The sequence below is a fragment of the Bacillus sp. 007/AIA-02/001 genome, from assembly GCF_004634455.1.
GTDB lineage: Bacteria > Bacillota > Bacilli > Bacillales > Bacillaceae_G > Bacillus_A > Bacillus_A cereus.
The window spans coordinates 57,672-110,859 of the sequence record NZ_SEIY01000014.1; the positions used below are offsets into that span (position 1 = coordinate 57,672).

Here is a 53,188-nt window from a genome sequence, read left to right on the forward strand (position 1 = left end):
TTAAAGTGCACACAAATGGTACCCTAGAACGATTCCAAACAATAGAACCAGAGTTTATTCCTGGAACAGAAATTTGGCAAACCCCTATCACAGATAGCTATACAAGCGGTACTTATGTCGCTGCAATTAAATATCGTGGTGAATTCACGTATTCAAATCAATTTACAATCAATTAAGGATATAAACACATAAAAAAAGCACTTGAAAGAGGGCTTTTATAATTTCTCAATAACTGAAACTACTTAATGCAGTAAAATAATAATTGGATTGGCATCTAATTCTATATTAAGAAGATTCAAATCGCAAGAAGGCACCTTTGGTGCCTTTTCTTTATACAAATTTATAATGTATTATAGATGCTTTATAGTGCTTGAGCGTGATATTATTCAAGTTTTTTCGTAGAGAATGCGTAAATACAAACAAAACCAGTAATACATCTTTTCTGTGCCGTACTGGTTTTGTTTAAGATCATCTTAAATTGTAGCTAGTTCACCGAGATTGCAAATTCCGATTTCGGTGCCCCAGCGAATACGATTGTTCCGTTCTTCGGCAGTTTCACCTTGTTATTGCCACTCACGATGCTAAAGTTGATGCAAACTCCCTTCTCATCATACACCGCAAATGAACCATTTGATGGCAACGTCACGGTCATCCTTTTGTCTGTTGCCGCTTGTGGAATTGTAAACCATTTCGCATGCCCATTTGTATCCAACGTAACTTTGGATGATTGGCCTACATCAATTGGTTTTACATTAGATTCACTTACGTATAACAACCCAGCCATCTCCATATATTCATTTCCGCCTTCTGTATAGAAACGCGTTTCCGTCGTATCACGACCATTCATTACGGGAATTTGGATCTGATGCACCGCGATGTTCGGACCTGTAATTTTTCTGCCATCCCAATAGCCTGCTGGGCCTTCCTTGCGAGTAATTTGTGTACTAAGAAGTTTCGGTTGAACGAGATATTGAATAGAACTAAATTTCTCGTTTACAAGATAGAACTTGACACCTTCCCTCTTTGCCCATGCAGCAGCGGTTTTCTTCGATAGCACGTTGTCTTCTAGTTTCTCAGCTAAATAGTGGGTCATCACACTTTGCCCTAAACCTGAATGAGATTTATATGCGCTCTCCTTCAAATAAGTTCTTCCATTCTTCTCGGTTACGAAGTTGAGCTTGGAGGTACCCTCCTCATTAATAAAACTTCCATCAGCAGTATATACATATTTTTCTTCTCGATTAGATGGTAAGAACAGTTCTCCGTTGTTCGTAATTTCAATTTTAAAATGAGTTTCGCTATTGCCATAAAATCCTGCTTTCTTTGCTACGCCTTGAGGCATTTTGACTTTGACCGGCTTGCCAAAGGATTTGTTCGGCTTGATGTCCTTAATAGTACCTTTTTCTTTAAGCCTGGTGAGTAGCAATTCAGTTGCCATTAGTTGATTTGTAGAGCTCCTACCACCAGATGACAATACAGCCGCTGCTATTTTCTGTTCTGGTAGCACGACTAATATAGCATGTTGCAGTGCCGTATCGCCGCCCTTAGCCAAAGCTTTAATCCCATATTCACTAAATGGGTATAGTTTCACACTATCCCAGCCAAGGCCATAGTTAAAAATATTCTCTCCATCCCCTGGCCATATTCCTTTTTTATATTCCTCTTGCTCCATTGCCTTGACTACCTTATCAGAGAGGATCCCTTTTCCCTGTCCCATAAATAATTGTGAGAATCGCACCATATCTTCTGCCGTAGAAGATATGCCTCCCGTACCAATTACATTCACCGATTCAATTGGAAGTTGACCTTGGTAAGCTGGGAAATATAGTCCAGCCCGATTCTCATCCCTCCATTTGTCCCGCGGCGTTTTCGTATGATTCATCTTTAAAGACCCTGTAAAACTTTGATGTAGAAATTCAGTAAAACTCATGCCACTAACTCTTTCCACCAAAATTTCGGCCAGCGTAAAACCATCGTTACAGTATACCGAGAAAGCGCCAGGGTCCGCCTTCAAGTTTTGATTTGACAGTTGCTGTAACAAGGTATCATGGGCATAGGTATCATTATCTTCAAATAAAAATGCATTACCTAACGTAGAACCTTGCAATCCAGAAGAGTGATTCAATAACATACGCGGTGTAATACGTTTATATCGACCGTCTTTCATCTTAAAATCAGGAACATAGCGGACAACAGGAGCATCCAAATCGACTTTCCCTTCATCGACCAATTTCATTACAGCCGCTGTTGCATACATTTTACTGACTGAACCAATCCCATATTGAGTATCTTTGGTTAGCGGCTTTTCCCCCTCCATATCATTCTTGCCAGCCTGACCCGACAAAATAAGTTTTCCATTATCAATTAGCGCATACTGCACGCTATTCGCTTCATAAGACTTTGTAAGTAGCTCAGCCTTCTCTGCTGCAATCTTCTTCAGTTCCTGACTAGCTACTTCTTCACCAGTTACAACTGTAGTCTCACTTTCAGAAAATGCTTTCGCTCCTGTTGGTAGAATCATAGTCACCGCTAATGCAGTGGCTAACACACCAGTTAGCTTATTTTTCATCACGGAATTACCTCCTTAGATAAGTGACCGTTTTCATCATTTGTTTGATCCACTATGAAAATATGATAAAACTTATCCGTTCTCCCCTTTGACCTACTTGCTAAATTCAGCAAGTAAAATATTTTTAAAAGGATCAGGACTATCAGCTTTAATACTGTTTAAATTGACGGCCAATGTATGCTTGCCTCCAAGTGTGCCCCCAGCAAAAGTTAAAAAACCAGGAATGGTTCCTCCATGCCCCCATATCGATACACCGTTTGAAAGCTTTATTTTGGAAATTCCAAGCCCGTAATCGCCAAGTTCATCTGTTCCTGTAGGGACGGTTGTAAGCATTTGCTTTAGTTGCTCTTCTTTCAGTAATTTGCCCCCAAGTAAATAAGAAAAGAATTTGTTTAAATCATCAGCTGTAGAAATCATATCTCCGGCCGAGCTCCCCATACTTGGGTTATAATAAGTAACATCTTTCGGCTCACTTGCTCCGTCTAATTGAATATATCCACGGGCATGCTTGGTTCCTGGAATGACGCTTGAATTTCCAGGTAAGAATGTATTCGATAATTCAAGTGGTTCAATAATTCGATTTTCAATCTCTTCCGCATAGCTGTTCCCAGTTACTTTTTCAATAAGAATTCCTAGTAATACATATCCTGTATTTGAATACGACCAGCTCTTTCCTGGAGCAAAATCTGGAGGCATGGATATTCCCATCTTTACTAATTCTTCAGCAGTATAGGATTTTTTTGTATCCATCATATTAAAATCATTTGACCTTGTGTAATTAGCGATACCACTTGTGTGATTCAATAATTGCCTGATAGTAGTCTGTTTATCATCATATCCATTTCCTTGAATGACATCAGGCAACCATTTTTCAATAGAATCGTCTAAATTCAAGCGATTTTCTCCTGCTAATTGAAGTACAACTGTTGCAGTGAACGTCTTTGTCACGCTGCCAATCCGGAAACGAAAATCTGTTTTCATTGGTTGCTTGGTACTCAGATCAGCTACACCAGCAGCATAACTCCATGTTTTTCCGCTCTTAGAAACTTTAGCAAGTATCCCTGGATATCCAAGTTGCAATGTACCCCGCATTGCCTCTTTGACGGAATTACGGTCTCTTTGAGTGCTTGTTTCTAACGAGTTAGATACATTTTGAGTGGACTCCGCTTTTACAATTGAGGTTGGAGTTGTATATAACAGAGAACCTCCAGTTATCAAAAGGGCTAAACCTGTACATGTAATTCGACAGTGCTTTTTCATCAAAATATTTCTCTCCCCCTATTCATATTGTATATATGGTTTTTTACTGTTTTTAAACTAATCAATCATACAGCTTTCATCTTGACTAAAGACAAAAGGGCGATATTGAATTTGTAATCATTCTTATACCCACTATTTCACAAACGACTTTCTGACCTAAAAAATAACCTATCCTTTTTTCAGTTGTATGTTAACTTTTGTAATGTCTCTTTTCTTCCAAACAAGTCTTATTAATTAATTTGTTTTTTTATATAAATGTATGGTATTTGTTCCTCCTCTCAATCTTCTTTACATTTTAATCATACACAATGAAAATCTCTTTTTTCTTACCTCTTCCTTACAAATTCCTTACGTTCAAAATCACTTTTATAATTGATTATTTTTTATTTTAATAACATTTCATTTTGATTAATCTTTTTCAAATTGGATTCTTTTTAGTGCTCATTCACTAAGGATTTTCAAAGCATTGATAATCAAACTTTATTTCAACCAAACAGTAACATGTTTGCGGTATCCATGCTCAAATCATAATAAACATGATATATCCAGCAGCTTAAGTATTTTAATATAATATTAAAAAGTGGATATGCTTAAACGCATATCCACTTTCAACTACGTATATTTTTCACCTTAAACATACTTTTTTCCTGTTTATATACTTACCTTCGCTTCTCCAATATCCTGCTTTTTAATTAAATCTAAGTAAAAATGTGAGACAGTTGTGTTGTAATAAGGAGAAATAAAAATAAATGATAGATTAAATGTAAACATTCCGATAAATGTAGCTAATAAAAACCACCCAATAAATGATAACCAAAGAACAAATAATTTTAGCTTTTGTCCTTTCATTATTCTTTTACTTTCTCTCAATGCTTCACTTGCTGTATAATCAGGATTCTCTACTAATATGTAATACGACATGGAATAAGAAAAAAATTTAATAATACCTGGAACAATTAATAAGAGACTCCATAAAAAAAGAAAAATAGCTTGCAGCAGCCCCAATTTCATTGATTTAAACACATTCTTCTTTTTAAATCCCGAAAATACATCGTCTACCTTAGCATCTTCTTTTTTCCCTAAGTGTAAAGTAAAAACAGAATATCCATAATTGAAGATACCTTGTATGAGACTATAAATTAGGAAACAAACCCCACCTAAACCAATATAACTTATAATAAGTACAGCAAGTGCTGTTGGATCTACTTGTGGTTCCCCACCAATTGAATAAATAAATAACACATCCGGGCCAATTATCCCGATAAACAGTGCAAATATTAAATACATGAAAGTGGCGATTGCTGATGCACTTAAGGTTGGTACAAAATAGAATAAAGCTGATACTCCTATACCTACTCCCCATTTCCCATCTAACGAATTAAGTGCTGCTTTCTTAAAATTTCTTGTCATACTTGTATTCCCTCCTTTTTTCTTATTTTGCTTTACTAAAAACATAAAAGAACTTGTAGCAGGCCCCGCTACAAGTTCTTTTAGCAAAATACTTTAGCTCATCGAAAAATTATTTATTCTGCACAATCGGGGGTAATGCCTAAAATATGGTTTGTTAATATCATTATATAACATAATTATGAAATCTTGTTAAAAATTCTATATATTTAGACAAATAATTCTCCACTTTTTTACTTATTTTTTTATTTTCATGTAGTTTTATCTATTGAAAATAAGTATAAAAACTCTGCGCGGGGTAGCGCCAACCAAACGCGAATTTCGTATGCTAAGCAATTTTTCTGTAAAACTAAAATAAAAATTAATTAAAAATGGCGTGTTAATCCGTATTTTATGGTAAATAACAAGAATCCATTAGCTGTCCTATTGAATATATAAATATTTTTTGTAAAGGGTATATTTTCTAATGCCTTTATTGTTATTGATTAATCAATAACTTATAATCGATATTAAATAAATTATTATTCTCTACTTCTAATTTTGTTCTACATTTAACCCTCTATTCTTTTAGAGTTTTTCATTAAGAAGTTTAATGTTTCTTTTAGCCCCTCTTTATATGGTGTGGCTACTATTTTACCTATTCTATTTTCATATTTTTCTCCGCTTAAAGTAAATCCTTCTTCTGTAAGATACATAATTTCTACTACTTCTTTCATAACTGGGTTAAACAATCCACTTATACGAATTGCATTCTTATTTAATGGAATAACCATTTTTTTATTCCCAGTAATTTCACGTGCAAATTTTATTATTTCCTTTCCTGAAATCAATCCAGCACCTGGAATGTTCCAATTCTCTCCATAAGAATCATCTTTGTTTGCAATTTCTACAATCATTTTTGCCGCATCAGGTAAATAGACATATTCTCTTGGTGTTTTTAGATTACCAATAAAAATAGAAATTTTATTTCCTGCTAGTCCAGTCAATGTAGGATGCAAGTAAGAATTCTGCGAAGTTATACCATAATAGTCCGGTAATCTAACAATTAATGCTTTTGCATTTTTCCATTTCTTATCAAATATCAATTGTTCAAATTCAACCCTAATTTCCCCTTTTTTTGTATGAGGTTGTTTTGGATGATTTTCATCTCCTTTAGCAACTTGGTGACCGTAAACATATATTCCATCAACAATAACTATTTTCTTATCTAAAATATCTGCTGCCTTCATTACATTTTCTCCAAGTAAAAGGAGCTTATCTGCCATTTCATGATATTGAACATTCGCACATTGAAATATAACATCTACATCTTTTGCAGCCTCTACGATAGTTCTATAATCAAAAATATCGCCTAACTTATATGTTAACAAAGGTGTAGAACCATGTTCTTTCATTAATTTTTTTAATTTGCTTTCTGAACGCCCAAATGCAATAACCTCTATTTCTCTAGATAATAGTTCTGATACAACCGCTTGACCAGATCCACCTGTTGCCCCTAAAACAATTGCCTTTTCCATATTATAAATCCCCCTTTATTTTTTAATTTAGTTATTTATCAATCAATAACTAAATTTGAAATAAAAAACCGAAAAGAATCGGTTAGCTTATTTTCTTTAATTATGAATGAGCTCTGGTAAATCTAAGTAATAAGAAATATTACAAAGTATTCCTCTAGCTAAGAAAGTTGTTACTTCCTTCTCTGCATTTGGAACATTCGCTGATTGGAATCTTTCCAAAATATAGCTTCTAATACGAGACAATCCTTTTTTTGTACAGTTTCTTATTGTATCTTCTGTAACTGAAAGTCCTATTACCTGTAAGGCAATTTCATTAGGATATGATATAGACAGTTTTTCATATGCTTCAACCATTTTAATAACAATATCTTCAGGGTTTGATTCTACATTTTTAAATGTTTGAAGTATTCTTTCGAATGCTCTTTCCAGAGCTGCAACAAATAATTCTTCCTTGGTTCTAAAAAATCTAAATATATAAGGTTGAGAAATACCAACTTTTTCTGCAATTAATGCTGTAGTAGTATTATAATAACCTTTTTCTGCAAACACCTCTAATCCAGCTTCAAGGATTTCTTCCTTTCGATTTTCCTTTCTCTGATTCATTATATGTCAGCCCCTTAAAAATAGTTATTGATTGATTACTTACTTAGATGATAACTCATTCTTATTTAAGGCGCAACATATTTTCGTCACTAATTCATAAAATGTCAGCCTTTTCAATTTTATTATTGATTAATTACTAATTTCTATTCGATTTAGGTTCTGTATAAGTATCGAAAACGGTCGTTTAAGGAGCTTTAATTATATCTATTAAAAACGAATGAAATATGTTTAAAATACAGTTCCAAAACACCTTAGCCAAAATAAAGTATCATACTAAACATCAAATACCATTTATGGAACCTTCTTAACGTACGAAATTAACGTTATGTTGGCGGACCCCTGCACTAATTCAATCAAAAGTATATTTAATAAACAAAAAAGACCACCTATAAAATTTAACAGATGATTTTTTTGTGATTTTGCACTTGTGCACTACTTTAAAAATATATCACAAATTCATCTAGTATCCTAAACATTTGAATCTATAGATTGATCAAACTCCCACATTCTAGACGAACATCAATTAAATCTTTCTAATAGAAATTTTTTGCGTAAAAAAGTTTCAAGTTTACTAAAATCTGTTGAAGAATATAATATATCCATTCCATTTATAAATTCATGTTTAACTCGTTTCTCTCCCTCCTGGGGATCACAATGATGTGAATCTTTATACAACTGAAACATATTCCACGGTACTGCATTTGAAACCTCAAATTTACTTAGTAGTTCTGGACAAAGACCTTTAGTTGCTCCATCCTGAGCAGGAAAGGCAAAATTTTTATAAAGTTCGGCTGTTGCAGCAGAATAGTTATCCACTTTAGTTGAGAAGTAATAGACGCCATCAAAAAATCCTTCATATCTTATAAACTGCAATAATAGTTGTGGGATAATATATTCTGGTTTAAATGTGTCAGTCGTATTTTTTACACGTACAGAACATGCTGCCATTAAAGGCCAAATGATTAAATAAGAAATTACTTCATTTGGTTCATTTAATCTATCCGCCAAAAAGCGTTTTTTCTTAATTGTAACGTAATCATGAAATTTCTTAATTATCTTATCTATAAAAACAACGGGTGGTGTAGATAAATCAATATAACTTATATCATCTGATTTAAATACTGAAGTCTGAACCGTATTTAAATCAGGTTTATTAAGTTCTTCCCAGCAGGTTAAAGGTGTGCTTCCTAAATAGATACATGGTAACCCAGGAATACTGTATCTATATGTGCTGACTATTCCCCGAAGTTCTAACGGAATATGAAACATTTCTTTACTTGTAAATACATGATCCGTACCGACTCGCATTTTATAGAGAAATTCATTGTCAAAGTTTTGAAGTGTTTTTATATCATTGAAATGATTTGGTATAGACACGTTATTTATTAAAACTCTACGAAATTCTATAAAAGCCTTTGACGGAAAACCTTTATAATATTCTTTTAAAGAATTAATAATCCCATTACACAAATCCTTTTTGGTAATGACTGTTTCTAATGTTGCACTGCAGATGCTCTCTAACCCTGAGATATAAGTAATGAAGCAATCTTCAAGATACTCTATAAAATCATCATTCTCCCTAGTTAGGGGTAACTTTCCAACCTGCTTATACAAATCAATGATAGGCAGCACTTCTAAAACCCAGTTTCTTAAACGAGTAATTTTTTAGCGTCTTTCGAGAAATCAGATAGTGATAATTCACTGGCTTGCTTTTCATTATAAGGATTAAATTTAATTTTCTTAGGTTCATCTATTTTTTGTAACTCTTTATATAAATTAAATGCAATATTGACATCCTATTTACTAACATTAGTATCTTCTTTTATATGAGTTAGTTTAACTGCTTTCTCTATTAAATCTGTTCTTAATTTTGAAATAGTAATCACATCACTTTTCAAACGAAAATAATTAATTAAGGTTTTACACTTTCTCAATATTACGGCATCAATTTTCTTATATAATTAAATTATTCTCTTTATTTATTTTATGTATCTGTTCCCTTTGAACCCTACTATTATAGGGTTCCTTTTTTATAATCATATATTTATTAATTAATTTATCGATTTCCTGACTTAAATGGAGGACTTTCGTATGACTAAAACCATGTTTTTTTACCAGTTCAACTAATTGTAATTTTTTATTCTCTATTAGATCATTTAACTTCGCCACTAACATAAACTTTTTTCTTTCACACTCCCCCTGAGCAAAATAAAAAGAGCTGCTCCCAGCTCTTATATACTAAAATCTTTATTATTGCAGTGTAAAATTTCCCATATTCGATTATAAATGAATATATATAACGCTATCAACAATAATTTCTAGTGTATAAATAAAAAGCAGCAATATTTAATTACTGCTACTCTTTTTAAATTCATTATTTATAAAAAAGTATTCTTCCGGTCCATCAGCCTCACCATATCAAACTTCCAGCCTTATAATATGTGCTGCTACTTCCTTTAAAACCACATTCATAAATAATATGATAGGTGCCACGTTATGTTCTGGATCTCTGTAGTTCTTGAGATTGGCTATAAATGACCATTCATTATCTTTTAAATTTGTATAATAATCATTCTTTTCTTCCCAGTTTCCTATGTGCCACCTCATATATATATAGAAAATAATCTTCTGCAAATGCTTCATTTATCTGTTTCTTTGTAAATGGAATATCTTTACTATGATTAACTTTTATGTATTCTTTAACGAATGGAAACTTTAAAGCAGCTTCTTCCCAATTTCCTGTATTTATTAATTCCACCAATCCTTTATATTCATCTTTTATAATTACTTTATCTCGAAAAGCTGTATACATTTCAAAAGACAATTTTTTTACCCTCTTAAATTCATTATGAATTTAATTAACATATATATACTTAACTACACAATAGAAGGTTTTAGGAATCGTATTACGTTTCCCTTTTTACTAAATTCACTCTCATTGTTACAATTCTTTGAGGCAAGATCCACTATATAACTCTCTGAAATTTTAAAAGTTCTTTCCTCATTAAACATTGTCAGAGGAACTGACACTCCAACATTATTATCTAAATGACTTAGTACCATTACAGGGATAGTTTCTCCTTTTAATAAATCAACATATGAGGTCTTAACTTTATAATAATGCCCTTCTAAAAAATGCATTTTTCCGTTTATTAAATCCACTGCAACTCCATTATTACAATACGCTAAGTTTTGATTTAAAAAATGAATATCGTCTGATACTTTAATAAATTTCATCGTTTTATTATCAAATATATAGTAACCATCTCTTACTACAAAAAGATTATGTGGATTGATAAACTCTAGCAGATAATGTGTAATTTCAAAACTAGTATCTCCCTCAATCATTTCTCTGTATTCTACATAAAGTTTTTCTAACTTTTTAAATGTACTTAGTTTGATCCCCTGATTTGGTCTTGATGCAAGTGTTAAGTCATCTAATACCCATTTAGCTACATATGTTGACGTTGGAATCATTTACAATTTACCCCCTTGAAAATTCTATATATGAACATATAAACTATTTAAATTTAATAAGTTGGGCTCTACTTAAAGTATAGGCAGAATCTATTTAATAACTAAGATAATTCTCTAACTTTTTCATATTTACTTCTTATAAATTATAATTATCAAACTCCTACTATGAAATTTTTAATAATCAAAAAATTAATACAATTTGATGTAGCTATTTGGCTGTATAAAAATAAATCAACTATCAATTAACTGGATTTACACTTTAAAAAATGTACAAATCGTTCCTATTATTTCGAGACAATTCAAATATTTGAAAAGAAAACCCTACACAGAAAATCATATATGGATATTATGATTATATTTTATGTAATTACATGTGAGATTCTAAACGATATTTACGTCCTTTCAGAGACAGTATGCCCTTGATTATTTGGTGTATAAAAATATATTAAACATATAGTACGTGAAATTTTTAAAGAACACTTTAGGAGGTTTTAAGTACATGGAAAATGTTGTTCTAATTATACGGATTTCAGATTTATTAAAATCTATGGATAAGATATTAGCTAATTCTAAATCTGCAGAAAAAGTACATGAATTACTAAATACGTCAAAAACTAGAATTTATTGTTTTGTCTAATTCAATAAGCACGAATATCATCACATTCAGTATCTATATAGTTTAACTCTACAAATTGCACATCTTTTTGGCAATTTAACAATTCTATTTTATTCATATTGTTCCAATCAAATACTTCTGCATGAGAAACTAAGCATTTTGCTTTCACAGTAGTTGTAATTCTCAGAAATTGTTCTCTATTCTGCCATGTTGATATAAGACATGGCATCTCTAGCTCAATTAAAACTTTTTCTCCTACGGTAAAAAAATTCATTACACTGGGTGCATCTGATTCAAAAATTTCACATTCTGTTGTTTTTGAAATGACTTCTGCCCAACCATTTAAATAGTCAATACCTTTTAGCATAATGGGCAGCTGCTCTATCATTTCAACTTTTTGTGTTATAACCTCCAATAATAAGGTTTCAGCTAAAATATCAATCTTTTCTTGTTCCAATATTAAATTCCCTCCTTAATCGACGAAACAAAGAAATATTTTCTATATTATATTATGAATTGATCTATAAAAGAAAAATAAATGAATGCTCTATACAATTCTATTTAACATAACGCATTATAATCGATAGCAAGAAAAAAACGGATCCCTCCTCTAAAAAGGAATCCACCCTTTCATCATGTACTTCTATACTTAATTTATTTTCTTTGCTCTTGCAACCTTCCACAAAGCCACAATTAGTATAAGGAGTGGTATTCCCTGAATGAAGAGAAATCCTCCCGAAAAATAAAGCACACGACTCACTAGAGGAGGCGCTGTTGCCGACTCACCCGCAAAATAAGCCCCATAATTAGCCGCCACACCTGCATAATCAGCTATCCCACCTATAAGAAAAGCCGCTGGACTTGTGATTAGATTTATCCCTAAACAGACCATTATCGATGATAGGTTTTTAGTCTTAATTTTTGGTGAAACAGACAAGAAAAATAAGAATAACGCAGTGCCGTTTATAAGAAGTAGTGGTATTACATAATAAATCCCCATAATTCCCCTCCATGGCTTTAATTGTACCATCAGCAAGGATTGATTTGAACAAATAGGGTATTTATGTAAGTCAGATATAGTGTCTCATTATCAGTAACAAGAAAAAAAGCCCTGATCAGGGCTTTTTTTAAGATTACTATCATGAAATTTTTAATTGAAGAAAGACATGATTAGATTGATGCATCTTTTTTTGATGTCTGTTTTGTGAAATCATACAAAGCGATTGCACCTAAAAGAACAAGTATACCTCGAGGAGCATCTATCAAAATAGTTTCCCACATTTCTGGCATTGTCCATTTAATATCTGCTGTTGATGCAAGATATGATTGAAAATAACCGATTGAAAAATCAATTATACATAAAAATACAAATATTGTTAGACCAATTCGAATTAATTTCTTATTTGTAAACATATAACACCTCTCAAAACCCATTGGATATTTTTGATTTAAGGTTTTTTATATATAAGAATCTTTATATATAATTTTAACATACAAAAAACCCAAATAAATACAATATGCATATTTGCATATTGTAAACAGTATTCCATGATGGTTAAGAAATTCCTACAAGTAAAAAAAGAGCCCACTAGGACTCCTTTTTATTTTAAATTTTAATAGTTAATTATAGCTTGTCCAGCCGGATACCAGGTTCCGTTATTTGCTAGGGCGAAACCATAGACAGTCTGACCAGAGCCTATTTTTTGTTTAACATTATTTAATGATTCATATCCATATGCCTGATAACCATTCCCGCTTTGTGGATATGCTACTGCTAATGTATTATAATTATTTGGATTCGAATAGCTATTTGTCCAAGCTATTTTTTGATAATACGTTGAAGTGAATGGATTTTCTAAGCCTTTTACAGCAAACTCAACAGTGCTCCCATAGACATTAACAGTAGTATACGCCGTACTTAAAGTATTTAAGTCTGCAACCTTTTCCTTACTTAAAGTTGGTGTGTTTTCTGCCGCCATCACACCGCCAGCTCCAGATAACATGACCCCAGTCGCTAATGCTCCAATTGCTAGTTTCTTTAACATAAAAAATCCCCCTTTAATAGTTTTATAGCTTGCACCTTCATCATACTTTTGATTTTCATTTATGTAAATATATTACAATTTTAGAAACATAAAACTATTTATTGCGAATGTTGAGTTAAGATATGTTGTCTGATAATAACGATAGATGGTTATTATCATATGAAAAAGCCCTACATTAAGTAGGACTAAATAGCCTTAGCAATCTCATAAATAACGGAATCATTTGCACCACTTTATAACCGATACCTGCCCTTGAAATTAGACTGAATCCTCGCTCCTGACTACCAACCATAATGAACAAACTACCACATAACGCTACAACGGATGCTATTGGGTATGACACCACTTTAATTAAGAATATAACCGGTTTAAACGCATTTACAATACGATTGTATAATTGGCCCTCTATATAATTCTTTATCTTTCCGTCGTTTGATTGGACATCTTTAAATACCTCATTCACATCCGGATTTTAACCATCAGCAAATACATGAGGAATATCTATAATATTGCTGAATATAATTACACTGCCAATCATAATTCTCATTCGCGCCGCCACGGGTGCGTATTTTTTGCATCCTTTTTGAACAAGCTCCACTTTTTCTTCGTGCCATAGTTACCATATGGATCATCTCCTTATTTTTAAATGTCCATTTTGTTCAATAAAAAAAGAACACTATAAAGTGCCCTAAGCTTCTGAGTATAAAATATACGACAATGCCTTGCCCGTTCTAATGGCGCAACCTAAAAGAGCTTTATAGCGGAATATATATAGCTCTCGGAAAAGGAATAAGTTGGTTGGCATTGACTCGATATTGTATGTTTGGGAATTCCTTATGTGCAATAAAAAAGCTCTATACCTATTTATAGAGCTCTTTAAGTGAGTAACGGTGTATTTATATTGACCTGATATTATATGATAAAAGCCTCCTTATGTACAAACGAAAGAGAGCACTCCCCCAATAAGTGCTCTCCCTTGAAAAAATATAGGGGAACATGTTGGAAACCGTTCAGTGTCATTATATGATATTCTCATTCCCAACTATGCCTAAGTCATGTATTAAAGGGGGTTAATGTGTAATTTCTATACAACAAAGAAAAAAGCACCCGAATGGATGCTTAAATTAAACTTATTCATTATCAATATCTCTACTTTCATCATTAACTGATTTAGGGTCTAACATGATTCCTATATCCGGCGGCAAAATTAACTCTATACCAGCTACTGGTTGATTGTCCTCATTAAAATAATACTTCTTTATCTTATTCAATTCTTCATTTTTCTTATTTTCACTCATATTATCCCGCCTTTTATGTATGATATTAAAAACTTTTCTTAATATGTACATTGAGAAAGATAATATACTATTTTTCAACTCTCACACAACTTATAAAATTTTCACATAATAAAAGAACACCCATAATTGATAGGTGCTCTGATATATAAAGTGGTTTCCATCCACACATTCCAATATATGCTCGTCCATCTCGAAAGATGCAAACAAAAAAGCACCTAAATAGGTGCCTTTTCGAAACGTATAACGCGAGTAGCCCCCACCACTCTGTATGGTTCCGTTATCCATTAGACCTTTAATAATTTGTGTTTCTTATTAGCCATCTTCTCTTTTGCTGCTTCAATGCTATTTACTAATTTCTTATGGTCCTGATCAAATTGAATCATTCCATCAAACATAGCTGGTGCTACTGCTTCTTCAACATAAGGAAGAAACAAATTGCTCCCATCTTCTCCGCTTTCTCCAGGTAATCCAATTGATGCTGTGCAATGTTCTTCAAATCAAAACGTGTATCTTTCTCTGTAGACTTCGCTTCAAATGCGATAGCTCGCTTATACACACCGTCATAGTCTACTGTACTTTTAGCTTCATAAAATTCATTTAGTACACGGCCACCTTTATTTAATACCTTCACAGGAGCCGGGCGCTTGCTTATAAGCACCACTCCCCCTCTTTGATACATTTTTTTTCATTCGCTAGATTGATAAGCATTCCAAATGCAATCCCACGGTTTCCTAGTCCCGTTGTTACTCCTCACTTTTTATTAAAAGGAGTATTTTGTTCAGTTGTCTCCATTACATACAATAAACGTGCTTCATGATATAATATTTTCATTTACATAAATTTACTATTTCATAAAAGGAGGTAACTATTATGAAAAAATGGATTATTGCTATCATATATTGTTCTCTTTTAACAACATTTTCTTATTTATCTATTAAAACTGTACTTTTATCCGCTACTACCTCTACTTCATTCCCAAATCTTCATTTCTTTGTTGGAATGTTCGGATTAACCTTTGGCATTTGGCTATTCGTATTTGGAATACGAAAATATATTTTGTTTGCCACGGAGGATGAAAAAGAACGCCGAAAACTTAAAACCATGTTTTCTATTATTTCAGTTTTATCTTGCTACGTTGCAACTCTGTTATTTTTTATTTAATTCAGCCTACAGTTTGTACATATACTATTTCTGCCCCTGAATAAAACTCAATATTCCGTCAATACTGTAAACAACCCATTTCGAACCATATTCCATTACCTGAGCAGTTAGCTTTTGCTAGCTGCTCTTTATTTGTACAAGGTACTCAATTGACTGGCGCACATATAATATTCTGAGTTCCTTTCTTTATAAAATAGTCGTTATAAAATGAGACTCGTCACGAGAGCACTTTACTAAGTGCTCTTTTTATATTCCAACTTAATACAAAATAAAATTTTTATTCTAATCTTCTCTAACATCTTCCTTAATGAAAAACGACTCACAGTTTGTATAAGCCAAGCATATATTTACTTAGACAAGACATAGTTTTTTACTGTACATGTACAATTTTTGTGCATGTTTTTTGTTCAATACAATAACTATTTTATTAAAAATCCTTAATGAGCTACTCCTTAAAGTTTTGTAATATTAATGTCACTAAAATCAATTTTTCCACTATAAACTCTTTACTATAATTTTCTATATACACAAACAAGGAGAGTGTTATATGAAAAAATCATTAGTTATATCTGTATTACTCGCACTATTTTCTAGTTTTGCTATTGGATGCGAAAGATCACCTACTATAAATAGAATGGGAACCGAACAATATTATGTACAGATAACAAACAACGGTGAGATAAAAGGGAACCAACGATTCTATACTTTATCTACTTATAATAAGGATGGGATAGAAAAAACAGTTACATTTGGAAGTGTAAAACCTGGAAATAAACCTCTTAAAGAAAATGCCTTCATCCGCCTTTATGTCAACCAAAAATATGACAACAATACTGAGATAAATCATAGAGAGTTGAACTACCCCCACTTTCACTTTGTTTAGAAGTGAGGGATTCCTAAGTAAAGAGTTCTATCGAACTCTAATTGATTAGGCTAACCCCGCAGTCCTTGCGGTTAGAAGCCTTATCGCTTCATTCTTTATATTGATACTTGCGTTAATATCCCTATCATGGTGTGTACGACAAGAAGGACAGTCCCATTCACGTAGGTTTAGATTTTTAACGTCTTTATTTTGATATCCACAACAAGAACATAATTGGCTGGAAGGAAATGTTTTCGATACGACAATGACTTGTTTTCCATACCATTTTGCTTTATATTCCAACATTGTTCGAAATTGTGACCATGATACCTCACTAATTGCTTTTGCTAACTTATGATTCTTTAACATATTCGATACTTGCAAATCCTCTATACCGATAACATCGTGATTTTTGATGATTTCAGTTGAGATTTTGTGCAAGTAATCTTTCCTAGCATTTGATATGTATTCATGAATTCTAGCTACCTTTACTCGTTGTTTATTCCAGCGAGAAGATCCTTTCATTCTTCTAGAAAGAACACGCTGCGCTTTCGCCACCTTATCTTCTAATAATCGAAAAAACTTCGGATTTTTATAGGGTTTACCATCTGACAAAATAGCGAAATCTTTTAGTCCTACATCTATTCCAATGTAAGAATGTGTTTTCGGAAGTTCTTGTACTTCTGTTTCAACTAATAGTGACACAAAATATCTGCCAGAAGGGTTTCGTCTAACAGTCGCATTTACAATACGTCCCTTTACTTCGCGGCTTTTGGCAAATCGAACAAGGCCTAGTTTCGGCAACTTTATTTTGTTCCCTACAACGGCAATGTTTTCATTTGTTTGTTTTGTGGTGTAAGATTGTACGTTATTCTTCTTGGATTTGAAACGCGGGGCACTATTTTGTTTTTTGAAAAATCGTGTATATGCATCCGCAAGGTTGCGAACAGACGACTGAATCGCAATACTATCCACTTCTTTGAGCCAAACAAACTCTTTCTTCATGGCAGGAAGTTTGGCAGAGCATGTACCATATGTTAAACCTTTTCCAGTCTCTTTGTATACGTGATCCCATAGGGATAGGAAATGATTGAATACAAAGCGAGAACAACCTATCGTTTTGTTAATTAGAATTGCTTGTGCTTGATTTGGATAGATACGAAACTTAAAGGCTTTATTAATTATCATTTAATTCACCTCCATTTCAGTATATGACTATTATATACCAAACGTACATTCGATAGGTAGTGGAGTAAAACTTTCTGTAAGTCGAACAATTAAGATGGCTTCCTGCCATCCCTTGTTCGAAGCCAATTCATCTCCCACCTACTCACTCGGCTGTGACCCTTCACGCTCCTTGAGGAAGGAGTCTTCTTGGCTAAAATGATAAAAACATAATAAAAAAGAGTGCGATTAAGATATGCACTCCTTCAAAAGAATTTACCACTCTCGATGGTCACCGTGATCATGATTACGATCGCGTTCATGATCACGTCTACGACGACACTCATCACAATCGCAGTCACGTCTACAATGACAGTTGTTAAAATCGTTTCTTCTGCGTCTACGACCGCATCCACAAAATACTAAATCATCCCAAAATCTATTACAATCTCGAGAATGTCCAAAATTATTATTCCATCCCATAGATATGATTCCCTCCTCTAAAAATTGAATTCATCATATTCTATGATTAAAAGTTAGAAATGGTTTGTTTACTAGTCTATGTTTCAGACTAATAATATTTCAATTTGCAAGTCTATCTGATCCCTAATCTTTCCTTAACAACAAACAAGACGCCACCCAGATTACGGCAAGCGCCTACGATAATTGCTATAAACTTAATCAAACTTATTTATCCTGACTTTATTTATTCCTTTGTTTCCATACCCCATTCTCTTTACGATAAGTATTCTTGCCATCCATGAAGTCAGCTGTATTACCCGGAATGCTATATTTCTTATTTTTTTTCTTAGCCTTCTTCTTCAGTCTCTTCTCTTTTTGAATAACTTGCAAATCTGCCTTCCATTGTTTCAACAAATCCTTTTCACGTCGCATCGAATTTGTACCCCTTGGATTAAAATGTGAACTAAATAATTAGATTCTACCTATTTATATAGAATCCTTTAATCCAAATGTCCATTTTATTCTACCCCTCGTTTAATATGTACCAATTTATGTTTTTCCTTCTATATAGGCCAACGATATATTATAATCCTTTATATCACCAAGGAGGTTTACCATTCTTTATTTCCATAAAATATTTCCCGTCTTAGGATTCTTTTGGTTTTTATACGGTTTTATTGGTCTCATATTTTTATTACTATTCCTTAGCGTATCGTAACAATGCGTATACATGTATGCTTAATGTGTAATTTCTATATAACAAAGAAAAAAGCACCCGTTATGGATGCTTTTGATTACTTATGCGCTTAATTTTCCAGTAATCTCTTCTGCTGTTAAATCGTATTGTTATTCCTCACTGTCTATAAAAATAATTAGTTCGTTAAGTTTCAATATGTAATATTGTATACTCTTTACTTTCAATTTCCATATATGCAATAATTTATTTATAAAAATACAAAATATTAGTAAGGATGATTTATATGAACAAATTCCGGAAGAAGATAATTAAATCCTTACAAATTTCTTGGGGATGCTTAGCATTTGGTGTATTAATATTTGCTATCTTCTTAATTATAGATCTAACAGATACACCTTTAAATACATTAATTTGGAGAGATTGGCTAGGTTCTTCAGTAGGTGCAGCCATTGTATCTGTAGGAATGTTTACTTTAAGTAACTTGGATTTAAAATAATTTTTCCGTCAATACTATATGTAGGCTGTATGTCAAAACTCATTTGAAGTAATTTTCTTTGTATCTCCTTGTATGGAGCAGTTAACTTTTACTAACTGCTCTTTTAGTCGTGAGCATTATTGACAAGCTATCATATAATGTAGTCATGCCTTTCTTAAAATTAAGTTCGTCACTTGAATTATAAAAATGGGATTAAACCCTATAATCTTTTCAAGAATCAGCCATATTTTATTCCTGAAAAAGTGCTTTATTTTACTGAAAGGTGGTTGCGGAAACAACTGCCTTTTTGTTTATGACAAAAGGATTATTTTTTTCAAATGTTTACTACTAATGATCAATAAATATCTTATAATTGTTATATATGAAATAATTTGTTTAGGAGCAGATAAAATGCCAGTTACACTAGAACTTATTCTTTTTATTCTTATAGCAATTAGTGCTGTTGGCTATTTGATAAAAGAATCTCAAAAAACCAAGAAAAGAACACTTGGAATTTCACTAGAACTTTTAGTTCTTTTCTGGTCAATATGGAGAATCTCGACTATTATAATCCAAATTTCGGAATATAATCTCTCGTGAATAAAACCCAATATTCCGTCAATACTTTATATGACATTAGATTTTCTCCCTGTTCCCCCTTGGAGAACCGAGCAGTTAGCTTTTGCTGGCTGCTCTTTGTCTGTAAAAATACACTCAATTAACAAGAAACGCATATAATATTCTGTGTTCCTTTCTTTATAAAATAAAGTAGTCTTCACAAAATGGATCTCATCACGAGAGCACTTAATAAAGTGCTCATTTTTGGTTTTAAAATAAACAAAATGAAATTTTTATTTATTTTTCTTTCATATATAATATTTTAATATTTGTTTATGATATAGTTGTAACTTTTGTACAACATATAGCTGTATCCAGTGAAACTTCTAAAATTGTACAACTGAGCAATTAGCTACTTTAGCTAGCTGCCTTGTTATGTAAAATAAGGCATTTATAAAAAGCTTTCTCAACACCCAACTGATGGAATCCAATTACCTTTTATGGTAATCACGTAAAAATCTATCGTTCCATTAACAGGACCCATCCCCCTAATCGGGTCCTGTTAAATGTTCTCTATTAAAATGGTGTTTTGGTTCGACTATCGTCTTTACTTCCCCACGTCCTACAATTCAATATGCAATATTACATATTTGGTATATCAAATTTATAAACATGTAATAATTGCTTTATACAATGTTTATAATTATTATCGAAAGGAGAATACTACATGTCTTTCTTTTCGCGGTCTCCTCTTATTTTCTTAACAGTTGTTGCAATCATCATTTCTATTAAAAAGACTAAGAAACAATAGCTTTAAATAGTTACAATAAGTTATTTTTAGGAGGTGTAGTTATGTCATTTGCAGCATGGAGTGCAATTTTTATGACTTTAATCGGAGCAATGTCAGGAGTAATATTTGGTACAATTTCTTCTAAAAGAAGTAAAAATATCAACTAAAAACCTACTAATAAAAATAAATTTTTATTTTAGTGACAGCTGATACAATCTTAATATTCTAGCTGTCATTTTCTATTCAAATAACTATTTTTTCACTTTTTTGATACATTTATGAAACATTTATATGTTATCTTCAGTATGTTCTTTTCATAAATTGTGTGAATTATACCTACACAAGAAGCTCTAGATTCCTAAATCTAGGGCTCCTTCGTTTAAATAAATATTTTTTCAATTTGATGTATAGACAACTATATATTTAAATGTTAAAATATTATTGTGATTCCTGCATGGTTTCACATACGACTTTTTTTCTTCGGTTATGGGGTTCTTACGTAATAGTAAGAGCCATTTTTTTATTCCAATAATTTTTTTGTTAAAAATTTACACACACGTACTTTTCGATATATAATTAAATTATCAATATATTAGGAGTGTTAAGTATGTCAGGAACAATAATGATTTTGTTATATATTTGTTTCGGAATGAGTGTCGTTTTTAGCTTAATAAGGGAATTTCGAAAACCACAGAAAAACCAGTTCTTAATTTTAGTTGATTCTTTAATTTTGCTAGGAGCTCTATTCCTAGTTAGCAGTATCTTCATCTAAATCAATAACCACGTAACTCGGTACTATTAAGATTTCTTTACCGCATACATTACATTTAGGATTTCCATGTGCAGAAATCCCTTTAATAATTTCAATTTCTAATAAATCTATTTCTGTGTTATCAAATATTTCAATCACATGTAAAAGTTACGTAAAGATTGCTATGATTTAATTCTTCCACCCCAGAAACGTTATATAATGAAATTGCAAACATTAGGTTTTTACCTTTCTGTACGACATAATTCTTTGCTAGGAGCAAATCCTAGCCTTTTTTATTTCACCCTCCGTTGATTCGAAGTCCAGATTCCCTCTTTCAATTACATTAGCCTGCATGCTAGCCTCTTTAGGGAATTCAATGTAATCAACAAGTACACTAACCTTCCCTCTAAAACCACTATCCTCAGTTCCAAGAATCACGCGTCATACCACTACGCGGACGTACCTGCAATTCATATCCTGGTGGAATCTCCAAAGCTAATCCCATTTGTACAACCTTTGTTTGGCCCGGTCATATAATCGTGTCCTCTGCTGCTACAAAATCAAAACCAGCACCACCAGACTTTGCATATCTTGGTAACTCCACATCTTTTATAGATTTTCCGAACGGGAAACCCCACTACGGTGCGATAGCACCCACTTTAGGAATGGGATGAGAGTGAGGTCAAATGCGATGTACAAATAAAACACCGAAGGTACGTTCTCTACATCAAGAATTTGAATTGGGATCATTTTCATAATAGGCAAATAAAAGTCTCTAAAACAATCTTGTTCTCTGAAAACAGAATACATAGGAGGTTGAAGTAACAAATTCTTCTACTCCGTAAAATGTATTGAGTCGTCAAGCACAAGACGCTAAAACACATTTGAGAACTCACAATCTGACTCGTTTGGTAATAGAGAATGAGTGCCGTATCTGCTATATGCACTGGATACGGAGTGTTGATGACACACCGCAATCTTGCACGTCAGCGATACTAGAAATAGACTTCGCCTTTGGTAGTAAGAATCCCACTGACATTAGTCAGCTTGTGGCTTTAGCCGTGGGAGTGTCAATTACCTCCCTTTGCTTTGATTAATAATTGAGTCACTTCGTAAACATCATGTTGTATTTCCATCATTCTTGATACACTCCTTTAATTAGATTCCACAACTCTTGTTCAGTCATCTCATAAAGTTGTCGACCAGTCTTTTCCTCTTTATAAATTCCTTTTTGTAGTAAAACATCGATATAGATTTGTTTCCTGTCCATGTTGCCTCCTAGCTACTTTTCTTCTTAGGTCTCCTTATAGGTGTAGTTGCTGCCCTTTGTGGACTCCATCCTCCTTTTAATACTCTTTTACTAAATGTGCTATATGAAATACCGTTCTCTTCAGCTAAATTGACCATATCTTCCATTGTTGCCCTTAATTTCTTTACAGGCTTTTTTGCTGCTTTCTCTGGTGACATCCCTTTATAAACACGAGTTAAAAATGTTTTCTTTTTAACCCCATTTTCTAATGCTATTCTTAACCACTTTTGTTCCCTAAATTGATATTTCCGAGGCGGTGTATTAATTGCCTTACCAACATCCCATCCCATTTGATACACCCTACGATATAACATGTTATAGCCAATGCCGTTCTTCTCAGCTGCTTGATAATCTTCCTTTTCTAGCCATCTATTTATCATCATGGCGCTATGCCTCCTAATCCAAATTCATAATCTCCTCTAAAGTTCTATCTGAAATATGGGTGGTAATGATTTGTATGTTCCCGTATTTCTTTTTAGCCATTTCTATAGCTGCGCCCTCGGACTTCGCGTCAAACCAACGGAGCTTCCATTTCTCGTCTTTATCGTAAAACTCTACTGAATACGTCATAATGCTATTACGTTTCAAAAACTTATCCGCTGTACTTGTTGCAGTATAATCAAAACTTCCGACTACATCCTCTAGTGTTAGTTGTTTCATGCTCCTAACCCCATTGGGCGCGATTTGATTTTGTTCTTATCTGCCTGATCCATGATTAATGCGGCGATTTCTAGTTGATGCCTTCCTAGCTCTTTTGCTATTTCGAGAATACCTTTATCCTCATCCCACATTTTTCTTAATTGAATCACTTCACTTTCATCAAACACTAAGTCTAATTCTTCTAAAGCGATATATAAGTTACGACGCGATTTCTTCATGTACCTTTCCTGTTGCAACGCCATTATGTAATTCTCCTTTTCCAAATCCGTTCCAAGTCGTGGCATCCCATTTCCCCTCCAGTTGTAATTGATGAATTTCCCTTAGCTCCGCCATAACAGCATGACGTCTTCTATCCACTTCTTCAGGACTGCGATTCCCTGCTTCGCAAATACAAGGTACAAATTGAAAGCATCCATTACCCATATCGTTCTTAATTATTCCCGTTCCGTTACATGCACACATTTTAATTCCCCCTTTAAAAATGATAATGTCTTTCTTCTGTAATACTTTGTTTCTTTGAAAGTAATCGTTCTGAAGTTATTGAGAATCCGCGATACAATCCGTTCATCATAAGCACCCTCTAAACACACTCCTGTAAGGTTTGTTGTAAATATAGTAGATTGAACCTTACTATTTTGTTTGATATATTTTTAACTTGTTGTAATTCCTTTTTATAAGTAACCCTTGCTTCTCAAGTTTGTTTATTATCCTTCGTAATGTAGCAGAAGACCATAAAGGAAATTGCTTAAGTCATTCATCGTAACTGTTATAGCCTTCATTGAAATTCTTTAATTTATTTACCAATAATGAACTTGTTGTAAAATATCGCTTCATTTAATACAATAGTTTTATTAATCCCAATAAAACGATTAACGATTGTTAATGTATAAGTAATTTGCTCATTTAGTTCACTTTCTTCATCCAACACTCATAACTCACATTGTCCTCCATGCCAGTAAACCGAACCTTTTCTCTCCCTCTGAACTTACCTTCATGATAAAAGGTTCTTTCTGCCCTATATATTCGTTTAATTGGCGTTACATAGTCATAACCTCGTTTTTCTAAATCACGAACTGCTATTAACATCTCCTTCATAGACCCACGCCTTACAGGTATCTTAAACATCACGCATTCGCCCTTTCGCATACCGCTATGTTGCCTTTAACCCACTTTGTTGATTTCTTAAGTACTTCTTCTGCTTGTTTTAATGTCAATTCGACAATTTCTTTAATACTTAATTGTCCTTTAATCATGTCTTCATCTACTTTTCGACGAGTAGCTAATTTTTTTATGTTTAATTTAATTGCACTAACTTGTTGGGCATTAATTATTTCCTCTTGGATTTCTAGTAAATCTTCACTCGCATAGATTTATAAATCTAATCCGTGAATTGCAATTGCTTTTACTAAGCACCGCTGGATACTCGTGTTAATGTCAAAGCTGTTACGCTCTGCAATCGGCTTGTTTTGATTGTTTAGTAGTGGATGACTTTGACTTAGTGATTTTCTTGTACAGTTAATTCCCCCCCCCTACAAAGTAACCACAATCTGTTTTGAGGTAAGGCCCTCCATTAAATCGTTTTACTTCCCATATTGCTGTTGGATCTACTTTTTAACTGCCCATGATAAGTAGTTAAAACGCCCCTTCTTTTCAACATGTTCCTTGCAATCTATTTAAGCTAATTTAGAAAAGTAATTTTCAGTTGTCATATCAATTTCCCCTTTTTAAAATGGTGCTATTTCCGTTTGTTTACTAGCTTCATACACTTGCATAAGTGCTTGTAATCCATATTCGTAAGCTACAACCATTGATGCAGCGTTAGGCTCTTTGCTTTGCTTATATCGTTCAACCAAATTCATTAAAATTTGAATTTCAGCTTCAATTTTGGTTTGTAGTCCCACCTTATTCACCTGCCACTTTCTCTGTAGAATGAGACATTACATATTGCGTAATGCACTCTGTTTCTGCGTGTAAGTAATCACCACCAAAATCTAAGTAACTTTCACCGAAGTATATTTCTCCATTGCAACCTTCACATTCTTCAATAAAGTCTCTTGCTGATGAGTCATGATAATTACCGTAAGTAATTGGATTTTCAATCATATTTCATTCCTCCTTATTTACTGAGAAAAAACGTATGTTATAATATATGTAGCTAATTTTAGGGAATATTTTCTCTACAACGCTCGTTGCCATCGAGCATTTTTTCATTTTTAATAGATAACTACCTAACAATCTGTTAAAATTTAGTTACCGATATGTGTAACAACTGGCCTGTGCTTCTGTACGGGCTTTTTTGATGCTTTCAGGCATCGTAATACTTTGGAACCAGTCTATTAGGTGGGGCCCCTATTAGATTACCGAATATTACGAAAAGCAAGAGCTTGTCTTATTCACTCTGTAAAAACGCTATTACAAACATAATCCCTTTTGGCTCCTATGGATTATCAACTTTTTTCATAATTTTTATCTTTGTTTTTTTATATTCATAATTTCGTAACATCTTTATATAATGTTTTAATAGATTTTATGTTAAACTTATAACATTCCAAGAAGTCCTTTACTTTTAGAATCGACAATTCTTCAATACCCTTAGTCTTGCCCTACATCCCCTGTAGGGCTTTTATCATTAGCTAGAGTGATATACCTCAACCTTATCAGTGCTGTTATGCACAACTCTAGTTCTTAAATCCCTTATGATCCACAAGACTTTCTTTTGTTCATATTCATCATCTTGTTACCATCCCATTTTTTGTCCCAGACATCTATTTATTCGGTGTACCAGGTATTCCAATAAACATATTAATGACGATACGATTACCAGTGATAATGTGCTTTCCTCCATCATTTACATCGCCGCCCTATCCATTTCTGAAATAATTCCACCTTTCGTTAGTATTTCATGAATATTTTATTTCCAACGAGAATTCATTTTCAATGATCTTCTACCATCCGTATGCACTACATCAACCGTTTTCGATCTTGTATAACCTCTGTTTTGGTGTTTGGAGTACAGTAACCATTGATTATTCACTTTGTACTGCACTTTTTCTTCTTTCAGGATTTTATTAAGCTTCATCGCTGATAATCCGTAATCCGCTGCAACTTGTGAGACTGTTACAGTATCTTGTGATTGAAGAATTTGGTCTAGGTATGTAATCTTTGATGCGTTTTCTGCAATCTGTTGTGTTAACATGAGCCAATCTGAATTCATTAACGCACTAGGACTAAAAAGTAAATCTGCTGTATCTATGTGGGAGAACGAAGAAATATATAAATGTCCATCGAGAAAAACTTCTTTAGATATAGCTAAACTCACAAATGTATTCGTTTCTTATGTATTAAGTGAATCCAAAGAGAAGAATCCTAAATTAACAGCTAAGGATGACTTAGAACAAGTAATGATAGATATCCGATCTAAGAATTCTGATAAACAAAAAGAACTTATTGAAATGATAAAACAACTAGTTAAAATAGTAGGCGATTGATAGCGTTAAATGCTACCAATCGCCTCTTTTATTTTCAAAAGAATTTCATAAGACTCAGCATCCCCATTCTGAGCCGCATTAAAGATTCCTTGTAGATTACTTTCAACTTCAATTAACTCTTTTTCGATTGTATTTTGTTCCATCACCAACATCCTCCGATATTTTCATAGTAGTTTGTGAATTTATCACAATGTATAACTAATATTTAATTTTGAAATTTAGTTAATCCCCCTATAAACAGCGAATGCGATTGCCCCATTAAGAGACAATCGCATTCGCTGTTTATATCGGACCCTTAACCAGAAAATTATCCCATTCCTGTCCCTGGGTCCATTCTAAGCATAATTTGAGTTTGAGCATCCTTTGCTACTTGTATTGGTGAAAAATGGAGTATTTATCTAATATCCACCGGTAAATTCTTATCACTTTCCCATTGAGAGTTATGGCTCTCTTTTTTTATTTTCGCTCGACAAAATATGACGATATAGTTGTAACTGGATTTGTTATGCTTGCATTAAATCTTACATTTTAAAAGGTAGGAAAATCATGAAAAAAATAAAAAAGAGAAACAGCCAAGCGAATTAGAACTCGCTAAACAAGCTATAGCTGCTAAGTATCAAAAAGAATATGGAATCACTCCTATTATTGTAACTGTTACTCTTAGGGGGATTAAAACAGGATACGCTGCAGTTTCAAAAGAACATATCCAAACATTTACTTACGATAAAGACGCCAAAGATGTAGTAAGTATATCTACACATCACTTCAGTAACTATACAGATGTATTTATTGATCATTACGCTATTAAATCCAACTTTGAATTCAAAGGAATTAAAGATACATTTACATTTATTCCAAATGGTTCCGGAAAAGAAATAGAAAGCTTAATTAAAAGTTATACAGATATTGAGATACATAAAACTGAACGTAAATGGTACCAAAAAGTACTCGGGTTCCGATCTGGTAATAAAGTAAAAATGGCTATCGCTTCTTTAATTTACCTGGTCATTGTTGTTTCTATATTCAATACGGTTACCGGAAAGAAAGAAGAACCGAAACAAGAAGTAAAACCTGCTGTCACTACAAAAACTGCCCCTGTAAAGGAAGAAAAGAAAGTTGAACCGAAGCCAGTAGAACAACCAGTTGATAAGAAACAAGATAAAATTAATAAATTTAAAGATGATACTCAAAAAAGATTAACGGAAACCTATAAGAAAATTGATGGTGTTAATCCTACAGTATCTATTAGTGAAGATGGAAAACTAATCACTCTTGCTTTCGATCTAGATTCATACGCAAAATATGATAAGGTCGATAAAGAATTGTCTGTGTCCACTTTCAAAACATCTGCTGGACCATACGAAAGGTATAGAGATACAGCATTCAGAGCTTATGGAAAAGAAGCCAATATCGCTAACAAAGATGACATTGTAGTTAAAATTATAGATTCATCTAATAATCAAGTGGTAATTGATGATGTAAGGGATTATAAGGAAGAACCAAAACCAAAAACTACTCCTGAAAGTAAGCCAGAGGAACAACCAAAACAACCAGAAAAAAATAATGTAGTGTATGAAAATTGTACACAAGTGAAAAAAGCCGGTAAGGCTCCGATTAAACAAGGGGAAACTGGATATAGTAGTAAATTAGACAAAGATGGCGATGGGATCGCTTGTGATAGGTAAAAGGCACTCGAAAGAGTGCTTTTATTATTTCTCAAGAAACAGTATACATAAATATGGTAAAATTATATTTACGAGATACAAATTATTAAAATTAAGATGGTTCAAGTCGGAGGAAGGCACCTTAGGGTGTCTTTTCTTCTGGTTATTGTTTTATTTATAAAGTACTTGAATTCAAAAAAGACATAGAATAGAACTTAATATGATAATCCCAATAAATCGATAATATCAATGACCTTCTTATTTTCTACCCTACAATAAAGCTTTGTACCCTTGCGCTCGATCATTACCATATTACCTTTAGTTAGTTTGCGTAAATGTTGTAAAATCATAGGTTCCGAAATATGCGTCGCAGCGTTCAACTGGGAAACTGTCAAGGTCCCACTTACAATCAATTCACGTACAATTAATAAACGACTTAAACTGCCTAATAATTCTAAGATTTCAGCACCACTTTCATAATTACTAGAATTCATATTGAAATCGCCCAACATACTATTCATCTCCCTAATATTGATACAAATACTAGCTCAAATAGCTTAACATAAAAATCGGAGGTATTATCCTAATAATTTCTATAAAAATGTAAAAATTTCAAGTTTTGATAGTTCAAGTCGAAGGTAGGCACCTTAGTGCGCCTTTTCTTTATTATAAAAACCCCCAAGCATTCATACACTTGAGGGCTTATCAATTGAAATGTAGGGCTGTTTGGAGTTCCTTAACCAATTAATAGAGCTGCAGCAAACGCTGGAATTGGCACAGGGATCTCGATACTTTCTACAACTAAGAAGTATTGTCCACTTACTACTTTAAAACAAACTAATTGCATTAATTAAGAGTTTTAGTGCACTACTTCTCGGAAGTTGATCTTGTAGCGCTCTTTCTCGTAATTCACTATGTTTTCCAAAGAAAAAAGTGAAAGACAAGGTGATGAATACATTTGCAAAATGACAAAACTGTAAGAATACACGAATGTTTGTAAGAAAGTTCGATGTTTTCCTTTTTCTTTTTTTATTATAGTGAAAAAGAAGAACGAAATATTCTCTTATGTAGGAAAGGAAGATAATAATGATTGACTTATTAAATAAATGGATGTTAGAAAGTACAGGCAATTTCAATATCGTTGTAGGACTTACAGCACTTCTATTTTTTGGTTCAGTAATTGCACTTATTATTATTTACAAAAAAATTGGTAAACGAGATGAAAGAACAAATCCTATTTATTTTAAAATTATTTCTTGTATGTTTACTACTCAAATTCTAATGAATTGCATATTTATTTCTTTAGTGGGTAAAGATATTGAGAATTTCCGTCAAATCTTCATATTATTTGAAGCTTTTGTATTTTTTATTGGAGCTATTTATTCGTTTAAATTATATAGACAGGAATATAAATAATTCACTTGCAAGAAACAATAAAAAAACAGTAGTGTATAAAATTCACTACTGTTTTTTATTATGTATCTTCGAATGTAAACTTTTGAATACTAGTCTACTTTCTATCATTTTCCAAGAATTTTATGTAGAAATTACAACATTTCTTATTTCAAACCGAAATTACGTGATAATTCTTCATCATGAGAAGCAACAGCCTCTGCAGTTTTATTAAGCTGCATATTAATTTCTTGTAATAGCTGTGCAAAGTTTTGTACTTTTGGCTTTAATTCATTGAACTGTTGGTCAAAACCTTCAAATGCACGGCCTTCCCATTCTCCTCTTAATTCATTTTGTAAGTTTTGTAGTTGACGTAAAATGTCCTCAATTTGATTTGCACTTTGTCCATATCGAGTCGCTTTCGATTTAAGCTCCTCTGGTGACATACGAATTTGTCCAGCCATTTTTATCTCCCCTTTAGTACATAATGAGTAAAATGCGTATTTGGTTAATTTTACTAAATATATTATAGTGCATTGTTAAAAACTTTCAAATATTTTATTTTTCTATAATAAAAAACAAGAGTAATCACAAAGACTACTCTTGTTTCTTTTCCTTCTCTTCTTTTTCAATTTCAGATACCGACTTTTCAGGGTCTTTTATAAGTTTTCCAAGTTCCCCAGAACGCCCCAATTTTCTTTCAAAAGTATCATTATCATCAAGACCAGCATCAAACCATAATTCTCGATTATCATTTATATATCCTTTTATGTGAGGAACTCCCATAGGGCTTATTTTATGTTCTATAAACGTAATAGATTTTACATCTTGAATATTATAATGAATATACTTTTCTATTCTTGCCTCTTGTACTTTCCAAAACCTTTCTTCTTTTTCTTTTTGTTTTAAGTATTCCATTGTAAAATACCCTCCTGCTATAATACAAATAATGGATAAAATAATTATCAATTTTTTCTTCATAGAAAATCCCCTTGCATTTGAATATAGTTAAAATATACCATAAAATGAGTTGAGACATATGAGTGAATTTAAAAGAAATTCGAATATAACAGATGAAGATTTTTTTAATTTGTCTGATTATGTTTATGATAATGATTATCTACATAAGGGAGCTGAAATACCAGGAATAAACGGTGAAACCTGGGTAGTTATAGAATCAATAGATGCAAATTACCAAAAAGTAAAAAATGGATTACAAGCTATTGCAGTAGTGCCGAAAAAAGATTATGAAGGAAATAAAACTCACTATGAAACTATAGTATTTGCATTTCGTGGAACAGAGCCTAAGCAATTAGCAGATTTCGAAACAGATATCGATCAGATTACGTTTGGAATTAAAACACATTCTAAAGTAATTACTCCAAGTAATAGTCAAACAATAAAACCGGATTCTGCAACATCTTTTAATACAGGATTGGAATGGGTAGATAAAGTAAATAAAACATATCAGCCAACTTATGTGCACGCTACAGGACATAGTAAAGGTGGCGCAGAAGCTGATTATGTTGCTTCGGAACGGAATTTTTATGCAACTACATGGGCAGCACCAAATCCCTATGGTTTACTAAGTCCTGAAGCAAAAAAACGAGTAGATAAAGGGGAAATGGAAAATAAGGCTACAGATTATACACATGAGAATGACCCAATTGGTAACCATACTCAATTCGGTGCACCTCTAATTGGTAAGCAATTTACAGTAAGACAGAATGATACAAAAGAAGGATTTTTTACACGTTTAACTATGGAAGGACACGGCAGAGATACATTCAGGGGATCCTTTCATTCAAATGGAAGTCCCATATTAAAATTAGAACCTGAAGACATTATAAGACAAGCAAAAAAAATTCAAACACTCAGCAATCGATTATCAGATATCGCAAAAAATATAGAAGAGTTTCAAAGAAACGAAGCTGAAGCAGTTCAAAAGTTAAAAAATCAATTAAAACATGAAACAGGGCCAGGTGGAAGATATCATTTATTAGAAGAACACGAAGTAGATGAAGCCATCTCACAAATTGCTAAAATTAGAAAAGGTGGAAATGACTATTTTCATGACGCAAACCTAGCAGAAGAATTAATCCATCTTTTAAAAAAAGAACAAAAGAGTTTAAGCCGATTCGGAGATGATATTAGTGATGCAGCAAATTCACTAAGAGATAAAGACAATCAATTAGCAGGGAATTTTCAGTTTAGATAAGGAGATAATTATATGATGGATTTTATGGGGGAAATTAAAAAGATAGAAAAGCAAATCGAAAGTGCTGCAGGAGATTTAGCAAATCAGGTTGTTGATGAATTACAAGCTGCTAAAAAACAAATTGAAAAAGAAATGCAGCGTATGATGTTAAAAACAGAGGTAGAGTTTAAATCAATAGATATTATAAAAGAAGATACATATGCTCTTCAAAAAAACATAGGGATATTTCACGATTTACAAACAAATACAAGAGATATAGCATCAGAACTAGAGAGAAGTTTCGAAAGTAAAACTGGTAGTAAAATAAATGAAACATTAAAAAAATATGAAAAACAAATTAACAACAAAATTTTTAATGAGCATGTTCACTTGGCAAACAGTTGCGGAAAAAAATAAGGGAAATAGAAAAAAGTCCTCTTAATATAGGACTCTTTTTTTGTTATTCCTGAAAGTAAACTTTTAAATATTAGTTTACTTTCAAATCCTCTAGAACATTGCGCCCCAAACCAATTCCCTTGATATCATCAAAAATGATAAAAAAGTATACATTCAAAACGCTGTAAATAACCAAGAAAAAGCAAAACTCTACATTCTAGCATTAACTTCTCCTGTGCCTGCAGCAAGGTATGTAATAAAGAAAATGAAATCATAAAATGTAGTTATCAGGTCGGAGGAAGACAATTTAGGGTGTCTTTTCTTTATGCATAAAAAAGCCTTATCTTCCTATAAAAAAAATAAGACCTTTATATACTACCTATTATCCGATTCATCAGTTTTATTATAAACACATTTAGCTTCTCCAAAAAGACCGCCAGTGTCCCATTCGCCACCATAATGAGCACATCCTAAAGGATCACGATCGTCTCGCATACTTGGATGTGTATTTGGTTCATGGTCATTATTTATAATACTACCAACAATAAATATCCCTCCGATTACAAATACCACCGCAACGATTAAGAGTGTTTTCCCATTAGGACCGGTAACAATATCATTTACAACTTCTTTTGCTTCTTGCTGAGTTTCACCTTTTGAAAATAATGAAAGAATAATAGAGATTATAAATATGAAAAATAACACTATTATAAATACCATTACTTATGTCCCCTCTCAAATATATATGTACTATTAATTAACCAATAATTTCCTTATTCATTATATCAGCTAGGGTACACGGAAGTATAATAAATTATCTTTATAATTTAATTTATTAATCGAAACGGCATTTATACAGGATAGTTCAAGTCGGAGGAAGGCACCTTTGGGTGTCTTTTCTTTTGTATATTAAAAAACCTCAACATCCAATGGTGAGGTTCTTATGTATATTATTCAGTATCTTGTTTTCTCTAATACTTTCTTCTTGATTGAACATCTATTGATTCATAAGCAAATAACCAAAAATTATCACAGAAATTACAAGTCCCGTAGCAGCACCTAATAGCATTTGCCCCTCACTATCAGTCCAAAATTCTTTTAAATCGGCTTTTTCCTGTTTCCTATTTTCACCTGTTGAAAATAGATAGCGAATAGAATATATAACTAGTAAAAAGAATGACAGGATTATATCTATCATAACTTATGTATTTCCCTAATATATGTGCGTTATTAATTAATCAATAATTTCCTTATATATTATATCAACCAGGGTACACGGAAGTATAACGTATTATTTTTATAATTTAATGTATTAATTGGAACGGTATTAATACAGGATATTCCAAGTCGGCGAAAGGCACCCCTTGGGTGTCTTTTCTTTTTAAAATATATAAGCGCACCATCCCTTTCCTAATAGAGGCCTCCCCTTCATGCCTCCTTACAGGGAGAATAATAAGACTTTTTATATTTACCCAATTACCGAGCTCTCAAATGTTTTAAATAGTTACAATACATGTATTACTTCAATAACATATGATTATTCTTAAGAATGTCATTGATATGTACCAATAGATGTTAGTGCAGCAAAATGAATTGTGTTATGATGTGAGCAAATATAAAGCTATCTAACGGAGGGATTCACATGCCGCATGTTGTGTTTCGTGGAATTACTATTGAACAATTAAAAAGCATAAGCAAGCCATTAATAGAAGAGCTTGCAGAGATTTGTGAGTGTGGTACGGATAATTTTACGTTGGAACTACCAAGTTCTACGTTTGTATTCAATGGAGAAGAAATAGAAGCGTTTCCTCTTATTGAAGTGAAATGGTTTGAGCGTGGACAGGAAATTCGTGATCGATTTGCCAAGGCCATTACTACACATATAATGGATTTAGGACTTCCAGAAGTAGAGGTTGTATTTACGGTTTTCACAGAATCAGCGTATTATATTAACGGGAAGCATTGTGCAAGTTAGAGCTATATGAAAGATTTTTGTAACATTTATAAGGAGTAGAACCACATTGCCATCAAGCTAAGAAACGCAAATATCTAAAAACAAAAAAAACGAACTCAATTCTCATAGACAACTAACTGTGAAAAGATAAATTTTTTGTTTTTGGGGACATCAAAATTTTAGCTTGATGGATATGTATGGTGACCCCTAATGGCTGCTATATCAATACCCAAATGATCAACCAGAGACATGAATTGTAATATGCCAACTGCCCAAAGAATTGGAGTAATATTGCTGGCCATGTCCCTAATTACATTTCCAAACTCTGTAAAAAGTTTTTTATCTACTTTTTAGCTTCATCACTCATTTCAGTGATATGAGTCCAATATTTCATTGTAATGGGATTGTATTCTACCCTAACTGTGACATTCTTTTGAGCATCTGTATTTACATATCCTTCAATCGTTAGGGCATGAATCGCATTTGATGGTCTATTTTCTTTTTTATAGGAACTCGTATGCATGTCAAAGGCTTTTTCAACAATTGTTAAATCGAAGTTATACTCATTTTTCATATACTGAATCGCTTTCAATTCAGAAATATTACGGATATTCATTTCTTCCTCTGGTGTAAGAGCCAACTGCTTTTCTAATTCTACGGCATGTTGGTTATCTTTAGATAGATTTAGAGCTCTTGTATTTTCTTCCGAATTATAATCTACCAGCCACTTTTTATCTTTGTAGTACGCTTCGACAGAGGATTTGCATGAAAATCCGCGCTTTCCTTCATTTTGTGCATCACAGCTAGCTAACTCAAAATGAATATTTATTTTGGAATATTCCGGACTTCCTGTACCTTCATTCGCTTGCATCCTACTTTCCTTTGTCACATATGTAATCTTTATAGGACCATTAGTTTTTTCAACCTCATGTTTTACTTTTTCTTCAATACGTTGTTCCTGGACCTGTTTCGCGAAAATGTAGTTCTCCTCATAAAAATGATACATTGCTAAAGGAACAAATAAAGCAATCCCTAAAACGATACAAGAAAGTGCATAATAAGCCAACATTCGCTCTGTAGTATATATACGGAAACAGGCAAGCACAACACGAATATATACTAAAGGCAAAGCGATATAAAAAATAGGTACTGAAAAGTAAAATGTAAAGGCTGTAATTAGAAAAATCCCCCCGAGTAACTCGATATATCGCGGAATACCTATACTGTATGCTGCTAAAATCAAAAACCAAATGTAACTTGTTGATACAAGAAAAGCAATTCTATAATACTTCTTACTTTTTATGTTTTTCTCTTCCATTTCCCCACCATCTTTGCAAAACTAAAACTCTACTATCGCTTACAACTTAAAATAAACGCTTACTTACATTAGGCTTCTTAAATGAATGTAAGTAATACAAGAACCAAACTTGATTCGTACAATCCTTACGTTATTTGAATTATGAGTTAGATTTAGATCTCGACATGATTCCTCTTTTAGTAATAACATAATTCTCTGGTAAGCAATTTATGCCTGGATGATTTTTGCAACGTGAAAAAAGCTCTTTTAAATCTCGTTGAAAATCACTACGTGGACGCTTTGGTTCTGCAATTCCCCATTTATCCATGCACTCTAGAATCAAAGATTGAGTCTCCGGGTATATCCTTGCAGTTTCAAGAAGACAGCCAACTGCCACTGAGCGGATAGGTTCCTCGTATGTTTTCTTAAGTTTACCTACACAGCTTGTAGTCATATGCCAAAGCCATACGTGGTAAGTTTGATTACTATCAGGGATAGGTGTATTAAAGAATCCCCTGCGAATGCATGCCCATAAAGCTAGTATACTATTATTAGTGAGAGTAGATGATTCGTGGTTATTAACATTTATGACAAGTGAACTTATATGATTGGATATATTAATGCCTCTTTCAGCCAATCTCCTCCATATACTACAAATGAACTCATTTGTCGGTATATCTTGTCTATAATAATTCGATAACATAAGTTCTACTACTTCCGGTGGCAACGAAACGTTTAACGAAATTAATTCATCCAACATTACAGCTGCCCAGTACTGAACATATCGTTCAGAATTTAACTTATCTCGTTCCTTCTTGTCAATATACAATAATCGTGCGATTTTCGTAACGTATGGTTGTAGATCAGCGTCCCTACTCAGACTTTCATAAGCCACTTCTAACAAATCAGCAATTAATTCAGGATTGTTCATTTGAGTGTAAACACCCTTATCATGCTTGTCATGACATAAGCTCTCAATATAGCTAACTATCCAATTTGTAGCTTTCGACGTTTCACCAGATGATAGTATAAAATCAGCAAGGCTACTCTTCATACTTTGGCGTTGTATAGATTCCCCAGAAACAAATTGCTGTAACTTATCCAAAATAATTTCATCTTTTAACATATCGAATACAGATCCCCCTTCACTAACCTTATCTCTAGCCTCTCCATCTCTATCCATTTTACCTTATTTTAGTAATTATTGATGGAACTTTTAAAACAATTTTAATAACCATCTATCTGATATACGATAGATGGTTATTATATTTTTAACTTTATACATTTATTATTTAACTATTAACAATCCTTTTTATATCCTCTACACTTACTGAAGTTGCTTCCGCTATGATTTCAACTGAAACACCTAAATTGAAAAAGTTTTGGATTAAATGAACTCTTTCTTGTTCTCTTTCTTTTTGATCAACCTCTAATAATTCTTGTAATAAATCTGTACTCATTGTAAACACTCCTCATAATTTTTTTAATAACAAAGCAAATCAACCATCTTCTCTGTTTTCTTAGGAATTTTTTTATAATAAAGAAAAGCTGATGGATAAAACCTCCATCAGCTTTTCTATTTCTTGCTATTCAATTAGAAGCTAACTGTCGCTGCTTCCTCTCCTGAATTAATCATTCGTTGTTCAATCTTTCCTAGCAGTTCCTTTATCTTACTTGAATAAAGTTTAACTGCTTTCGTAGATTGAGCATTCTTAAGCTCTTCTGTCCATTCTGCTAAATCTTCCTTTTCTTGATCATCTAGATAATCAAAAACTTCCTTTCGAGACATGGGGCTCACCTCAACTTAACTCTTTGTATTTGGCCGTTACATAACCAAATCTCCTCATCTCTCTATTTCTATTTATAACAGATTACTCCTCTTTTATTCCTTATTCTTTTTTTCGAGTTCGGTCAATTTCTTTGAAATAGACTGAAGCTCGTCAGTTTTTACTTGTTCCGTCGCCAAGCGATTGTGCAGCAGGAAAGCTTGCCCTGAAATCCCAGCAAGAATACTCACCTTAAGAATATCCATCATTGTTTCAGGGTTAAACATTGCAACACCAACGAGTGAAGCAATACTTCCTACAAACATCTCTCCCAAGAAACCCGGGTGAAATGCAAGCTTTTTCTTACGAGGCAACAAAAACTTTTTGTTTGTGATGTAATGACTAGCCAATCCTGAGACCATACCAGCCACAACTGACACAATTACTGTAACCAACATAATATGCACCCCTTTTCGAAAAACTTTTGACATTGCAGCAGCAGTTTCTATTTAATAATTAGTTGCTATGACACAGCATCACCCCTTTCAGGCAAAAACAAATAACCTTCCAGGAAAATGAATTGTTTACACAATGAAATAAAGTAACATAAAGTTCCTTTTTGTGTAATTTCATTAACCCGAAAGGTTATAAGTAGTTAGTGATATAAAAAAGAAAAAGAAAAAAATGCAACTAAATTATATCACAACGAGCCACTTTTATCTTTCAATTCAGAAAATTAATTTCATAATCTAACTTTCTGAAATTATCAAATTAAAATTACATAAATTTATTATCCTAGTTCCTGTGATTTCGCCTAAATTAGTATAATTTTTAAACGATTCAGGTCTCCTATAATCTGTAGCTGCGACTATTGATTCAATTTGAAAGTTCTATTCAATAATTCTTTAACTGAGAATGACTCTTTACGTATAAACTTTAGAACTTCCGCTAAATCAATAGGTACCATTGTAACAGCCACTTTTTTAATATTTTCTAAGTAGGGTAGATATATCCACCCCTCTTAGAAAATATTAAAGACAAGGAATTAATCCTTGTCTTTTTCATAACTACAGTTAAATTTTTCTTCATATTCAATTACCATAACCAAAAGCGGTTGGTCTTGTTCACGTTCCATGAACCCGCTTGGTGTTATTTTTTTAACTATTTTCTCGTAATTAGCACAATATTTCAAAAAGCCATTCACTTCTTCATTAATTCTTAATGCATCAGCAATAACAGTTCTAATTTGCAACATAATAAATCCCCCCAAATAATTTTTTATTTTAAATATGTAATCTCAGAAATTCGAAATCCATCTATTTCTGGTACATATTTAAATTCCAGAATTAAATTGTTTTGTTTTACCAAAAACAGTCCTTTTTTTACTTTTGTAACAGTTCTTGGTTTTTCATAATTAAATAGACTTGATTTACTTATATAAGTAACTTTGTAATTCTTATTTGTACTAAAGTAGTGTGATATAAATTCATCAGCTAATTCTGCAGTAGTTACATGATCTCCTAAAAATATTTCTAGTTCTTTTTTGTTTTGATAAATGTTTAGGTGACCATCCCTATCAATATCATCAAATATTAATTTGAATTGCCCTCCTAAGTCATTAATCACATTTTGTGATAATTCATCTTCAAACAAATAATTGTATTGAATTTTTTGTTTCAAACCTTCTACTTTGATTGGAGTTAAGGCATCTGTTTGAGGTTCATCCTTTATAAAGGTGTTATAAAAAACAAACGTCATAGCTAAAACGCCTAACACTAAAAATAATATTTTAATCTTCATAAAATCTTCTTCCTTTCACAATGTGATGTTCTCCAAAAAACGCAAAAAAGCCCTTTTCGGAGTTATATTTAAAAAGAAAGTAAAAGTAAGAAACTTAAACTATCTTTGAAAATCGAAACCCCGAAAGGGCTATAGTAGTTATAGATATAAAAAAATTGAAATTAAAAAAAGTTACACTTAATTTTAACAAATTACAGCTATAAAAACAATGATTATCAGAATATTCAATCTATTAATTCTATGTTATAATAAATATTATAAACCTTTAGAATGGAGTTTGATCTTAAATTGAAAAAGCGCCTAATTTCTGTTTTTCCAATATTAATATTTATTATTGGCGTTGCCTTACTCTTACTAAGACAGTTCGTTTTTTTTTCATATAAGGTTTCTGGAGTTTCTATGGAAAACTCTTTATTTAATAATGACAAGGTTTTAATTAATCACTTCACTCGTTCAATAGAAGATCTGCAAAGATTTGATATAGTTGTTGTTAATTCCCCGCTAGAAAACACTTCAAATAATAAAACCATTATAAAAAGAGTAATTGGTTTACCTGGAGATACAATAGAATATAAATCACAGCAGCTTTATATAAATGGACTTGTGGTAAAAGATCTATACTCAAAAGGTATAACAGTTGATTTTTCATTAAAAAGTATTTACGGTTTCGATAGGGTTCCGAATGATACAATTTTTGTATTAGGAGATAATCGTGAAGAAAGCTTAGACAGTAGATTTAAAGAAATAGGATTTATATCTTTGAATGATATTGAAGGTAAGTTAATTTTACGCTATAAACCATTAAATAAATTTATGAAATTTTAATACAATTAATTAAACATATAAAAAAGGTCCAACTGTAGGACAGTCGGACCTTTTTACAATATGATTTTGATTAGTTAAGTTCGACTGATAAAAAAACTTATAGATGAACCTTCTAAAATCTTCGCTATTATAAATTTCCGCTAAAATCTTATTTAGCTACATCATTAGAATTTGATGCAAGTAATCCATTATCCTGCTCTTTAGAAGTTGTTCCTGCAGTTTTCTGTTCTGGCTTTTGTTCTGGTTTCTGCTCTGGCTTTTCTTTCTCAAGAACTACCACATTTACTGTTTCAGTTGAGCTATTTCCTACCTTATCGGTTGCCGTTACTTGAACTGATATTGTGCCTGGCTTACTTGTATCATACGCTCCTACTGTTACTACTGGATTTGGATCTTTATTATCTTTTACACTCACTAAACTTCCTGGACTTAATTTATCTCCCACATGTACGGTTACAACTTGTTTCGCTGTTATTACTGGTGCTTCCGTATCCTTCTCCTCTTCCTTTTCTACTACTTTTACTGTTACCGTTACAGTTGAGCTGTTACCCGCATTATCAGTTGCCGTTACTTGAATTGATATTGTACCTGGTTTACTTGTATCGTACACTCCCACTGTTACCACTGGGTTTGGATCTTTATTATCTTTTACTTCTACTAAATCACCTGCATTTAAGCTATCTCCTACATGTACAGTTACATCTTGTTTTGCTGTAATTACTGGTGCTTCTGTATCTTTTTCCTCTTCTTTTTCTACTACGTTAACAGTTACTGTTGTACTTGAGCTATTTCCTGATGCATCTGTTGCCATTACTGTTACTTGAATTTCTCCTGCCTTACTTGTATCATACGCTCCCACTGTTACTACTGGGTTTGGATCTTTATTATCTCTTACCTCTACCAAATCTCCTGCATTTAAGCTATCTCCTACATGTACAGTTACACCTTGTTTCGATGTAATTACTGGTGCTTCTGTATCCTTTTCTTCTTCTTTCTTGACTACGTTGACAGTTACTGTTGTACTTGAGCTATTTCCTGATGCATCTGTTGCCGTTACTGTTACTTGAATTTCCCCTGCCTTACTTGTATCGTACGCTCCCATTGTTACCACTGGGTTTGGATCTTTATTATCTTTTACTTCTACTAAATCTCCTGCGCTTAAGCTATCTCCTACATATACAGTTATACCTTGCTTTGCTGTAATTACTGGTGCTACTGTATCCTTTTCTGGTTTTGTACCGCCTCCACCATCGTTACCATCTCCGCTCGTTGGTGGTTTTGTGCTACCTCTATTATTACCTTCACCACCAGTTGGCGGTTTCACTTCCCCGCCATTTGTGTCACCAGAAGTTGGTGGTTTTTTATCATTATTAATTAGAGGTATTGAGTTATCTGCAATAGCTACACCGTCATTAATATTTTGATCGCCACCAAATACAAAGTTCTTACTATCCTTATTATCCGAGACAGAAGGATTGTTTGTTGCTGATACTATTGAATTATTTAAATCAGAAAAACGATTACTTGATTTATTACCGTCAATAACTGAAGCTAGGTTTCGATCTGAATTTATAGCGGCGGTTGCAATTGAATCTGTTAAGTCATCAAATTTCTTTTTGGTTTTGTTATTTTCAATGATACCGGCTAAATTTTGATCAGAGCTACGTTTTGCATTATTAATGATTTCATCAAAATCATTAGTATTTAGATTTTCATTCGTTTCATTCTTACTTTCATCTTTCTTCTCATCTTTTTTCTTTTCTTTTTCACTATCCTTTTTCTTTTTAGATACTGATGCTGTTTTAGTGCTCTTTTTTTCAGAAGAAAACAGCGAGCAGCCTGTAACTACCCCAACACTTAAGGTAGTTACAGTAGTCGTAAGTAACACTTTCTTTAAAATTTTCGAATAATCTAAAGGCACAATCAATTCCTCCTCATTACCTAACCTGCACTTATAGTTGCTACAGAAGTAGCAGAACTATTAGGTGTAGAATTATTAATTTTTTCGAGTAAATCTTTATTTCCAACCTTTTGAGCAAACTTTTTAGCTTCCTCAGATTTATTTAATTTCAAATAACTATTAACAATAATTCCTTCTCTTCTGCCATCTAGTGGCACTTGATCTCTTAATTTGATAACTTCTTCATGTTTGTTATCTAATGCAGCAATTTCAAAATTAACTAGTGGATTTTTTGTTTTTAATTCTTTTACTTTTTTCAAATTATCTACAGCTATATAATATGAAACTACTGATTCTGCAAAATCTTGTTCTAAGTCAATTGCCTTTTGTGCTTTACCACTTAATAGATACGTAAATAAAACTGCCTTTTTATCTTCTTTTCCTAACTTTTTATAATCGACTTTATCAAATTCTAAGGCAGCATCTTGATATTTTTGAACTGCAGATAACCTTAACCCACTTATTAAATTCGCATTAATTTCTAAACTATTTACATTATTTGCAGATGCAGCCTGTGAATTTTTCATATTGCTAAAGGCAAAACCTGCTACTACTAATAAAACAATTGATGCGACTCCTATAATAGCGTACTTATATTTTTTCATATTATTTAAGATTCCTTTTTTATCGATTGCGACTTTCTCTTCTTGTTCAAATTTAGTTTCATTTGATAGATTTCTTTCATCACTTTCGGATTCTCTTTTCGCAACAGCTATTTTTTGTCTCTTTTGTGCTTCTTTTATTTTCTTTTCTTCCTCTAATCTTCTTTTTCTTACTTCTTCAAGTTTTTTCTCTTCTTCCTTCCGTCGTGCTTCTGCTTCTTTTCTTGCTTCTTCTTCGGCCCTTCTACGCGTTTCCGCTTCTGCTCGTTTTCTTGCTTCTTCTTCTGCCTTTTTACGTGCTTCCACTTCTTCACGTTTTCTTGCTTCTTCTTCTGCCTTTCTACGTGCTTCCACTTCTTCACGTTCCCTTGCTTCTTCCTCTGCTTCTCTACGCGCTTCCACTTCTTCACGTTTTCTTGCTTCTTCTTCTGCCTTTTTACGTGCTTCCACTTCTTCACGTTTTCTTGCTTCTTCTTCTGCCTTTCTACGTGCTTCCACTTCTTCACGTTCCCTTGCTTCTTCCTCTGCTTCTCTACGCGCTTCCACTTCTTCACGTTTTCTTGCTTCTTCTTCTGCCTTTTTACGTGCTTCCACTTCTTCACATTTTCTTGCTTCTTCTTCACGTTCCCGTGCTTCTTCTATTTTTAAATCATTTTCAGAAGTGCCTGCCTGTTTTTGAATTGTAGTGATCCAAGCAAGAGCTGGGTTACTATTTGAAGGTTCATTTTTTGGTAAATTTACATTTACACTTTCTTCACGTTGGTTCCGCGGCTGTTCTGAATGCTCTTGTTGTATTTGCTCATTTATTGGATCTTTGTAGACATCCTCATATTGTTCTTCTTCCTCTGCTAGTAATCGCTCACGTCGTTCTTTTTCTTGTCTAATTCTTTCTTTAATTACGTTTCTTTTTCTATTATTTTGCATAAAACAACAACAGCCTCCTTTCTATCAGTACCTCATTAATGAGAGTAATTAAATTATTCATCCTTCATAATTAATCATTAGATATTTCCACAAAAAAACTAAGGAAAATTAGTGATAATATTATTTTTTAAGCATGATAAATTAAAAAAGGATAAATGGTCTGCACCCATTTATCCTTCTTTTTACTTTACATCTATTGAATTCATAGTACATGTTCTCCTCTTAATGCATCACTTTGTTTCAAATTTTAGATAAAAAAAGATACTACACACTTACTGCATTGAATATTCAGGGATATATGAGTTTATATTTTCACACCATATTAAGTTCATCCATAACTTTCAACTTTTCATGTAGTAGATTAAAAATTTCATCTTTATAGTCACATTTCTTCAATTTTTTAATTGCTTCTTCCTTTATTTGTGACACTCTTTCAGTTGTTATCATAAGTGCTTTTGCAATTTCTTTATGCAAATACACTTTACCATCTAAAAGACCAAAACATAGATTTAGTACCATCTTTTGTTTTGGGTTTAATACTTCATCAAATATTAACCATATCTCGTAATTTAAGTCTTCAATTACCATCTCATTTATTGAAGGAATTGCTGATTTATCATCATGGGATGAATTTGATATACCTATATCTTCATTTATTGTATCTATATCCAAAGTCATAGTAGTAGCTCGCTTATAATATACGTTGTGCCTAATGACTATTTCGCTAGTTACATCTAACTCTTTTACAACTTCCTCCACCGAAGGGGGTCTGTTGTACATTTGTAAATATTTATCTTCTAATTCGACATATTTTAAATTAAATTGATTCACATAGTTAGGTATTTTAAAAGGTCCCGACCTTTTTTTACATATAATTCCTAACATCCTTTTTTGTATCCACCAAAAAGCGTATGTGGAAAAGCAATAGCCTAAAGCTGGATTAAAATCTTCCATTGCCCGTAACATTCCCTCATTTCCTTCTTGAACCAGATCATCAAACTCTATATCAGGGTGCTTGTTTTTGTACTTTCTTGCAATAGATAATACTAACCCTACATTCACATGAAACAAATAATCACGTAGATCCTTTTCACCATGTTTGTACCGCTGAAATAAATTTAAACTTTCTTGTTTTGAAAGTACCTGATAATTTCCTATTTCCTTAATTTCAAAAGTGTTACCTTCTGGATAAGCCATTGGCTTAATACTTCTTGCAGTAGAACCTTGTGTTATAGTTTTATTTAATGACTCATCGCGATTCAAGCTGCTATATGATTGATTCATACTTATTCCTCCCTTCTCATTTTTAACGAATTGTTTCTAAAAACATCTTTGTCTCCTTTTGTACGTTACTAATCAACTTACAGTTCCTTGCGCATGTATTGGCAACTTCTTTATGTGCTTTCGTTTTTCTCAATTCTATATAAATATCGCATCCTTTGCAGATGCTACTAATACCTTCCATTATTTCTAATTGTCTTCTTCTTTCATATAAAAACTGCTCTTTTGTTTTCTTCTCGCTTACTCGTCTCCCCATTTGTTTCAACTCGTATACATAAATAGTATTATTTAGTACTTAAAAACTACTATCGGTATTACATAGATACGAAACTTCTCCTTCAAAACTCTTCCAAATTTCTCCTGTATGTATATGATATAGGATTATAACAAAATGTAAAATAAATTATTCTAAAAATTTCAAAAATTACCAGGATATTAAAATATCCATCATTTCCTTATGATTAAACTAATTATATATACAATTTAAACCCTGATGACTATCAAGAATACGTATAAAACAATGGATGTATTGTATTCTTCTATACAATACATCCTTCGATTTTATAAAACCCACTCATTCTAGTTATGGTATAGAAAAGTACTGAATCATTTCTACCCCTTATTAATATATATCTTAATTCACTTCAATTAAAATAGCGTTTATCTCACTTTCTCTATTGCTGGAATATAATCGTTTAACAGTAAATCATCTAGACCCTTTCCAAGATTAATATCCCAACTTGCATAATTAATACTTATCCCTTCTTGATAAAGCGCTTGCGCACATTCTAATAACGACCGCTGAACATCTGAATTTGTAATCATATCCATATCTAAAGCGAACGTCGCCTGTCTAACTCCCATTTTTTTCAATGGTTCAATTAATATTCTCCATACTTTAACCCCTGGTATTGATACAACTGTGGTACCATACAATACTTTTTCCTCATTTGTTAGAAGCTCGTCTAAATTTTCTGCAGCAATATCAGACTTTAGAGCGCCTTCTGAAACTCATACATTATCCTTTTTTATTAGTTCTCCACGTTCCAAACTTTTCAACTCTCGACTAGGTACTGCTACATGTATTGGCAATGGGTTCCCAGCTCCTGTTCCATGGAATTTCCCACCTGAACTGATCCAAATATATTTACTTTCTAACTTTAATTGTACTTCACCTAATTTTTTACCTTCATAATTAGTTTCATACCATTCTTTAACATCGATTTTACCTTTAAATATAGACTCTATCTTCCCATTGATTTTATAGGTCACCTCTATAACATTGGGTTGCTCAATAACTTCTGCCTTAAAGCTTGGTTTATGATTTTTTACAACTGTCATATATTCAGGATTATCAATTCTACATTGAAAACCGCATATCTGATTATATATATTTCTCTGCGGTATTAATAAAGAATCTCTCCTTCCTGCAAACGTAAAATATCTTCCATCCTTTGTTTCTTTTGCATAAAATCCTGGAATTCCAACAATATAGCTTGTTTTCCCTCCTACTTTTTTTATTAGCTCTTTCGTAGTATCCCAAGGTTTAATAGGAAAACTTTTGTAATTTCTAACATTTATTACTTCACTTGTAACCCTATGTTTCGATCCCATTAACATTTTAATATGTTCATCTCGCATGTCTAAAAATTCTAGGAATAAAGTATAAATAATATCAAGGTTGTAATCATTGTTCTTCCTATGTTCCTTAATCATCTGATTTTGAGAAAAGTCATATCCCCTTTTTTGATCTTCAGCTATTATATGTAAATAGCCTGCTTCCCCCAATACTGTTTCAGATGAAATTCGTCCACATATTATTTTAGTTTCAGAATCATTAACCATGCACCATCCTTGCTTACCACATATAGGGCACGTTGTTCTATAATATTCAAACCACCTCTCATTACTCCCCTTATTCATGCTTCTCACTGGCCTTAATATTCTACTTGCTGCTAACTTTTCAATTGACATCACATATCTCCTTTCCCCTTGAGCAAATAAAAAAGCCCTTTGGAATACGGAGGTTAAATACCACACAAACGTGTAATTTAATCCGTAACCCGAAGGGCTTCATGTAATCACTAGAAATTAAAAAAATTAACAAGTTATAATAAGAATATACTAAAAATTCTTTATTTAATCTAGAGGTTAATTATAATATTATTAAACTCCCACTATAATTATACATGGGCATCTTACTGCTTAACCCCTTTTGGACCTTTTGAAGCGAGAACTTCTTCGGAATTAAATACTATTTTAGCAATCTATATTTACTAAGCTATAAGGAGCCTCCTTATTAACCGTCCACTAATGTTTTTCTGCTAACTTTTTTTGGTACAGTATACTCTCTACTAACCAATTAATTGCGCTATTAAGGGCACCATTGTTAACCATAATCATTTTCTTGTAAACAAGCATCATAAGATTATATTTTGTTCAAATTTAATTAATCCTACTCAAAAACACTTTAGAATACGGACTATAAAACAGTCATATAATTATCAATCTCATGTTGATACCAACAGAAAATCAACACATCTCACCCGCATTTGACATTGACATATCAGCTGAGATTAACATGTCAAATGAAGCGCACCAACTTTATCGCTAGTATCCACCGGTTAACATTAACAAACAGCTACTTATCAAAAACGTTTGTACCTATCTAAACTTCAAAATCTATATTAGATGAACATTAATCCACTCCAACTGATTGTACGGAAATAAGTTAATTAATAAACTACCTTTGCAAATGTTTAAATGCTAGTACGACATAAAAAAAGAAACACCATGAAACTATCAATCTCATGTCGATACCAATGAAAAGAGAAATGGTTTTCAATCTCTTATTTGTTATTAACATGTTAACTGAGATTAACATGTTAATTGATTATTTTCTTTTGTTATCAATATCATTTTGAATAAGATTGACATAACATTGACAATAAGATTTCAAAAAAGAAGAATCGTTTATAGCTTTCAAGATTTCAAAATCTATATCGATTGAATTTTTTCTTCTTCGGCAGTTTTCTTGAAGTGAATCTAGTGATGATCTATCCTAGAAAATGTCTCGACACCATTAAAACATAGTTGAAAATTTAATTGGGATAATAAATGATGACAGCATTTTACCCTTTATTTATCATTGACATTTAGTCTAAAAACAACACATAGAAAGGAATACTGTTTATATTGTTAATCTCATATCAACAATTTGCGTTTAACATTAATATGACATTAACAATTAAGTAGTTAAAATACACATAAATACAGATCTTAGGTCTTCGAGATTTGTATTAGTTATAAATTTATCTACCACAACAGATTTCTATCGAAAAACCAAAAAACACTTTAATAGAACTATAATTTTGGTTAGAAGCTAACAAGAAATCCATACAATTGATGGTTTCTTATTAGTGACATCAAAAAATAACAGTTTTCTTTTCATTTATCATTAACATGTAACTTGAGATTAACATGTTAAGCACTCGTATTCTTTTGTTATCGATATTATTCTAATTGATGTTGATAAGACATTAACAATAAAGCATCAAAAGCGAAAGCGTTTATGGATTTCGAGATTTCAAAATCTATATCGGTGAAAATTTTCTTCTGTGGAGGTTTACTCGAAGCAAATTTAGTGATGATCTATCCTAAAAGATGTTTTCACACTATCAAAACATAGTTAAAATTTAATCGCAATGACATATAGTCTAAAAGCAAAACGTAAAGAGACATGCTATTGAATTATTAATGTTATATCAAAAATTTGCATTTAACATTAATATGACATTGACAATTAAATAGTAGAAATGCACATAGAAGCAGATTTCGGGTTTTTAAAATCCACATTAATTAAAAATTTTATCTACTACAACAGATTTCTATTAAAAAACAAAAAGGAAAACACCCTAAAAGAACTATAATTGTGGATAGACATTAACAAGAGATCCATACAATTGATCGTTTCTTATTAATAACACACGAAAATTAACAGTTTTCTCTTTTTTTATCATTGATATATAACCTGAGATTAACATGTTAATAGGGCTAGTTATTAATTAATGGTAGTTTCATATCAACTATTGTTGATTAATATTGACATAACATTAACAATTTATGATTCTAAAGTTGAGAATATACATACAGATAGAGTTTTAGATTCTACATCTATTAAAGGACTTTTTTCTATAGTAAAATTCACTGCATTAACTGCGGAAGATATCATTCTTGAAAACATTTTAATAGTAATAAAAAATAATGAATCGCTTTTTATTACTTACGATTTAAAAATAGCAATTGTATAAATCAATTTTGATTATATAGAGATCACTTGTAAAGGGTGATACCCCTTAAAAAAGTAAGTTTATATTAAACCACATAAAAATACTTCAATAACCTATAATAGCCTTTACGTGCATTCTAAAGACCTACTGAAACCAATTAGCTATACAGTTCTTGGTTTTCTACTACCGGGTATCATAAATTATAATAAATATAGGCCTTTATTTACTATTAGTATGGACTTTTCTCTTTAGATTTATACATGCTTTTTAGCTTTTAAGTCTTTAAGTTTAATGCTATATCCTCATAATTTATTTACAAATCACTAATATTTTCTTATCATTAGTATATTGTAAACTAATTTGTTAATTTCATAGCAACAATAATCATTAATAACTAACGGATTATTAATAGGACATTAACAATAGTTAATTCAAAAGCCTGATTTATCAACTTTATGTTAACAAGTGATACTTTATATATCAATGACACATTTCATGTGAATGTCAATCAATAAAGGTATTGAGGTTTATATCGTCGAAAGACACTTAACATGTTAATCTCACTTTATATGTTAATTACATTTTGCTATGGCTATTATATTTCAAGGAGGTATAACGATGATTGAACAAGATAACAAAAATACAAATGAACATATGGAGTCCAATAATACAAACTCTAGTCATGAAGATACTTTTGAAAAAGCTTGGCGAATAACAGAGTTTTCAAAACTAGTAGGCCGACATCATAACACTGTATACAATTGGTTCAATATCCTAGAGGAAAAGGGGTTACACGGAACATTAAGAACCAATAATACAAATGAAAAGCTATATAATACACTGGATTTAGAGATAGCTTTATTTATCAAGCTAAAGAGGGATGAAAAGTGGTCGCTAGATGCAATTATTGAGCTTTTACCACATCAATTTGAACTAAGACCAGTTTCTCCAGAAAATCAAACCAGTGAAGTCTCAACCCAATTAAACATGCAGGAAGCTGCAGCGACTATTGAAAAAATAGTAGAGCAAAAGATTCAAATGCATTTACAAAACATTGAATTAGAGTATCAAGGAAAGTTTGAAGAGGCTATACGTGCAGTGCTACCTGAACCAGAAGACCCCGAAAAGCTAAAAGAGCGCCAAAGACAAGAAAGACTAGATAATATAATTATTCAACATAGAGCGCGTACAGAGTTAAGAAAACAAGCTGAAAACGAGTGGAATACACAGCCAGAAGAAACTCGTATAAAAAAAGTTGGTTGGTTTAAAAAAGAGGAAGATCTTGCGAGAAAACAACTTTTCATAGAAAACTATATTGATGAGAACATGATTGAATACATGAAAAATGTAATGAAAATAGAAAAATAAGCCTGGAATCTTCCAGGCTTATTTTTTATTTAGTTCCGAACATCTTATCTGGATCCATAAATGCCGCTAATTCTTCATCATTTTGCGCTTGTGATTCTTCATCTTTAACTGGTTCTAATTCAAAGTAATCACCAAAGTTAATATTGAAGTCATCATCCGAGTCTTGCGCTTCAATAGTATTAATTTGAGACTTTGTATATTGAATTTGACTTTGTTTTTCTTTAAATTCATTATATTCTTCAACTAATCCTTTAGATAAACGTGATGGTAGTGCATCTGTCTTATAGAAAGTATACACGCTGCCCATAAAGTCATTTTTACTCACTAAATAGCCATTAAAAACAGTTCCATTGATTGGTAGTTTATTTGTCACTTCTACTTTTGCATCATCCATAAATGAATCATCAATGTTCTTCTGTTCATCTAAAATTGCTAACATACCAAAATGATGTACCTTCGATGCCTCTAAATCTCCATTTTCATTTGTCTTCATCAGGTCAATAGGGTGATGGAATGAACTTCCTTTCAATGATTCTGAGAACATATCTACAATTTCTTCACTGTTTTCAATTTGATTCATATTACGTGAAACCTTATTAATTACTAAACATCCTGTTCTTTCTAGTAAAATTCGTTTAAAGTCCTGAGAATCTAGAATTACTGATGTTCCTGAACCATTTGCAGCTGTGTTTAACTCATGAATAATATCTCCAATACGCTGATTTGCATAGTCTCGTGAGTTTCCAATTCCTTTTTTCTCATTCTCGTTTAATCCTTTAAACTCATCATAGAAATGTTGGTTATCTGCAAATACAACAAATGCAACACCTTTGGCTGGATCATTAGCTAACTTCCAAATTTCTTGTGAGAATTTATTCACCTGTCTTAGTACATCCGGCCCATCTGCTCTAACTGGAAGTGTAACCACAATACCCATTTTAATAAAATCTTTACGCTCAATAGCATTATTGAAAGCAATTCTTGCATACTTTTGTTGATTTTTTATTAATTCTTCTCTAGGAATTTTCATTGCCATACTTTTAAGTTCTTCAGCAATTACAGGTTTATTATGAAAAGCGGAGAATTCTTCAATTGCTTGAATAATTGTAGATGTACCTGTACCACCACCTAAACCAGCAAAAAATAGTACTAATTCATCAGTTGGTCTAACACGTTCTGTTATAAATTCTTTTAGTTTATCTTTAGCTTCTTCATTAGATTCTATGACCTTTACAGCACGCTCAGGATTCTTACCTAAACCACCTAATTTTAGTGAAACTTGGTTACTTTTCGGCACATTTTTCAGTTCAGCTAAATCCCCATCATTACTATTCAATGCTAGACAATTATAAACTGCTGTCCCGTCTGTATGCTTGTACTCAGCAAACTTATCTACCATTCTAGTTCCAGCTTGACCAAAACCAACCATAGTCATTTTCACAGCTACTTCGTTTTTCAGAAAGTTTTTTGCCATTATTTTATCTCTCCCTTATTCTCATTACTTTTTTTGCGTTTCCCTAATTCAACTAATACTTGTTGTCCCCTAATAGTTGAAATTAAAAACTTATACGGATGCATAATTTTTTCTGTTATTAATGACATTGAAGCTAAAGTAGCAACACTACCTTCTGCCGATCTTCTTGAAATGTTAGTTCTTTCAAGTTCTAATGAATAGGATTTACCCTTAGGTTTCTTTACTCTCCTATCAATAACAACACTTTCTACTATTTCATTTATTGAGATTCCTCTCATATACTTTGTCTCTTGGTATTGTTTGTTTACTTGTGACCCTATGTAATGAAATACATTGTAGAGTATTTCGTCTTCTTCAATAATGTCTGCAAACATTTCCACAACTTCTTCAGTGAATTTGTTTTGTTTATATTTTTCACTTAATACCTCGTTCAAGTTGTCCCCCCCTTAAAACGTTGGTTAATTATTCCTAAAAATATATTACATCATTGTAAGACGTATATCAAGTCATTATATATAAGTCTTATATTAAGTTGTTATATACAAGACTTATATATAATTTACAAAATGTAAAATCGAAGCAATGTTCTATATATCAATGTTAAATATATAAGACGTACATGAAAGTCTTTTATATAAGCAGTAAATAAAACATGTTAATATGAGGTTTCATATAACTAACAATAACTATTAAATTATAAATATGAGTGCAGTATTTATGTATATTTTTATCTAGAATTATAATTCCAATATATAATACTCCTAAAATAACCTACTATTATCATGGTTATTTTATTTATACATCTTATATATACGAACTATATATAAGAC

The 53,188-nt window shown here is 32.3% G+C and carries 56 protein-coding genes and 11 pseudogenes (1 of these 67 running past the window's edge); 13 read left to right on the forward strand and 54 right to left on the reverse strand.

Features of this window, described 5'->3' with window-relative positions:
• Window positions 1-176, forward strand: partial view of a DUF5065 family protein gene (locus tag ES895_RS22375; protein WP_097862964.1) — the 3' portion only. It extends 268 nt beyond the left edge of the window; only the last 176 of its 444 coding nucleotides appear in the window; its start codon lies off the left edge, out of view; its stop codon occupies window positions 174-176.
• A gap of 308 nt (window positions 177-484) precedes the next feature.
• On the opposite strand, the gene ES895_RS22380 is transcribed toward ES895_RS22375, so the two are convergent.
• From ES895_RS22380 to ES895_RS22470, 16 genes and pseudogenes are all read right to left on the reverse strand, one after another.
• Complete coding sequence (locus tag ES895_RS22380; RefSeq protein ID WP_135238671.1) at window positions 485-2,569, reverse strand: serine hydrolase domain-containing protein; 2,085 nt, start codon at window positions 2,567-2,569, stop codon at window positions 485-487.
• A 93-nt stretch (window positions 2,570-2,662) separates the two neighbouring features.
• Window positions 2,663-3,829: a serine hydrolase domain-containing protein gene (locus ES895_RS22385; RefSeq protein ID WP_098204630.1), complete on the reverse strand. Its 1,167-nt coding sequence runs from the start codon at window positions 3,827-3,829 to the stop codon at window positions 2,663-2,665.
• 651 nt (window positions 3,830-4,480) lie between these two features.
• Window positions 4,481-5,239, reverse strand: coding sequence for a DUF975 family protein (locus ES895_RS22390; protein WP_098204636.1), 759 nt, complete (start codon window positions 5,237-5,239; stop codon window positions 4,481-4,483).
• A 548-nt stretch (window positions 5,240-5,787) separates the two neighbouring features.
• Window positions 5,788-6,753, reverse strand: coding sequence for an NAD-dependent epimerase/dehydratase family protein (locus tag ES895_RS22395; RefSeq protein ID WP_098204631.1), 966 nt, complete (start codon window positions 6,751-6,753; stop codon window positions 5,788-5,790).
• A gap of 96 nt (window positions 6,754-6,849) precedes the next feature.
• Window positions 6,850-7,356: a TetR/AcrR family transcriptional regulator gene (locus tag ES895_RS22400; protein ID WP_098204632.1), complete on the reverse strand. Its 507-nt coding sequence runs from the start codon at window positions 7,354-7,356 to the stop codon at window positions 6,850-6,852.
• 519 nt (window positions 7,357-7,875) lie between these two features.
• Window positions 7,876-9,290, reverse strand: a pseudogene (locus tag ES895_RS22405) (hypothetical protein).
• A gap of 19 nt (window positions 9,291-9,309) precedes the next feature.
• A complete protein-coding gene (locus tag ES895_RS30010) occupies window positions 9,310-9,531 on the reverse strand; it encodes an aspartyl-phosphate phosphatase Spo0E family protein (RefSeq protein ID WP_000959244.1) in 222 nt (73 codons plus the stop codon).
• A gap of 243 nt (window positions 9,532-9,774) precedes the next feature.
• A pseudogene (locus ES895_RS29855) lies at window positions 9,775-10,168 on the reverse strand (hypothetical protein).
• Between the two features lie 65 nt (window positions 10,169-10,233).
• Entirely contained in the window at window positions 10,234-10,833 is a 600-nt protein-coding gene (locus ES895_RS22425; RefSeq protein ID WP_097863253.1) for a hypothetical protein, read from the reverse strand.
• Window positions 10,834-11,471: 638 nt separating this feature from the next.
• Window positions 11,472-11,906, reverse strand: a complete 435-nt coding sequence (locus ES895_RS22435) for a hypothetical protein (RefSeq protein WP_135238661.1) — start codon at window positions 11,904-11,906, stop codon at window positions 11,472-11,474.
• Window positions 11,907-12,098: 192 nt separating this feature from the next.
• Entirely contained in the window at window positions 12,099-12,449 is a 351-nt protein-coding gene (locus ES895_RS22440; RefSeq protein WP_029948484.1) for a hypothetical protein, read from the reverse strand.
• Between the two features lie 170 nt (window positions 12,450-12,619).
• Complete coding sequence (locus ES895_RS22445; RefSeq protein ID WP_025118347.1) at window positions 12,620-12,883, reverse strand: DUF3937 family protein; 264 nt, start codon at window positions 12,881-12,883, stop codon at window positions 12,620-12,622.
• A gap of 179 nt (window positions 12,884-13,062) precedes the next feature.
• Entirely contained in the window at window positions 13,063-13,494 is a 432-nt protein-coding gene (locus tag ES895_RS22455) for a hypothetical protein (protein ID WP_000914195.1), read from the reverse strand.
• A gap of 175 nt (window positions 13,495-13,669) precedes the next feature.
• Window positions 13,670-14,115: pseudogene (locus ES895_RS30140) on the reverse strand (hypothetical protein); the annotation flags it as partial.
• A 509-nt stretch (window positions 14,116-14,624) separates the two neighbouring features.
• The gene (locus ES895_RS29410) at window positions 14,625-14,792 is read right to left on the reverse strand and encodes a hypothetical protein (protein ID WP_001293569.1); all 168 of its coding nucleotides are present in this window, start codon (window positions 14,790-14,792) and stop codon (window positions 14,625-14,627) included.
• Window positions 14,793-15,076: 284 nt separating this feature from the next.
• A pseudogene (locus tag ES895_RS22470) lies at window positions 15,077-15,500 on the reverse strand (Holliday junction resolvase RecU).
• A gap of 162 nt (window positions 15,501-15,662) precedes the next feature.
• Here ES895_RS22470 and ES895_RS22475 point away from each other — a divergent pair.
• Both ES895_RS22475 and ES895_RS22480 read left to right on the forward strand, forming a co-directional pair.
• On the forward strand, window positions 15,663-15,953 hold the full coding sequence (locus tag ES895_RS22475; RefSeq protein WP_000758756.1) for a hypothetical protein: 291 nt from the start codon (window positions 15,663-15,665) through the stop codon (window positions 15,951-15,953).
• Window positions 15,954-16,500: 547 nt separating this feature from the next.
• Window positions 16,501-16,836 (forward strand): DUF1093 domain-containing protein, encoded by a 336-nt coding sequence (locus ES895_RS22480; protein ID WP_071715081.1) that lies wholly within the window; start codon window positions 16,501-16,503, stop codon window positions 16,834-16,836.
• Window positions 16,837-16,881: 45 nt separating this feature from the next.
• Here ES895_RS22480 and tnpB read toward each other — a convergent pair whose 3' ends face one another.
• The 3 genes from tnpB to ES895_RS22495 form a co-directional block, all read right to left on the reverse strand.
• Window positions 16,882-18,003, reverse strand: a complete 1,122-nt coding sequence (gene tnpB, locus ES895_RS22485; RefSeq protein WP_000586182.1) for an IS200/IS605 family element RNA-guided endonuclease TnpB — start codon at window positions 18,001-18,003, stop codon at window positions 16,882-16,884.
• Window positions 18,004-18,255: 252 nt separating this feature from the next.
• Complete coding sequence (locus ES895_RS22490; protein WP_002094308.1) at window positions 18,256-18,462, reverse strand: hypothetical protein; 207 nt, start codon at window positions 18,460-18,462, stop codon at window positions 18,256-18,258.
• 219 nt (window positions 18,463-18,681) lie between these two features.
• Complete coding sequence (locus ES895_RS22495) at window positions 18,682-18,873, reverse strand: hypothetical protein (RefSeq protein WP_001250605.1); 192 nt, start codon at window positions 18,871-18,873, stop codon at window positions 18,682-18,684.
• A 548-nt stretch (window positions 18,874-19,421) separates the two neighbouring features.
• On the opposite strand from ES895_RS22495, the gene ES895_RS22500 reads away from it, so the two are divergent.
• The gene (locus ES895_RS22500) at window positions 19,422-19,634 is read left to right on the forward strand and encodes a hypothetical protein (protein ID WP_135238662.1); all 213 of its coding nucleotides are present in this window, start codon (window positions 19,422-19,424) and stop codon (window positions 19,632-19,634) included.
• A gap of 390 nt (window positions 19,635-20,024) precedes the next feature.
• Window positions 20,025-20,213, forward strand: a complete 189-nt coding sequence (locus ES895_RS22510) for a hypothetical protein (RefSeq protein WP_001145518.1) — start codon at window positions 20,025-20,027, stop codon at window positions 20,211-20,213.
• A gap of 1,826 nt (window positions 20,214-22,039) precedes the next feature.
• Here ES895_RS22510 and ES895_RS29860 read toward each other — a convergent pair.
• From ES895_RS29860 to ES895_RS22575, 14 genes and pseudogenes are all read right to left on the reverse strand, one after another.
• Window positions 22,040-22,316: pseudogene (locus tag ES895_RS29860) on the reverse strand (dUTP diphosphatase); the annotation flags it as partial.
• 531 nt (window positions 22,317-22,847) lie between these two features.
• On the reverse strand, window positions 22,848-22,982 hold the full coding sequence (locus ES895_RS22525) for a Fur-regulated basic protein FbpA (protein WP_000375383.1): 135 nt from the start codon (window positions 22,980-22,982) through the stop codon (window positions 22,848-22,850).
• Between the two features lie 8 nt (window positions 22,983-22,990).
• Window positions 22,991-23,404 (reverse strand): hypothetical protein, encoded by a 414-nt coding sequence (locus tag ES895_RS22530; RefSeq protein WP_098204904.1) that lies wholly within the window; start codon window positions 23,402-23,404, stop codon window positions 22,991-22,993.
• Between the two features lie 13 nt (window positions 23,405-23,417).
• Window positions 23,418-23,681, reverse strand: coding sequence for a hypothetical protein (locus ES895_RS22535; protein WP_000811968.1), 264 nt, complete (start codon window positions 23,679-23,681; stop codon window positions 23,418-23,420).
• Entirely contained in the window at window positions 23,678-23,965 is a 288-nt protein-coding gene (locus ES895_RS22540) for a hypothetical protein (protein ID WP_031313036.1), read from the reverse strand. Before ES895_RS22540 ends, ES895_RS22535 begins: the two co-directional genes overlap by 4 nt.
• A complete protein-coding gene (locus ES895_RS22545) occupies window positions 23,880-24,143 on the reverse strand; it encodes a hypothetical protein (protein ID WP_000332347.1) in 264 nt (87 codons plus the stop codon). The genes ES895_RS22540 and ES895_RS22545 overlap by 86 nt, the downstream gene beginning before the upstream one ends.
• Window positions 24,116-24,304 (reverse strand): annotated as a pseudogene (locus ES895_RS29865) (hypothetical protein); the annotation flags it as partial. The pseudogene ES895_RS29865 and the gene ES895_RS22545, both read right to left, overlap by 28 nt.
• Before the next feature lie 7 nt (window positions 24,305-24,311).
• Window positions 24,312-24,398 (reverse strand): annotated as a pseudogene (locus ES895_RS29870) (replication protein); the annotation flags it as partial.
• 76 nt (window positions 24,399-24,474) lie between these two features.
• Window positions 24,475-24,606, reverse strand: a complete 132-nt coding sequence (locus ES895_RS30015) for a hypothetical protein (RefSeq protein WP_255292428.1) — start codon at window positions 24,604-24,606, stop codon at window positions 24,475-24,477.
• The gene (locus ES895_RS22560; protein WP_000472844.1) at window positions 24,585-24,806 is read right to left on the reverse strand and encodes a hypothetical protein; all 222 of its coding nucleotides are present in this window, start codon (window positions 24,804-24,806) and stop codon (window positions 24,585-24,587) included. Before ES895_RS22560 ends, ES895_RS30015 begins: the two co-directional genes overlap by 22 nt.
• Window positions 24,806-25,354, reverse strand: a pseudogene (locus tag ES895_RS22565) (Sak single strand annealing protein). The gene ES895_RS22560 and the pseudogene ES895_RS22565 overlap by 1 nt, the downstream one beginning before the upstream one ends.
• Window positions 25,355-25,405: 51 nt before the next feature.
• On the reverse strand, window positions 25,406-25,582 hold the full coding sequence (locus tag ES895_RS29425; protein WP_000524193.1) for a hypothetical protein: 177 nt from the start codon (window positions 25,580-25,582) through the stop codon (window positions 25,406-25,408).
• A gap of 1 nt (window position 25,583) precedes the next feature.
• Entirely contained in the window at window positions 25,584-25,784 is a 201-nt protein-coding gene (locus ES895_RS22570) for a hypothetical protein (protein ID WP_000572102.1), read from the reverse strand.
• A 745-nt stretch (window positions 25,785-26,529) separates the two neighbouring features.
• Window positions 26,530-26,880 (reverse strand): annotated as a pseudogene (locus tag ES895_RS22575) (phage antirepressor KilAC domain-containing protein); the annotation flags it as partial.
• Here ES895_RS22575 and ES895_RS22580 point away from each other — a divergent pair.
• Window positions 26,876-27,169, forward strand: coding sequence for an XRE family transcriptional regulator (locus ES895_RS22580; protein WP_135238663.1), 294 nt, complete (start codon window positions 26,876-26,878; stop codon window positions 27,167-27,169). The pseudogene ES895_RS22575 and the gene ES895_RS22580 sit on opposite strands and share 5 nt — an antisense overlap.
• A 5-nt stretch (window positions 27,170-27,174) precedes the next feature.
• Here ES895_RS22580 and ES895_RS29430 read toward each other — a convergent pair whose 3' ends face one another.
• On the reverse strand, window positions 27,175-27,312 hold the full coding sequence (locus ES895_RS29430) for a hypothetical protein (protein ID WP_167754531.1): 138 nt from the start codon (window positions 27,310-27,312) through the stop codon (window positions 27,175-27,177).
• An 834-nt stretch (window positions 27,313-28,146) separates the two neighbouring features.
• Here ES895_RS29430 and ES895_RS22585 point away from each other — a divergent pair.
• Complete coding sequence (locus tag ES895_RS22585) at window positions 28,147-28,854, forward strand: excalibur calcium-binding domain-containing protein (protein WP_240690237.1); 708 nt, start codon at window positions 28,147-28,149, stop codon at window positions 28,852-28,854.
• Between the two features lie 194 nt (window positions 28,855-29,048).
• On the opposite strand, the gene ES895_RS22590 is transcribed toward ES895_RS22585, so the two are convergent.
• Both ES895_RS22590 and ES895_RS30270 read right to left on the reverse strand, forming a co-directional pair.
• Window positions 29,049-29,345 carry an ArsR family transcriptional regulator gene (locus ES895_RS22590; protein WP_000900155.1) on the reverse strand — a complete coding sequence of 99 codons (297 nt, stop codon included), beginning with the start codon at window positions 29,343-29,345 and terminating at the stop codon, window positions 29,049-29,051.
• Between the two features lie 318 nt (window positions 29,346-29,663).
• A pseudogene (locus ES895_RS30270) lies at window positions 29,664-29,777 on the reverse strand (transposase); the annotation flags it as partial.
• A gap of 142 nt (window positions 29,778-29,919) precedes the next feature.
• Between ES895_RS30270 and ES895_RS22600 the strand changes: the two are divergent.
• The gene (locus ES895_RS22600; RefSeq protein ID WP_074593302.1) at window positions 29,920-30,249 is read left to right on the forward strand and encodes a 6-aminohexanoate hydrolase; all 330 of its coding nucleotides are present in this window, start codon (window positions 29,920-29,922) and stop codon (window positions 30,247-30,249) included.
• A 143-nt stretch (window positions 30,250-30,392) separates the two neighbouring features.
• Here the strand turns inward: ES895_RS22600 and ES895_RS22605 are convergent, their stop codons facing one another.
• Both ES895_RS22605 and ES895_RS22610 read right to left on the reverse strand, forming a co-directional pair.
• On the reverse strand, window positions 30,393-30,689 hold the full coding sequence (locus ES895_RS22605) for a WXG100 family type VII secretion target (protein ID WP_000918604.1): 297 nt from the start codon (window positions 30,687-30,689) through the stop codon (window positions 30,393-30,395).
• 133 nt (window positions 30,690-30,822) lie between these two features.
• Complete coding sequence (locus tag ES895_RS22610) at window positions 30,823-31,206, reverse strand: DUF1433 domain-containing protein (RefSeq protein WP_074593303.1); 384 nt, start codon at window positions 31,204-31,206, stop codon at window positions 30,823-30,825.
• Window positions 31,207-31,264: 58 nt separating this feature from the next.
• Between ES895_RS22610 and ES895_RS22615 the strand changes: the two genes are divergently transcribed.
• Together ES895_RS22615 and ES895_RS22620 are read left to right on the forward strand one after the other, a co-directional pair.
• Window positions 31,265-32,443, forward strand: a complete 1,179-nt coding sequence (locus ES895_RS22615) for a cytoplasmic protein (protein ID WP_074593304.1) — start codon at window positions 31,265-31,267, stop codon at window positions 32,441-32,443.
• 12 nt (window positions 32,444-32,455) lie between these two features.
• Window positions 32,456-32,839 carry a hypothetical protein gene (locus ES895_RS22620; protein ID WP_074593305.1) on the forward strand — a complete coding sequence of 128 codons (384 nt, stop codon included), beginning with the start codon at window positions 32,456-32,458 and terminating at the stop codon, window positions 32,837-32,839.
• 354 nt (window positions 32,840-33,193) lie between these two features.
• Here the strand turns inward: ES895_RS22620 and ES895_RS22625 are convergent, their stop codons facing one another.
• Window positions 33,194-33,538, reverse strand: coding sequence for a hypothetical protein (locus tag ES895_RS22625; RefSeq protein WP_000231286.1), 345 nt, complete (start codon window positions 33,536-33,538; stop codon window positions 33,194-33,196).
• Window positions 33,539-33,815: 277 nt separating this feature from the next.
• Window positions 33,816-34,016 (reverse strand): hypothetical protein, encoded by a 201-nt coding sequence (locus ES895_RS22630; protein ID WP_000565418.1) that lies wholly within the window; start codon window positions 34,014-34,016, stop codon window positions 33,816-33,818.
• 444 nt (window positions 34,017-34,460) lie between these two features.
• Between ES895_RS22630 and ES895_RS22635 the strand changes: the two genes are divergently transcribed.
• Entirely contained in the window at window positions 34,461-34,793 is a 333-nt protein-coding gene (locus ES895_RS22635; RefSeq protein WP_001120952.1) for a DUF1904 family protein, read from the forward strand.
• A gap of 322 nt (window positions 34,794-35,115) precedes the next feature.
• On the opposite strand, the gene ES895_RS22640 is transcribed toward ES895_RS22635, so the two are convergent.
• The 7 genes from ES895_RS22640 to ES895_RS22670 form a co-directional block, all read right to left on the reverse strand.
• Window positions 35,116-36,090 carry a hypothetical protein gene (locus ES895_RS22640; protein WP_135238666.1) on the reverse strand — a complete coding sequence of 325 codons (975 nt, stop codon included), beginning with the start codon at window positions 36,088-36,090 and terminating at the stop codon, window positions 35,116-35,118.
• 139 nt (window positions 36,091-36,229) lie between these two features.
• Window positions 36,230-37,195 (reverse strand): hypothetical protein, encoded by a 966-nt coding sequence (locus tag ES895_RS22645; protein ID WP_033668098.1) that lies wholly within the window; start codon window positions 37,193-37,195, stop codon window positions 36,230-36,232.
• 166 nt (window positions 37,196-37,361) lie between these two features.
• On the reverse strand, window positions 37,362-37,529 hold the full coding sequence (locus ES895_RS29435) for a hypothetical protein (protein ID WP_000102279.1): 168 nt from the start codon (window positions 37,527-37,529) through the stop codon (window positions 37,362-37,364).
• A 134-nt stretch (window positions 37,530-37,663) separates the two neighbouring features.
• Entirely contained in the window at window positions 37,664-37,858 is a 195-nt protein-coding gene (locus ES895_RS22650; protein ID WP_000087400.1) for a hypothetical protein, read from the reverse strand.
• A gap of 93 nt (window positions 37,859-37,951) precedes the next feature.
• Window positions 37,952-38,293 carry a DUF4257 domain-containing protein gene (locus ES895_RS22655; RefSeq protein WP_000961788.1) on the reverse strand — a complete coding sequence of 114 codons (342 nt, stop codon included), beginning with the start codon at window positions 38,291-38,293 and terminating at the stop codon, window positions 37,952-37,954.
• A gap of 587 nt (window positions 38,294-38,880) precedes the next feature.
• Complete coding sequence (locus tag ES895_RS22665) at window positions 38,881-39,090, reverse strand: hypothetical protein (RefSeq protein WP_135238667.1); 210 nt, start codon at window positions 39,088-39,090, stop codon at window positions 38,881-38,883.
• Between the two features lie 23 nt (window positions 39,091-39,113).
• Entirely contained in the window at window positions 39,114-39,635 is a 522-nt protein-coding gene (locus ES895_RS22670) for a hypothetical protein (protein WP_000694085.1), read from the reverse strand.
• Between the two features lie 288 nt (window positions 39,636-39,923).
• On the opposite strand from ES895_RS22670, the gene lepB reads away from it, so the two are divergent.
• Complete coding sequence (lepB, locus tag ES895_RS22675) at window positions 39,924-40,460, forward strand: signal peptidase I (protein WP_000746559.1); 537 nt, start codon at window positions 39,924-39,926, stop codon at window positions 40,458-40,460.
• A 148-nt stretch (window positions 40,461-40,608) separates the two neighbouring features.
• Here the strand turns inward: lepB and ES895_RS22680 are convergent, their stop codons facing one another.
• From ES895_RS22680 to ES895_RS22700, 5 genes and pseudogenes are all read right to left on the reverse strand, one after another.
• Window positions 40,609-42,381 carry an adhesin gene (locus ES895_RS22680; protein WP_098772330.1) on the reverse strand — a complete coding sequence of 591 codons (1,773 nt, stop codon included), beginning with the start codon at window positions 42,379-42,381 and terminating at the stop codon, window positions 40,609-40,611.
• Window positions 42,382-42,401: 20 nt separating this feature from the next.
• Window positions 42,402-43,946 (reverse strand): hypothetical protein, encoded by a 1,545-nt coding sequence (locus ES895_RS22685; protein WP_135238668.1) that lies wholly within the window; start codon window positions 43,944-43,946, stop codon window positions 42,402-42,404.
• Between the two features lie 312 nt (window positions 43,947-44,258).
• Window positions 44,259-45,230, reverse strand: a complete 972-nt coding sequence (locus ES895_RS22690; protein ID WP_088326585.1) for a sigma-70 family RNA polymerase sigma factor — start codon at window positions 45,228-45,230, stop codon at window positions 44,259-44,261.
• Window positions 45,231-45,252: 22 nt separating this feature from the next.
• The gene (locus ES895_RS22695; protein WP_000533697.1) at window positions 45,253-45,483 is read right to left on the reverse strand and encodes a hypothetical protein; all 231 of its coding nucleotides are present in this window, start codon (window positions 45,481-45,483) and stop codon (window positions 45,253-45,255) included.
• 404 nt (window positions 45,484-45,887) lie between these two features.
• Window positions 45,888-47,201, reverse strand: a pseudogene (locus ES895_RS22700) (DNA primase).
• Window positions 47,202-50,134: 2,933 nt separating this feature from the next.
• On the opposite strand from ES895_RS22700, the gene ES895_RS22705 reads away from it, so the two are divergent.
• Entirely contained in the window at window positions 50,135-50,884 is a 750-nt protein-coding gene (locus ES895_RS22705) for a MerR family transcriptional regulator (protein ID WP_087967537.1), read from the forward strand.
• Window positions 50,885-50,909: 25 nt separating this feature from the next.
• Here ES895_RS22705 and ES895_RS22710 read toward each other — a convergent pair whose 3' ends face one another.
• Together ES895_RS22710 and ES895_RS22715 are read right to left on the reverse strand one after the other, a co-directional pair.
• Window positions 50,910-52,358: an FtsZ/tubulin family protein gene (locus ES895_RS22710; protein WP_135238669.1), complete on the reverse strand. Its 1,449-nt coding sequence runs from the start codon at window positions 52,356-52,358 to the stop codon at window positions 50,910-50,912.
• Complete coding sequence (locus ES895_RS22715) at window positions 52,358-52,792, reverse strand: hypothetical protein (RefSeq protein WP_001006720.1); 435 nt, start codon at window positions 52,790-52,792, stop codon at window positions 52,358-52,360. Before ES895_RS22715 ends, ES895_RS22710 begins: the two co-directional genes overlap by 1 nt.
• Window positions 52,793-53,188: the final 396 nt, after the last annotated feature.

Coding starts and splice junctions, on each gene's coding strand:
- ES895_RS22380 (WP_135238671.1), bottom strand. CDS start 2,569: ATGAAAAATAAGCTAACTGGTGTGTTAGCCACTGCATTAGCGGTGACT.
- ES895_RS22385 (WP_098204630.1), bottom strand. CDS start 3,829: ATGAAAAAGCACTGTCGAATTACATGTACAGGTTTAGCCCTTTTGATA.
- ES895_RS22390 (WP_098204636.1), bottom strand. CDS start 5,239: ATGACAAGAAATTTTAAGAAAGCAGCACTTAATTCGTTAGATGGGAAA.
- ES895_RS22395 (WP_098204631.1), bottom strand. CDS start 6,753: ATGGAAAAGGCAATTGTTTTAGGGGCAACAGGTGGATCTGGTCAAGCG.
- ES895_RS22400 (WP_098204632.1), bottom strand. CDS start 7,356: ATGAATCAGAGAAAGGAAAATCGAAAGGAAGAAATCCTTGAAGCTGGA.
- ES895_RS30010 (WP_000959244.1), bottom strand. CDS start 9,531: ATGTTAGTGGCGAAGTTAAATGATCTAATAGAGAATAAAAAATTACAA.
- ES895_RS22425 (WP_097863253.1), bottom strand. CDS start 10,833: ATGATTCCAACGTCAACATATGTAGCTAAATGGGTATTAGATGACTTA.
- ES895_RS22440 (WP_029948484.1), bottom strand. CDS start 12,449: ATGGGGATTTATTATGTAATACCACTACTTCTTATAAACGGCACTGCG.
- ES895_RS22445 (WP_025118347.1), bottom strand. CDS start 12,883: ATGGGTTTTGAGAGGTGTTATATGTTTACAAATAAGAAATTAATTCGA.
- ES895_RS22455 (WP_000914195.1), bottom strand. CDS start 13,494: ATGTTAAAGAAACTAGCAATTGGAGCATTAGCGACTGGGGTCATGTTA.
- ES895_RS29410 (WP_001293569.1), bottom strand. CDS start 14,792: ATGAGTGAAAATAAGAAAAATGAAGAATTGAATAAGATAAAGAAGTAT.
- ES895_RS22475 (WP_000758756.1), top strand. CDS start 15,663: ATGAAAAAATGGATTATTGCTATCATATATTGTTCTCTTTTAACAACA.
- ES895_RS22480 (WP_071715081.1), top strand. CDS start 16,501: ATGAAAAAATCATTAGTTATATCTGTATTACTCGCACTATTTTCTAGT.
- tnpB (WP_000586182.1), bottom strand. CDS start 18,003: ATGATAATTAATAAAGCCTTTAAGTTTCGTATCTATCCAAATCAAGCA.
- ES895_RS22490 (WP_002094308.1), bottom strand. CDS start 18,462: ATGGGATGGAATAATAATTTTGGACATTCTCGAGATTGTAATAGATTT.
- ES895_RS22495 (WP_001250605.1), bottom strand. CDS start 18,873: ATGCGACGTGAAAAGGATTTGTTGAAACAATGGAAGGCAGATTTGCAA.
- ES895_RS22500 (WP_135238662.1), top strand. CDS start 19,422: ATGAACAAATTCCGGAAGAAGATAATTAAATCCTTACAAATTTCTTGG.
- ES895_RS22510 (WP_001145518.1), top strand. CDS start 20,025: ATGCCAGTTACACTAGAACTTATTCTTTTTATTCTTATAGCAATTAGT.
- ES895_RS22525 (WP_000375383.1), bottom strand. CDS start 22,982: ATGGACAGGAAACAAATCTATATCGATGTTTTACTACAAAAAGGAATT.
- ES895_RS22530 (WP_098204904.1), bottom strand. CDS start 23,404: ATGATGATAAATAGATGGCTAGAAAAGGAAGATTATCAAGCAGCTGAG.
- ES895_RS22535 (WP_000811968.1), bottom strand. CDS start 23,681: ATGAAACAACTAACACTAGAGGATGTAGTCGGAAGTTTTGATTATACT.
- ES895_RS22540 (WP_031313036.1), bottom strand. CDS start 23,965: ATGCCACGACTTGGAACGGATTTGGAAAAGGAGAATTACATAATGGCG.
- ES895_RS22545 (WP_000332347.1), bottom strand. CDS start 24,143: ATGTGTGCATGTAACGGAACGGGAATAATTAAGAACGATATGGGTAAT.
- ES895_RS22560 (WP_000472844.1), bottom strand. CDS start 24,806: ATGTTTAAGATACCTGTAAGGCGTGGGTCTATGAAGGAGATGTTAATA.
- ES895_RS22570 (WP_000572102.1), bottom strand. CDS start 25,784: ATGATTGAAAATCCAATTACTTACGGTAATTATCATGACTCATCAGCA.
- ES895_RS22580 (WP_135238663.1), top strand. CDS start 26,876: ATGAGCCAATCTGAATTCATTAACGCACTAGGACTAAAAAGTAAATCT.
- ES895_RS29430 (WP_167754531.1), bottom strand. CDS start 27,312: ATGGAACAAAATACAATCGAAAAAGAGTTAATTGAAGTTGAAAGTAAT.
- ES895_RS22585 (WP_240690237.1), top strand. CDS start 28,147: ATGGCTATCGCTTCTTTAATTTACCTGGTCATTGTTGTTTCTATATTC.
- ES895_RS22590 (WP_000900155.1), bottom strand. CDS start 29,345: ATGTTGGGCGATTTCAATATGAATTCTAGTAATTATGAAAGTGGTGCT.
- ES895_RS22600 (WP_074593302.1), top strand. CDS start 29,920: ATGATTGACTTATTAAATAAATGGATGTTAGAAAGTACAGGCAATTTC.
- ES895_RS22605 (WP_000918604.1), bottom strand. CDS start 30,689: ATGGCTGGACAAATTCGTATGTCACCAGAGGAGCTTAAATCGAAAGCG.
- ES895_RS22610 (WP_074593303.1), bottom strand. CDS start 31,206: ATGAAGAAAAAATTGATAATTATTTTATCCATTATTTGTATTATAGCA.
- ES895_RS22615 (WP_074593304.1), top strand. CDS start 31,265: ATGAGTGAATTTAAAAGAAATTCGAATATAACAGATGAAGATTTTTTT.
- ES895_RS22620 (WP_074593305.1), top strand. CDS start 32,456: ATGATGGATTTTATGGGGGAAATTAAAAAGATAGAAAAGCAAATCGAA.
- ES895_RS22625 (WP_000231286.1), bottom strand. CDS start 33,538: ATGGTATTTATAATAGTGTTATTTTTCATATTTATAATCTCTATTATT.
- ES895_RS22630 (WP_000565418.1), bottom strand. CDS start 34,016: ATGATAGATATAATCCTGTCATTCTTTTTACTAGTTATATATTCTATT.
- ES895_RS22635 (WP_001120952.1), top strand. CDS start 34,461: ATGCCGCATGTTGTGTTTCGTGGAATTACTATTGAACAATTAAAAAGC.
- ES895_RS22640 (WP_135238666.1), bottom strand. CDS start 36,090: ATGGAAGAGAAAAACATAAAAAGTAAGAAGTATTATAGAATTGCTTTT.
- ES895_RS22645 (WP_033668098.1), bottom strand. CDS start 37,195: ATGTTAAAAGATGAAATTATTTTGGATAAGTTACAGCAATTTGTTTCT.
- ES895_RS29435 (WP_000102279.1), bottom strand. CDS start 37,529: ATGAGTACAGATTTATTACAAGAATTATTAGAGGTTGATCAAAAAGAA.
- ES895_RS22650 (WP_000087400.1), bottom strand. CDS start 37,858: ATGTCTCGAAAGGAAGTTTTTGATTATCTAGATGATCAAGAAAAGGAA.
- ES895_RS22655 (WP_000961788.1), bottom strand. CDS start 38,293: ATGTTGGTTACAGTAATTGTGTCAGTTGTGGCTGGTATGGTCTCAGGA.
- ES895_RS22665 (WP_135238667.1), bottom strand. CDS start 39,090: ATGTTGCAAATTAGAACTGTTATTGCTGATGCATTAAGAATTAATGAA.
- ES895_RS22670 (WP_000694085.1), bottom strand. CDS start 39,635: ATGAAGATTAAAATATTATTTTTAGTGTTAGGCGTTTTAGCTATGACG.
- ES895_RS22685 (WP_135238668.1), bottom strand. CDS start 43,946: ATGCAAAATAATAGAAAAAGAAACGTAATTAAAGAAAGAATTAGACAA.
- ES895_RS22690 (WP_088326585.1), bottom strand. CDS start 45,230: ATGAATCAATCATATAGCAGCTTGAATCGCGATGAGTCATTAAATAAA.
- ES895_RS22695 (WP_000533697.1), bottom strand. CDS start 45,483: ATGGGGAGACGAGTAAGCGAGAAGAAAACAAAAGAGCAGTTTTTATAT.
- ES895_RS22705 (WP_087967537.1), top strand. CDS start 50,135: ATGATTGAACAAGATAACAAAAATACAAATGAACATATGGAGTCCAAT.
- ES895_RS22710 (WP_135238669.1), bottom strand. CDS start 52,358: ATGGCAAAAAACTTTCTGAAAAACGAAGTAGCTGTGAAAATGACTATG.